The organism is Pseudomonas sp. GW821-FHT09C09 (genome assembly GCF_059418105.1).
Genome location: NZ_JBWKPF010000003.1, coordinates 618,842 through 676,512, shown reverse-complemented (window position 1 = coordinate 676,512; position 57,671 = coordinate 618,842). Strand labels below are relative to the sequence as shown.

Below are 57,671 nucleotides of genomic sequence, written 5' to 3'. Positions count from 1 at the left end.
ATGCGTTCCTTTTTTGACGAGTGACTGTTGTCGTCAGGCAAGGCGCCGCGACGAGCCATAGCTGGCTATGGGGAGGAGCGGCAACGCAGCATGACGGCAACAGGCACCGTCAAAAAGGAACAGCATTTGCGAGACGCGACGCTCGATCAGCAGTCCGGTTTATCCGCAGTAAAGCGGCGCGCCGGGTTTACCGCTGCACCGAACTCACGCAAGGCCTTGGCGCCGATCAACAACGGGTAGTTGAAATGGCTGCGGTCGGTCAGGTTGACCTCGACGGTACGCTTGACGTTGCCCAGGCACAGTTCCAGATCGACCACCGGACGCTTGGCAACTTCCGTGGTGTCGCGATCCTCGTCGTCCTCGTCGGAGCGGCTCTTGATCTTGCTGATCCGCGCGATCTTGTGTTCGAACACCTTGTTGCTGGCGTCCTTGGTGGCGAGGCGGAAGCGCACCCAGTCTTCACCGTCGCGGGTGAAGGTCTCGATGTCCTTGGCCGACAGCGAGGCGGTCAGCGCACCGGTGTCCATTTTCGCCTTGAGCACTTGGCCGCCGATTTCCGGCAGCGCGATGTATTCGTAGCGCCCGTACAGGGTCGGCTCGGCGGCCAGCACCGGCAGGGCAACGAGGGAAAGCAATGCAAGGAGGGATTTCACGTAATGGGCTTCCTTGGAAAATGGGGGCGTCTGACGCGAGATTTTAGACCGCTGTTCGCTTGATCGTTCCCGCAAGGCTAACGCGCCAAAGGTGAAACATTCGTAACCCATGATTTGGCCTGTCGCCCGAAGCCACTTATCATGGCGCGCCCATCCGCTTTCAAGAGTTGCTTATGCGCCGCCTGCTCACCGGCTGTCTCGTCACCCTGCTGCTGTTGCTCAACACCCTGGTGCTGTTCGGCCCGCTGATGGTGTTCGCCCTGCTCAAGCTGATCCTGCCGGGACGCTTTCGCGATTACGCCTCGTGGGCGGTGATGTGGATCGCCGAGACCTGGGCAGAGATCGACAAACTGATCTTCCGCCTGTGCATCCCGACGCAATGGGACATCCGTGGCGGCGATGATCTGCGTGGCGACACGTCGTATCTGGTGATCAGCAACCATCAGTCCTGGGTCGACATCCCGGCGCTGATCCAGACCCTCAACCGGCGCACGCCGTTCTTCAAGTTCTTCCTCAAGAAGGAACTGATCTGGGTACCGTTCCTCGGCCTGGCCTGGTGGGCGCTGGATTACCCGTTCATGAAGCGCTACACCAAGGCGTTCCTGGCGAAACACCCGGAACTGACCGGCAAGGATCTGGAAATCACCAAAGCCGCGTGCGAGCTGTTCAAGCGCCAGCCGGTGACGGTGGTGAATTATCTGGAAGGCACCCGCTACACCGCGGCCAAAGGCACTCAGCAGCAGTCACCATTCAGCCATCTGCTCAAGCCCAAGGCCGGCGGTGTAGCGTTTGTGCTGGCGGCAATGGGTGAACAACTGGACGCGATTCTCGATGTGACCGTGGTTTATCCACAGCCGAAGATTCCGGGGTTCTGGGATCTGATCAGCGGCAACGTGCCGCGGGTGATCATCGATATCCGTACTCGTGAACTGGACCCGGCACTGTGGCAGGGCGATTACGAAAACGATCCGGTGTTTCGCGAGAAGGTCCAGAGCTGGGTCAACCAGCTCTGGACCGAGAAAGACCAGCGCATCGCCGAACTGCGCGGCGAACGCGGCTGATCAGCGGGGGTCGGTCAACCGCCGACGCCCCAGACACCGCCGAGGGTTTTCAGCAGCGAACCGCCAACGCCCTGGTCACCGAGGTATTTAAGAATGACCGGGGCGAACTGGCCGACCATGCTGTTATCCATGCCCAGTGCGCCGAACGCGCTGTTCAGGTCACTGGTGCTCTTCACATTGCCCAGCGCGTTATCCAGCCCCGCCGACTTGCCGGAAGAACCGAGCACGCTGCTCAACGCGCCCAACTGACCGGCACCGCCCGACAGCTTGTCGAGCCCCGGCACGCTCTTGGCCAGTTCCGAATAGTCGCTGCCGCTGAGCTTGTTCTTCGCCAGGCCGAACATTGCACTGGTGCCACCAACGGCTTGTTGTGGTGTAACCCCCAGACCGGTGACCGCCTGCAGCAAACCGGCGGTTTCCGAGGTCGGCGCGGCGGCAGTGGCGGCGTTGCCGCCCTGCATGCTGGAGGCTGCCTTGGTCACGTCATCCAGGCTGAAACCTGCGAAAACCGGGCTCGCCACAACCGTCATCAGCGAAGCCAGTGCGAAACCGCGTGAAATCTTCATCCAGACATCCTCTTTCGTCATGAAAAACCGCCCGTCACGGGTGGCAAAACTGTCGGTTTGACCGGCGATTCGCCAGCCTGTTCCGAGCGTAGCGCATCCATTCTGAACCCGGCCGCGTATATGAAACGTGAAACCCCGGAAACCCCATGATGAATGGCACGAGCGCTATAGCTGAACTAGCCTGTGAACTACCCGAAACCAGCGCCCGCCCTGTCTGGAGACTCGTCATTACCCTCGCCGACACCGATCAGCTCCGGCAATTGCTGGCCCAGTGTTCACTGGGCGACCGCCGTGCCTTCGAAACCCTGTACCGCAGCGTGGGGCCGCGCCTGCACGGCGTGGCCTTGCGGTTCATGGGCCGCCCGGACCTGGCCGAAGAAGTGTTGCAGGAAAGCTTCGTTCGCATCTGGAACAACGCCTCGCGCTACGAATCGCACCTGTCGGCACCGATGACCTGGATGATCAACATCACTCGCAATCAGGCCATCGACCAGTTGCGCAAGCATCGCGACCGGCCTTTGACTGATTTCGAGCAGGAAGCCCTGGTGGATGAAAATCCTTCGGCTCATGACCTGTTGAACAGCGCCCGCGAAGCCACGGCCCTGAACCGCTGCCTGGAAACCCTTGAAGGCATGCAGCGTCGGTCGATCACCGTGGCTTACTTTCAGGGTTTGTCCTGTTCTGAACTGGCCGAGCATCTGGCGGCGCCGCTGGGCTCTGTCAAGTCGTGGATTCGCCGGGGCATGGAGCGCCTGCGCCGGTGCCTTGAATCATGAACTACCAGACCCCTGCCCTGCGCCGCGCCCTCGCCGCCGATTACGCCATCGGCTTGATGGCTGCGCCAGCCCGTCGGCGTTTCGAGCAACTGCTGCTGGAAGACGCCGCCCTGCGCGCCGAACTGGCACACTGGCAGGAGAGCCTCGCCAGCCTCACCGAAACATTGCCGGAGGTTCCGGTGCCGGAGCGCGTGTGGCATGGCGTTACCGCACGGATCGAACCGCAAGAACTGCATGTGCCCGAAAAACGTCCGTTCTGGAACTGGCTGCGGGTGACGGCGGCCCTGGCTTCCATCGTGGTGCTGGTGTTCCTCGGCTCGCTGTACACCCAAGACGACGCCCGCTACCGCGCCACCCTGCTGAGCGCCGACGCGCAACCGGCATTGAAGGTCGAGGCCCATGACAATTACCTGCAAGTCGAGCCGCTGACGCTGGCGGCTGTCGACCCTCAGCGCAGTCTGGAACTGTGGGCGATCCCCGCCGATGGCAAGCCGATCTCCCTAGGCGTGATCCCGGCAGGCGGCAAAGGCAAGGTGGAATTGAGCGACGCGCAGAAAGCGCTGATCGGCAAGCCGATTGCGCTGGCGGTGAGTCTTGAGCCGAAGGGTGGATCGCCGACCGGGCAGCCGACGGGGCCGGTTCTCTATCAAGGCGCGTTGGCGGCGCTTTGAATAAGATCGGGAGCGGACAACGACGCTCTCTCCCTCAAGAGTAATTGCCAACGCATCCTTTATTCCAAAACAGGCTTATTGACTGTCAGATCTGACAGTACCTTAAAAAACGACAGTATCTGAACATGTGTCCTCCAACCCTGTAACGGAGTACGTCCCATGCTCAAATATCTGATTGCCGGTTCAGTCATCGCCCTGACACTCAGCAGCACTGTCTATGCAAATTGCCTGGAGGCCACGTCATTCAAAAAACTGAGTGACGGTAAATTCGAAGCAACGAGTCCCTATGGCAAGGTTGAAGTTGATGTTGATCCCGGCAGCGCCAGTGAAAGCGATGTCCAGGCACTTCCCTTCACTGCCGCACGAGCAAAAGAAACGACTACCAATGCGGCCCGAGTCATTTGCCAATACGAAAGCAAAGGATCGGAAATTGGCGCCTCACTGGTCTTGAAAAAAGGATCGCCGATCAATCTGACCGGACCAGACTGGAAAAACGATGATTGCGCAACGAAGGACGGTGACGTTCAAAAGTGCGCGTTCAATTAGTCGAACGTTTCGATGACAGCACAAGACAATTTCACGAAAAAGGGCGACCTGACCGGTCGCCCTTTTTCGTGGCTACAACTTACGCCGCACTAAACAACTTATGCGGATCAATCACAAACTTCTTCGGCACGCCCGCATCGAACTCGCCGTAACCTTCCGGCGCCTGGTCGAGGCTGATGACCTGCACGCCCACCACTTCGGCGATGTTGATGCGGTCCCACATGATTGCCTGCATCAGCTGACGGTTGTACTTCATCACCGGAGTCTGGCCGGTGTGGAAGCTGTGGGATTTGGCCCAGCCGAGGCCGAAGCGGATGCTCAGGCTGCCCATTTTCGCGGCTGCGTCCACGGCACCCGGATCCTCGGTCACATACAGGCCCGGAATACCGATCTTGCCGGCCACACGCACCACGCCCATCAGCGAGTTGAGCACGGTGGCCGGGGCTTCGGATTTGACGCCGTCGTGACCATGGCCGCGAGCTTCGAAGCCCACGCAGTCCACCGCGCAATCCACTTCAGGTTCGCCCAGCAGCGCGGCGATCTGTTCGTGCAGCGGGGTGTCTTTCGACAGGTCGACGATTTCAAAACCCTGAGCCTTGGCGTGGGCCAGGCGGATGGTGTTGACGTCACCGACGATCACCACCGCTGCGCCGAGCAGACGGGCCGAAGCAGCCGCCGCCAGACCAACCGGACCGGCGCCCGCAATATAAACGGTGCTGCCCGGGCCGACGCCAGCAGTAACGGCACCGTGGTAACCGGTCGGCAGGATGTCGGAGAGGCAGGTCAGGTCACGGATTTTCTCCATGGCCTTGTCGCGGTCCGGCAGTTTCAGCAGGTTGAAGTCGGCGTACGGCACCAGCACGTATTCGGCCTGGCCGCCGGTCCAGTCGCCCATGTCGACGTAACCGTAGGCACCGCCGGCACGAGCCGGGTTGACGGTCAGGCAGACGCCGGTGTGTTGCTCCTTGCAGGAACGGCAGCGCCCGCAAGCCACGTTGAACGGAACGGACACCAGGTCGCCGATTTTCAGGCTTTCGACGTCACTGCCCTTCTCGATCACTTCACCGGTGATCTCGTGCCCCAGCACCAGACCGACCTGAGCGGTAGTACGGCCGCGCACCATGTGCTGGTCGGAGCCGCAAATGTTGGTTGAAACCACACGCAGGATGACACCGTGCTCGATCTTCCTGCCGCGCGGATCCTGCATTTTCGGATAGTCGATTTTCTGTACTTCGACCTTGCCAGCGCCGAGATACACCACACCACGATTGCCAGACATGCTTTCACCTCGCTGTTGTTTTTATGGAACCACGCCGCCCAGGCAGGCAGCGCGTTAAGTGCTCGGGTTATTGCTTGTTGGTCTTGCGTTGTTATGACTTAAAGAACGACGGTGCGGTTGGCGTTCAGGAACACCCTCCGCTCAATGTGATACCCCACGGCCCGGGCCAGGGTCAGGCCTTCGATGTCGCGGCCCTTGGCAATCAGGTCTTCGGGGTAATGACTGTGATCCACCGCCTCGACGCCTTGGGCGATGATCGGCCCTTCATCGAGGTCGTTGTTGATGTAGTGGGCCGTCGCGCCCACCAGTTTCACACCCTTGTTGTAAGCCTGGTGATACGGCTTGGCGCCCTTGAAGCCCGGCAGCAGAGAGTGATGAATGTTGATCGCTTTGCCATCGAGCTTGCGGCACAGCTCCGGCGACAACACCTGCATGTAGCGGGCGAGGATCACCAGTTCGGCGCCGGCCTCCTCGATCACCTGCCACACCTGCCGCTCCTGGGCCGGTTTGTCGTTGGGGTCGAGGGGGAAATGGTAGTAGGGAATCTGGTGCCAGTCGGCCAGCGGCTTGAGGTCCGGGTGGTTCGACACCACCGCCGCCACGTCCATCGACAACTGGCCGATGCGCTGGCGGTAGAGCAAGTCGTTGAGGCAGTGATCGGCCTTGGAGACCATGATCACCACTTTCGGTCGGTAGTTCGGCGCCGTCAGCTCGAAGATCATGCCGAACGCCTGACCGCGCTCGGCGAGGCCGGCGCGGAAGGATTGCTCGTCAAAACCGTCGGGCTGACGGAATTCCACACGAATGAAAAAACGGCCCGAGAGCCGGTCATCGAACGAGTGGTGCTCGGTGACGTAGCAACCCTGCTCGAACAGAAAACGCGTCACCGCGTCCACGGTGCCGAGAACGCTGGGGCAGTCGGCGGTCAGAATCCATGTATCCGGGGCGCGGCTCATTGTTGTTTTTCTCCTCTACTCGTCCCCACGCACAGCGTGGGAACGATCATTACGCCTGAACGCTAAGGCCGTATTCGGCGGACGCATCCTGCAACCACAACCACCAGTAATCCGAGAAGCTGCGACGGATCAGCAGTTCCCAGGTGTCTTCGGCGGTGTGGCGGATCATCAGCTGCGACTTGGCGAACACCGTGCCCACGGCCTTGCCGACCGGGAAATTGTTCGGGTGCACGTCGTAGCTGGTGGACTTCATCAGCACCTGACGCACGTTCGGCCCGCTCAGTTCGAGTACCTGTTGGCCTCCGCTGACGTTGACGATTGCAATGTGCAGATCGCCCAGCGCTTCGCGCAGTTTCTGCTCGGCAGCGAACTCTTCGCCGCTCGGCACGATCAACAGCCACTCGTCCGGCCCCATCCATTGCAGGCTGGTTTCACCTTTGACGATCACGCTCAGGGCGCCCGGCAACTCGATGCCCAGGGCCTTGTGCACGCCGGCGGCGAACGCGGCATCGTGGCCGTCGCCACGAATGGTCAGATGGCCGAGGAGTTTCTTCTCGCGCACGGTCACGCCGGCGGTCTTGCGGCCCTTGCCGACCAGGCTGGCGAGGTCGGCGTGATGCAGCGACGACTCGGCCTTGGCCCCGGTGGTCGGGCGTTGTTGGTAAACGTTGGCTGCGGTCATAAAGCACCCTTCCTGAATTCTGTGCCGCTCCCGCGCCAGGCACGGGAGCGATCAATTAGATGTTCTGGCGATCGCCTTTCGGATCGAAGAACACCGAAGAAACGATTTCCGCCTCGATCACGCTGCCGTCCGCCAGCGGTGCGAACACCCGCTCGCCCAGGCGCTTCAGACCGCCCTTCACCACGCCCATGGCAAACGAATAACCGAGGGAGTTGTGCGCGTAGCTGGAGGTCACGTGGCCGACCATGGTCATCGGGATCGTCTGCTTGGTGTTGAACACCAGTTGTGCACCTTCCGGCAGCCAGACGTTCGGATCGATCGGTTTCAGGCCCACCAGCTGCTTGCGCTGATCACGCACGCAGTCTTCACGGTTCATGCCGCGCTGGCCGATCCACGAGAACGGTTTGGTGCGACCGACGCACCAGCCCATGTTCAGGTCGTCCGGGGTCATCGAGCCGTCGGTGTCCTGGCCGACGATGATGAAACCCTTCTCGGCCCGCAGGACGTGCATGGTTTCGGTGCCATATGGCGTCAGGTTGAACGCCTTCCCTGCCTCTACAATCTTCTCCAGAACACCCATCGCGTAGTCGGCCTGGACGTTGACTTCGTACGACAGCTCGCCGGTGAACGAGATGCGGAATACCCGCGCCGGCACACCGCCGACCAGACCTTCTTTCCAGGTCATGAACGGAAACGCTTCGTTGGCCAGATCAATGTCGGTCACGGCACTGAGCAGCTTGCGGCTGTTCGGGCCGGACAGGGTCATGGTCGCCCAGTGGTCGGTGACGGAGGTGAAGTACACCTTCATTTCCGGCCATTCGGTCTGGTGGTACAGCTCCAGCCACTGCAGTACGCGAGCCGCGCCGCCAGTGGTGGTGGTCATGACGAAATGGTTGTCGGCCAGACACGCCGTCACACCGTCGTCGAAGACCATGCCGTCTTCCTTGCACATCAGGCCGTAGCGGGCCTTGCCCACGTCGAGCTTGGTCCAGGCGTTGGTGTAGACGCGGTTGAGGAACTCACGGGCGTCCGGGCCCTGGATGTCGATCTTGCCCAGGGTCGAAGCATCCAGCAGGCCAACGCTGTCGCGCACAGCCTTGCACTCGCGCTTGACCGCGGCATGCATGTCTTCGCCGTTTTTCGGGAAGTACCACGGACGTTTCCACTGGCCGACGTCTTCGAACTCGGCGCCGTTTTTCAGGTGCCATTGATGCAGTGCGGTGTAACGCACAGGTTCGAAAATGTGCCCGCAGTGACGGCCGGCTACAGCACCGAATGTCACCGGCGTGTAGTTCGGACGGAACATCGTGGTGCCCATCTGCGGGATGGTCACGTTCAGCGAACGGGCGGCGATGGCCAGACCGTTGACGTTGCCGAGCTTGCCCTGATCGGTACCGAAGCCCAGCGCGGTGTAACGTTTGACGTGCTCGACCGACTCGAAACCTTCGCGGGTCGCCAGTTCGATGGCGGCGGCGGTCACGTCGTTCTGCAGGTCGACGAATTGCTTCGGTGCTCGGGAAGTACCCTTCTCGTGCGGCACCTGGAACAGCGCCAGCGTCGGTTCTTCATGGCGGCTCAGGGCTTTCGGCAACACGCCTTCGACGGTCTGGAAACCGGCTTCGGCCGCAGCGCGCACGCCACCTTCAAAACCGTCTGCCAGGGAATCGCCGAGACCGTAGACGCCGTTGATGCCACCGACGCACACGCGCTTCTGCGGTGCTTCGCCCGGTACGAAACCGAGGATGTCTTCGCGCCAGATCGGCTTGCCGCCGAGGTGCGAAGCCAGGTGCACCACCGGGCTGTAGCCGCCGGAGCTGGCGATCACGTCGCAGTCCAGCCACTCGCCGGGACTGGTCACGGCATGGCCCTTCACATCGATGGCGGCCACGCGGGCAGCGGTCACACGCTTGCTGCCACGGGCCTCGATCACGGCGCTGCCGGTGAGGATACGAATGCCTTTGGCGCGGGCTTCTTCAACCAATGCGCCACGCGGATTGCTGCGGGCGTCGGCGATGGCTACCACTTGCAGGCTGGCGTCGAGCCAGTCCAGCGCCACGCGATAGGCGTGATCGTTGTTGGTGGTCAGCACCAGTTTCTTGCCCGGTGCCACGCCGTAACGGCGCACGTAAGTCGACACCGCACCGGCCAGCATGTTGCCCGGCACGTCGTTGTTGCCGTAGACCAGCGGACGCTCGTGAGCGCCGGTGGCCAGCACCACACGCTTGGCGCGGACACGGTGGATGCGCTGACGCACCTGACCGATCGGCGCGCGGTCGCCGAGGTGATCGGTGAGGCGTTCGTGAATGGTCAGGAAGTTGTGGTCGTGGTAACCGTTGACCGTGGCGCGCGGCAACAGCAGCACGTCCGGGGTGTTCTTCAGTTCGGCAACCACACTGGCGACCCACTCCACCGCAGGCTTGCCGTCGAGGCTTTCGCGGGAGTCGAGCAGGCTGCCGCCGAACTCTTCCTGTTCATCGGCGATGATCACCCGGGCACCGCTGCGCGCAGCGGCCAGGGCAGCGGCCAGACCGGCAGGGCCGGCGCCGACGATCAGCACGTCGCAGTGCTGGTTCATGTAGTCGTAGGTGTCCGGATCGACTTCGGTCGGCGAGCGGCCAAGACCGGCAGCCTTGCGAATGTACTTCTCGTAAGTCATCCAGAACGACTGCGGGTACATGAAGGTTTTGTAGTAGAAACCCGGCGGCATCAGCTTGCCGCCGACCTTGCCGAGAATCCCCATCATGTCGTTGTTGACGCTCGGCCAGCCGTTGGTGCTGGTGGCGACCAGACCCTGGTACAACGCCTGTTGCGTGGCGCGCACGTTAGGGATCTGGGTAGCTTCGGTCGCACCGATCTGCAGCACGGCGTTCGGCTCTTCGGCACCGGCGGCGAAGATGCCGCGAGGGCGCGAATACTTGAAGCTGCGGCCGATGATGTCGACGCCGTTGGCGATCAGCGCCGAGGCCAGCGAATCGCCCTCGAAGCCTTTGTAGCTCTGACCGTTGAAGGTGAAGCTCAGCACTTTGTTGCGGTCGATCCGTCCACCGTTGGACAGGCGATTGGTCTGGCTCATACCTTCTCTCCCAGCGCCGGCGTGGCTGTTTTAGCAGGGTCAGCCTTGTCGGTGAATTGCGGCTTGGTGCCGATCTTGTAGGTTTCGAGAATCTCGTAGGTCACGGTGTCGCGGGTGACGTTGAAGTACTGGCGGCAACCGGCGACGTGATCCCACAACTCGTGGTGCAGACCGCGCGGATTGTCGCGGAAGAACATGTAGTCGCCCCACTCCTCGTCGGTGCAGCTGTTCGGGTCCAGCGGACGCGGGATGTGCGCCTGGCCGGATGCGTGGAATTCCTCTTCGGAGCGCAGTTCGCCGCAGTGAGGACAGAAGATATGCAACATGGGATTTCTCCTGTTAGTGGGCGACAGCCGCAGCGCCGTGTTCGTCGATCAACGCACCGTTGTGGAAACGGTCGATGGAGAAAGGTGCGGCCAGCGGGTGCATTTCACCCTTGGCCAGGCTCGCGGCAAATACGTTGCCCGAGCCCGGTGTGGCCTTGAAGCCACCGGTGCCCCAACCGCAGTTGAAGAACATGTTCGGCACCGGGGTTTTCGAAATGATCGGGCAGGCGTCCGGTGTGGTGTCGACGATGCCGCCCCACTGACGGTTCATGCGCACCCGCGACAGCACCGGGAACATCTCGACGATGGCCTGGATGGTGTGCTCGATCACCGGGTACGAACCGCGCTGGCCGTAGCCGTTGTAGCCGTCGATACCGGCGCCGATCACCAGGTCGCCCTTGTCGGACTGGCTGATGTAACCGTGCACGGCGTTGGACATGATCACGCTGTCGATGATCGGCTTGATCGGCTCGGACACCAGCGCCTGCAGCGGGTGGGATTCGATCGGCAGACGGAAACCGGCGAGTTTGGCCATGTGCCCGGAGTTACCGGCGGTGACCACGCCGACGCGCTTGGCGCCGATGAAACCCTTGTTGGTTTCGACGCCGATGCACACGCCGTTTTCCTTGCGGAAACCGATCACTTCGGTCTGCTGGATCAAGTCCACGCCCAGGGCGTCGGCGGCACGGGCAAAGCCCCACGCCACGGCATCGTGACGGGCCACGCCGCCGCGACGCTGAACGGTTGCGCCCATCACCGGGTAGCGGGTGTTTTTCGAGCAGTCGAGGTACGGAATTTCGTCCGCGACTTGCTTGGCGTTGAGCAGCTCGCCGTCGACGCCGTTGAGGCGGTTGGCGCTGACCCGACGCTCGGAATCACGAATGTCCTGCAAGGTGTGGCACAGGTTGTAGACGCCGCGCTGGGAGAACATCACGTTGTAGTTCAGGTCCTGAGACAGGCCTTCCCACAGTTTCATCGCGTGTTCGTACAGGTGCGCCGACTCGTCCCACAGGTAGTTGGAGCGAACGATGGTGGTGTTGCGCGCGGTGTTACCGCCGCCCAGCCAGCCCTTCTCGACCACGGCCACGTTGGTGATGCCGTGCTCTTTCGCCAGATAGTAGGCAGTCGCCAGACCGTGCCCGCCGCCGCCGACGATGACCACGTCGTAGACCTTTTTCGGGGTCGGCGTGCGCCACATGCGCTGCCAGTTTTCGTGGTGGCTGAGGGAGTGCTTGAAGAGGCCGAAGCCCGAATAGCGTTGCATAGTCATTTACTCCAGAACGCTCAGCGATAAACCGGGAAGTCTGCGCACAGGGCCGCAACCTGCTGGGCGACGTTGGCCTCGACATCGGCATCGCCGAGGTTGTCGAGGATGTCGCAGATCCAGCCGGCCAGCGTCACGCACTGCGCCACCTTGAAGCCGCGGGTGGTCACCGCCGGGGTGCCGATGCGCAGACCGGAGGTGACGAACGGCGACTGCGGGTCGTTCGGTACGGCGTTCTTGTTGACGGTGATGTGGGCGCGACCGAGGGCGGCGTCCGCGTCTTTACCGGTGAGGCCCTGACGGATCAGGCTGACCAGGAACAAGTGGTTGTCGGTGCCGCCGGACACTACATCGTAGCCACGTTTGATAAATACGCTCGCCATCGCCTGGGCGTTGTCGATCACTTGTTGCTGATAGGCCTTGAAGCCAGGCTCCAGCGCTTCCTTGAAGCACACGGCCTTGCCGGCGATGACGTGCATCAGCGGGCCGCCCTGGGCGCCGGGGAATACCGCGGCGTTGAGCTTCTTCTCGATTTCTTCGTTGGCCTTGGCCAGGATCAGGCCGCCACGGGGACCGCGCAGGGTCTTGTGGGTGGTGGTAGTGACCACGTCGGCGTACGGCAGCGGGTTCGGGTACAGACCGGCAGCCACCAGACCGGCCACGTGGGCCATGTCGACGAACAGCAGCGCACCGACCTTGTCGGCGATCTGACGGAAGCGCGGGAAGTCGAGGGTCTTGGAGTAGGCCGAGAAACCGGCAACGATCATTTTCGGTTTGTGTTCGACGGCCAGACGCTCGACTTCGTCGTAATCGATCAGGCCGGTGTTGGTGTCGATGCCGTACTGCACGGCGTTGTACAGCTTGCCCGAGGAGGACACCTTGGCGCCGTGGGTCAGGTGACCGCCGTGGGCCAGGCTCATGCCGAGAATGGTGTCGCCGGCCTGGATCAACGCCAGATACACGGCGCTGTTGGCCGAGGAACCGGAGTGCGGCTGGACGTTGGCGTAATCGGCACCGAACAGTTGCTTGGCGCGTTCGATGGCCAGCGCTTCAACCTTGTCGACGTGCTCGCAGCCACCGTAGTAGCGCTTGCCCGGATAACCTTCGGCGTACTTGTTGGTCAGGCCGCTGCCTTGCGCTTCCATGACGCGCTTGCTGGTGTAGTTCTCCGACGCGATCAGCTCGATGTGATCTTCCTGACGTTGCTCCTCGGCATTCATCGCCGCCAGCAGTGCATCGTCGTAACCCTGGATCCGGTCTTGCTTGCTGAACATCGCGTCTCTCCCAGCGGCATCTGTGCGCCATTCGTCTCGGTAAGGCACTGGCAAAGATGGCAGTGCCCTTTGATGCCGATGGTATGGCCGGCGCAGGGAGGTCAAATGCCTACGGACGCCACGCAAAGGTGCGTTTACGACATGGCGACAGCGATGGACTCAAACAAGCAGCTGGCGCAAGGCCAGAAGAACGAGGAAATGCGCGGGATAGAGCGCATACGCCCAGCGCCGCAGGGGTGGCGCGCGGAGGAAAGCGGCATGTCGCAACAGGAACATTCCGGCCAGTGGCGCGATCAGGCAGGTCGCAATGCCGAGGAGCGCCACACGGTTGCCGAACTGCGCGGACTCGAAGAGCACCTGCCACTGATTCGCCGCCAGACACACCAGCCCCGGCAGCAGGCTGAAATACCAGGGTTTGCGAAACACCAGCAACGTCGCCAGCGGCAGCAGGACGCCGAACAGACCGAACATCAGTCGCTCCGGGAACAACGCGGCCACCAGCAAGGCGCCGACGCCCAGTAGTCGCGAAATCGCTGTTCGATCCTGCCAGCCCCGCGCCACCAGCAAACCCAGCGCCAGCGTGGGCATCACGTTCAAGGTGTCGGGATCGGGGATGTACAAACGGTAGGGAATCTCGCTGAACAGACTGAACAGCAGCAACCAGCCCAGATAGCGCCATTCGGTCTTGCGCGCGCCGTCCCGCGCGAGGTTCGCCGCCATCGCCAGACAGAACCACGGGAACGCCAGCCGCCCCGGCACATACAGCCAATCGGCGCTGATCCCGACATATCGCAGGTGATCGAGCAGCATGCTCAGCACCGCCAGCCACTTGAGCAGATCGAGTGCGCCGTCGCGCCGGCTCAGGTGCATAATCGGCTCGCATCCTTGTAAAGTTCTGACAGCGACATCCCGTGTGCTCCCCGGATGATCTTCGGTACAGTGCGCACCATCATTGACCCCACGAAGCGCCACAAGCGCCTCGATCACGGAAGCCGGCCATGACCGACAAGAGCCAACAATTCGCCAGCGATAACTACTCCGGTATCTGCCCCGAAGCCTGGGCTGCCATGGAACAGGCCAACCACGGCCACCAGCGCGCCTATGGCGACGATGAGTGGACAGCACGCGCCTCCGATTATTTCCGCAAGCTGTTCGAGACCGACTGCGAAGTGTTCTTCGCTTTCAACGGCACCGCCGCCAACTCGCTGGCGCTGTCGTCGCTGTGCCAGAGTTACCACAGCGTGATCTGCTCGGAAACCGCCCACGTCGAAACCGACGAATGCGGCGCGCCGGAGTTCTTCTCCAACGGCTCGAAACTGCTGATCGCCGGCACCGAAAACGGCAAGATCACCCCGGCCTCGATCCGCGAAGTCGCGCTCAAGCGCCAGGACATCCACTACCCGAAACCGCGCGTGGTGACCCTGACCCAAGCCACCGAAGTCGGCAGCGTCTACACCCCGGAAGAAGTCCGCGCCATCAGCGACACCTGCAAGGAACTGGGCCTGAACCTGCACATGGACGGCGCCCGCTTCTCCAACGCCTGCGCATTCCTCGGCTGCTCGCCGGCGGACCTGACCTGGAAGGCCGGCGTCGACGTGCTGTGCTTCGGCGGTACGAAAAACGGCATGGCGGTGGGTGAGGCGATTCTGTTCTTCAACCACAAACTGGCCGAAGACTTCGATTACCGCTGCAAACAGGCCGGGCAGCTGGCCTCGAAGATGCGCTTCCTGTCGGCCCCGTGGGTCGGCATCCTGGAAAACGACGCCTGGCTCAAATACGCTCGTCACGCCAACCACTGCGCGCAACTGTTGGCCGAACTGGTCAGCGACATCCCGGGCGTGGAACTGATGTTCCCGGTCCAGGCCAACGGCGTGTTCCTGCAACTCTCGGAACCGGCCATCGCCGCCCTGACCGCTCGCGGCTGGCGCTTCTACACCTTCATCGGCAAGGGCGGCGCGCGCTTCATGTGCTCGTGGGACACCGAAGAAGAACGCGTGCGTGAACTGGCCCGCGACATCCGCGAAGTCATGTCGGCCTGATCGCCTTCCCGTGGCGCGGGAGCCTGCTCCCCGCCACCGCTCACCTCCTCCCGTTTCAGCTCCATCGTCTACATTGTCTGTCGAGCCATCGCTCACATAACAATAAGCAGGAGCATCCGCATGTCGCTAAAAGGCAAAACCCTGTTCATCACCGGCGCCAGCCGTGGCATCGGGCGCGAGATTGCGCTGCGGGCTGCGCGGGACGGGGCTAATATCGTGATCGCGGCCAAGAGCGCCGAGCCTCACGCCAAGTTGCCCGGCACCATTCACAGCGTCGCGGCGGAAGTCGAAGCGGCTGGCGGCAAGGCTTTGGCCCTGCAGCTCGATGTGCGCGAGGAAGAGGCCGTGCGCCAGGCACTGGCGCAGGCCAACGAACACTTCGGCGGGATCGATGCGCTGGTGAACAATGCCGGGGCGATCAAGTTGACCGGTGTGCAGCACATCGAACTCAAGCGTTTCGACCTGATGCACCAGATCAACACCCGCGCGGTGTTGCTCTGCAGCCAGGCAGCCCTGCCCTATCTGAAGAAGTCCGCCGGGCACATTCTCAACCTGTCGCCGCCACTGAACATGGCCAGCAAATGGTTCGCGCAATACAGCCCCTACACCGTAACCAAGTACGGCATGAGCATGCTGACCGTCGGCATGAGCGAGGAATTCGCCAACTACGGGATCAGTGTGAATTCGCTGTGGCCGCAGACCATGATTGCCACGGCGGCGATCGAGTTTCAGCTGGGCAACCGGGAGTCGTTCAAGCATGCGCGCACGCCGCAGATCATGGCGGATGCGGCGCATGTGATTCTGGGCAGCAGCGGGCGGCGGATTACCGGGCGGTTGTTGATTGATGAGGAGATTTTGCGGGAGAACGGTGTGAGTGAATTCGAACACTATCGGTTTGAACCGGACAGCAACGCGAAACTGATGCCTGACCTGTTTATCGACTGAGCATTTTCAGAAACGACCTACGCCAGGTCCTACATCACTCAAACAAGCCTCGCCATAGACTGCCGACTCCATTTTCGAGGAGTGCAGACTATGGCGAACCCTGCCTACATGACCATCACCGGCAAGATCCAGGGCCTTATTTCAGCCGGATGCTCGACGCCGGAATCGGTCGGCAACAAATACCAGACGGCCCATACCGATGAAATCATGGTGTTCGCCCTGAGCCATGAAATTCGCCGCGACGCCAATCTCGGCAAACCCGTCCATCAGCCGGTCATCATCACCAAAGCGGTCGACAAATCTTCCCCATTGCTGGCTCAGGCGCATTCGAACAGCGAAGAACTGGACTGCACGATCAGCCTCTACCGCACGTCGCCCCAGGGGCAGCAGGAAAAATTCTATTCGATCACCCTCGACGGGGCGGTTCTCGCTGAACTGTCGCAGGATGTGCCCCACGTGATTTTGCAAAACGATGCCCAGCCCCAAGAACAACTGGCCATCCGTTACCGCGGCATCAGTTGGGTACACCACATTGCAGGCACCACTGGCTATAGCTCGTGGGGCGAAGCGGGTTGAGTTCACGGCAGCATGATCTGTGCGATGTACAGGACGCCGCTGGCAACCTGCTTGGGCAGGCACTGACCATCGGAAACCGTCATCTGGCGTATGGCATTGCACGTGTGCAATTCCATCAACAAGTCGCGTACTTCGCCAAGCGAATTACCGAGGAGGTAGCGGACGGACGCCTGACGCCGCAGCAAGGGATCAATGCGCTTGCGCAGGAACAACGAAACCTGTTGAACCAGTCCCGAGCCCTGCAGCAAAACAGACACGGCACGCTCACCGGCGCGGCCAGGACACCACGCTTGTCGATGCTTCCACAGGCCGCAGCGAACCCCGATCCGCAACGTTTACTGCGGGCCGTTCGCCAGCAGAATCTGAAAGTGACGCGCCTGAACTCAGCCCCGCTCTCTTCTGCGCATCCAGTCAACGACTTGCGATTTTTCCCCCGCGAACACTGGCCCCAGGAATTGCCGGCACCTGAGGAGCCAGGGTTCTACATCGTGCCCAAAAGTCTGTCCGCCGAGAAACTGCAGGCGCGACTGTTTCCGTCGCCCAACCCGACTGTCATCGCCAAATTCAGAAGCCTCAATCCGCTGGAACCCATGGTGAAAGCCGGAACGCTGATTGTCCTGAGCGACCCGGACAATCAGCAATGCACCTATGAAGAATCACTGCTGATGGAAACCGCGCACATCGTCAGCATGGCGCTGGCACCGTTGACGCTGGAAGAGGCGGACTTTTTTGCGCAGCACTATGAGGTCATCAGAAGGACGCTTTCAGATGGGTCAAAAGTTATTGGGGTTGTTACCGCTATGGCCGCTAACCATCTGGATGGCATCAAAACTGTTTTACGTGATCTGGAAACCCTGCACGTCCGAACTTTCGAGGGAAAGGGGAGCACACAGGCATTCCTCAGTGAACGTAAAACATTGCTGGCCCGCCTTGATATTCAACTCAACTTTCTGACTAAACGGGCAATTGGTTTTCCTGACCATCCAAATCTGAAAGCCGCGCTGGGCATCGATACGTCCAATCTCGTCCACCGTTGGAGAAAGGCCGACGCGATCAGCCGGATTCCCGGTTATGCCACTCACATTCAAGGCGTAGTGAAAGCCTCGCAATACGTCAAATATGGCGGATGGATTGGTACGGCCGTGAGTGGCGGAGCCTCGGCAATGAAGGTTCAGGATGTTTGTACGAACGGGAGTGCCGAGGCATGCGAAAAGATGAAATACACCGAAGCCGGAAGTTTTCTGGGTGGGGCTATCGGTTCTGCTCTGGGTGCAGCCGCAGCCCCGACAATTTGCGTGGCAATCGGGGTTACGAGTGCAGGAATCGGTGGGGTGTTGTGCGGGGTGCTGGCTGCGGGAGCTGGATCTTTTACGGGCGGATACATCGGTGAAAATCGCGGTGAGCGTGCAGGCGAGCGGATTTACGAGAGGATCAGATGAACTTTGAAACTGTAAAAGATGCATTAATCCTCGTGAGCATCATAAATTTCGCCGCACTCCTGATCGTTAATTGCATCTGGCTATACATCGCAAAAACGAAAATAAGACTAATCATGAGGAGCCTTAAAAACAGCCCGATCCGCTACAGTCTTATGATGCTATGGCATGGAGGCATGTGGGGACGCATCTACATGATGGGAGAGATTTCCCGTTTCCTGAAACGTCCGGAAATCCATATTTATCATGAGAGATTGAGTGCGGAAGACATTAAAAAATTCCCACCCGACTTTAAGCGCACGCTGCTTACACTCCACAGATGTCAGTTATTTAGCGGTATCACTTTTTTTGCTTTGGGGGCTCTCGGAGTACTCAACATAATTTAAATATCAATTGAAAATCCCCGTCTGATTTCCCCTGTAGAAGCGAGCCTGCTCGCGATAGCAGTGGGCCGTCGACACCATCATTGAATGTCCCGGCCTCATCGCGAGCAGGCTCGCTCCTACAGGGAATTGCGGCGCCTGTCAGTACTCGATCCGCACATCCCCCTTCGGCACGCTGCAGCAAGAAAGAATGTACCCCTCCGCCTCGTCGTCCTCGGTGATCCCGCCGTTGTGATCCATCTCCACTTCGCCGCCGAGCTTGAGCACCTTGCATGTCCCGCAGATACCCATGCCGCAAGCTTTCGGGATCATCAGGCCGACCTTGGCCGCTGCCGCATGCACAGTCTCGCCCGGGGCCACGCGAATGCTCTTGTCCGATGAGGTGAATTCCACCAGGTGCAGATCCGCCACCGGGATTTCCGGTGCTTCGGCGGCCTGTTCGGCCTGTTCCACCGCATCGGCGCGAGCTTCCGGTGGCGTGGCACCGAAGGATTCCTCGTGATAGCGCTTCATGTCGTAACCGGCGTTTTCCAGCAGGCGCTTGACCGCGGTCATGTACGGCGTCGGGCCGCAGCAGAAGACTTCGCGCTCGAGGAAGTCCGGCACCATCAGTTCCAGCATCTTGTGATTCAGGTAGCCGCGATAACCGGCCCACGGCTCGCCCAGCCCGTGTTTCTCGCAGATCAGGTGCAGGCTGAAGTTGTCGATCCGCGACGCCATGTGTTCCAGCTCGCGGTGGTAAATGATGTCTTTGGGTGAACGGGCGCTGTGAATGAACGTCATGTCGACGTTGCCGTTGGTGTCGTAGAACCAGCGGGCCATGGACATCACCGGGGTGATGCCGACACCGCCGCTGAGGTACAGCACTTTCGGGCTCGGGAAGTCGATGGCGTTGAACAGCCCGACCGGGCCGTGCACCGCCAGCTCCTGGCCTTCGTGCAACGTGTCGTGCAGCCAGTTGGACACCTTGCCCCCCGGCACGCGCTTGATGGTCACCGAAAAGCTGTACGGCACCGACGGCGAGCTGGAGATGGTGTACGAACGCATGATCGGCTGGCCTTCGATCTCCAGCTCCAGGGTCACGAACTGCCCGGGCTTGAAGAAGAACAGGATCGGCTGGTCGGCCATGAAACAGAAGGTGCGCACGTCCCAGGTTTCCTGGATGACTTTGACGCAACGGACGATGTGTCGGCCATTGGCCCAGGTCTGGGTGGTGACCGGATTCAGGAAGCTGTTCGACATGCTGTTCTCCACGGCCGACTGTCGGCCTTCATGTGGCGATTCTGCGTATAGCGCGAACGGCCCGTTTACCTATCCGCGACATTCACATACTTATCGCGACCAGCCCCCAACCACCGGGGGTTGCGCGTCGGGAACAGATTGCACCATGTCGCCCATGGATAAGGTTCTCGCCTGCGGCGGCCCCACACTCGCCCCTACTACAAACCGATTCTTTACACCTTGCGTTGCACCCTTTAGCCGCACACCCGATCAGCCACTTTCGCGGCCACGCAGATGGCCTTGAGGAATTCATCGATGGACACCGCAAAACTCAGCCTGGGCGACCTGCTGGAACCCGCACGCAAGGCCACCGCACAAATGCTGCAGGAGCGCGAGCGCACCTATTCGCTGCCGCAACCGTTCTACAGTGACGAGCGCCTGTTCGATATCGACATGCAGGAGATCTTCCAGAAAGAGTGGTTGATCGCCGGCATGACCTGCGAAATCCCGGCCAAGGGCAACTACATCACCCTGCAGATCGGCAAGAACCCGATCATCGTCATTCGCGGCGCCGAAGGCGTGGTGCACGCGTTCCACAACGTCTGCCGCCACCGTGGCTCGCGCCTGTGCACCAGCGACAAGGGCAAGGTCGCCAAACTGGTCTGCCACTACCACCAGTGGACCTACGAGCTGGACGGTCGCCTGCTGTTCGCCGGCACCGAAATGGGCGCCGACTTCGACATGAAGCAGTACGGCCTCAAGCCGGTGAACGTGAAGACAGCCGGCGGCTACATCTTCATCAGCCTGGCGGAGAACCCGCCGGCCATCGATGACTTCCTCTCGACCCTGAACCACTACATGGAACCCTACGACATGGAGAACACCAAGGTGGCGATTACCACCACCTTGATGGAAAAGGCCAACTGGAAACTGGTGCTGGAAAACAACCGCGAGTGCTACCACTGCAACGGTTCGCACCCGGAATTGCTGAAAACCCTGCTGGAGTGGGACGACGTCACCGACCCGCGTGCCGACCAAGCGTTCAAGGACCACGTCGCCGCCTCTGCTGCCGCGTGGGAAGCCGAAAAGATCCCTTATGCCCACGCCAGTTTCGGCCTGCGCAACCGCATCGTGCGCATGCCGCTGCTCAAAGGCACCGTGTCGATGACCATGGACGGCAAACAGGGCTGCGCCAAACTGATGGGCCGGATCAAGAACCCGGACCTGGGCTCGATGCGTATCCTGCACCTGCCGCACTCGTGGAACCACTGCATGGGCGATCACATCATCGTGTTCACCGTGTGGCCGATCAGCGCCCAGGAAACCATGGTCACCACCAAGTGGATCGTGCACAAGGATGCCGTGGAAGGCGTGGACTACGACGTCGAGCGCATGCGCAAGGTGTGGGACGCGACCAACGATCAGGATCGTCGCCTGGCCGAAGAAAACCAGCGCGGGATCAACTCCACCGCGTACCAGCCGGGGCCGTACTCCAAGACTTATGAGTTCGGCGTGGTCAACTTCGTCGACTGGTACAGCGAGCGGATGCTGAGCAACCTCGGCGCCGAGCCTGCGCCGTACCTCAAAGGCGTGCCGGTCCAAGGATAAAAGCAAAAGCATCGCCAGCAGGCTGGCTCCCACAGGAGATATCTGTTCACCAGAGATCCAGTGTGGGAGCCAGCCTGCTGGCGATGGCGTCATCGCTGTCATCGCATCACTTGGATGACCACCTCACACTGCCATCCTCGCCAATAAACTCCTCGAAAATCTCCTCCCCCACCAACCTGATCTTCGCGTACCCGTTCAAAACCCTTAGCGGATAGTCCGGATCCTTCGCATCCTGGGTCTCGGAAAACAGTATCCGTGGATGCCCGTTCAACTCGCTGGTGGTGCCATAGGGAATCGCCCCGTGCCCGGCGCAGCGCGCATGCAAACCGCTCTGGGTCGCATAGACGATGCCGTTGTGCAGATGCCCCCAGTACCAGTAATCCGGCTCGCGCCCCAGTGCATCGCACACCGGTTGATACAGTGCGGTCTTGTTGTGCCCGGTGATGTCGAAGCCCTGATGATGGCTGAGCACCATGAGCTTCTTGCGTTTGGGCAGCGCCTTCATCCAGGCGATTTGCGGTTCGTTCAGCGTACCGTCCATGTACAGGTTCATCACGTCCGAGGCATAGGCCGTGTCCAGCCCGACAATCAGCCAGTCGTCATTGATCAAGGCAAAGTAGCTGGTGCCCTGCTGCCCCGGAAAACGCGCGGCCAGTTCCTTGAAATAACCGTGGGCGCCGCTGTACATCTCGTGGTTGGAATTGAGGGTGAACGAGCCGTGGGTGCCCATCGGCCAGCCGGCCATGTCGGTGTCTTCCTGGGAATGGGTGCCCGCGTAATAGACATCTCCCAGGTGAATGGTGAAGTCGGCATTGGCCAGTTGCATCTGGTTGGCCACCGACACTGCCGGTGCATGGCTGTTGAACGGCCCGGTGCCCCAGTCGCCGGCAATCGCCAACGTCACTTCGCGATCCATGGTCACCAGCGCCGGGTCGGTGCCGAAGGTCGCGTGGTGACGCAGGTTTTCGATCCACTTGAGCAGCGCCTCGCTCCACAGCAGATCCAGTAGCTCCCATTTGCGACAACCCAGCAGCGTGCCGTCCTTGAGCACCTTGGTCTGCAGTTGATCGGGCGATTGCGGCAGCGGCGTCGCGTTGCCGATGCGCAGGATCGACAAACCGTGGGACAACTCCCAGGGCACGGCCGGCTCGTCATTCGGCAGTTCACCATTTTTCAGCACGTACTGCGCCTGATCGTGACCGCGCTGGAGCAGCTTGATGATGGCCTGGAACTCTTCGGGTTCCAGTTCGCTGATGAGCTTCATCCAGGCCATTTCGATGCGCGTGAGCAAACCGTGCAAGCGTACTTTGACCTTGTCGTATTCATGCTTCAGATGACCGACCGCTGACATGGCGTAATCCTCTATCCGTAAGGGTTCACAGGGTTTTCATGAATTCGATCAGCGCGCGTTTGTCGTCGTCCGACAGCGTCGTGCCATACAGGTGACCGCTGTTGTGATTGCCCTCCAGGCGCGTGTCGTACTTGAAGTCCGCCGAGGCTTTCGCTTGCGCGCCGCTGGTCACGAAGCCGACATTGACCGGGTCGTACACATCGGAGCCGGTGATGAACACCTGCGGACGTTTTTCCGGTGGTTGCAGCAAGTCCCACAGGGTCGGCACCGAGCCGTTGTGCAGATAAGGCGCGCGCAGCCAGATGCCGTCGGTGGGCGTGTTGCTGTAGCTCTGGGTCTTGCGGTAGGCGCCGAAATCGAACGGCGGTTTCTTGAAGGTGTGGAACGCCGCCACCAACCCGGTGGTGAACGAGTCGAGGCGATGCGGATCGGTGCCGAGCTGGTCGATGTTGGTGGTGACCTGCCCGGTGTCGGCGCGACCGAAGTCGTGGCAACCGGCGCAATTGGCTTCCCAGATCGGTTTGCCCTGGGCGACTTTGGCCTGATCCAGTGCCCACGGCCACGCGGGTGCCTTGTGTCCGAGCAGCCAATTGGTCACGCGATTGAAACTCGGCGGGAGCACCGATTCCGGCGTCGCCCCCACGGCCATGGCGGCGGCGTAGTTGCGCTCATGGATCTTGTTGTTATTGCCGTCCCAGTGCAGGTACATCGATTCCCGGGGTTTCTGGTTCCACACTTGCGGCAGGTCGACGGTGCCGATGGTCGAGTCATCCGGGAAGCCGAACACCACCATTTTCGTCGGGTTGAAGGTGTCGGTACGCCCCGGCCCCTGCGGCGGACGCAATTTCTGCCAGGCGTAGGCCTGCTTCTGTTTGAGCAGCGCGGTCTTGGCCATCGGGATGATCAGGTAACGGTTGTAGAGCCGCTCGAAAAAGCCGAGCTGGAACTTGCTGTTGATCGCCGCCATCACCGCGTCGGTGGTGAATTTCGGGTCGCTGGCGCAATCGTAGGCGAACCACTGGAAAGCCTGCAGTTGCAGGGTATTGGCCGGCGCACTCGGCACATTGACCGCAACGTCGCTGGCATTCGCCCGGTAGGAACCGGTGTGACACAAAGCGCAGTTCGGCTCGACAGTCGGGTAACCGATCTGCCGCTTGGCCATGCCGATCGGCAGGTCCTTGCCGTTCTCGAACAGGAAGCCGAAGACTTCCCAGCCACCGGGTTTCGGCATCTTCTCGGGGCACATCTGCGGCAGTACGGAGAACAGGTAATACGGGATCCGCGCTTCGATGCCCAGGCCAATGGCGGCGTATTTGTAATGATCTTCATCGGAGGCGTATTCCTGCTCCGGCACCACCCGCAGCATCTGATACCAGGTCTGGTAACCGGTGAACGCCAACAGCGCGACCACCACCAGCGTACCGACCTTGAACGCGTGGTTCTGCCAATGCCGCGCCCACGCCGCCCGCCATTCGCGCCAGCCGTCACAGAGCAGCGCCAATGGTCGGTTTTCAGGGGTGGTGCCGAGGTACAGCAGAATGCCGAGGATCAGGAAGAAACTCAGATCGCCCATCAGCATCGGTACGAACACCGAGCCCTGGCTGCTGGTGTCGATCAGGTAGATCCAGAACGCCACGGCAATCAGCCGCGTCAGCACGCACAGCCAGGAATGCACCACGTAGCGTGGCGCGTTGAAGCCCGACGGCATGTAGAACACGCTGATGCCCACCAGCAGCATCCCGGCGTTTTCCAGCCACGGGTCGGAGAGTTGCGGCGGCAGGCCGACCACCGATGTCAGCAACCCCGGCGCGAACAGCGCCGGGATCGCGAACACCATGTTCATCGCAATGCCGAGCCAGATGAAGCGTTGAAACCAGCGGATGTAGCTGTCCATGTCATCCATTTCCTTGTGCAACCCGAGAGATGTATTGCCTGACCTACCGCCTTCGCGAGCAAGCCCGCTCCCACATTGGACGGCGGTGTCTGCTGGTTTTGTGTCTGACACAAAACCCTGTGGGAGCGAGCATGCTCGCGAAGCGGACGACTCGGTCCGAGATCAACCGAGGGCCGTTTTCTCCAGGTGCTCAAGGATGATCGGATACACATCGACCACCGCGTTCTTGCCAAACATGCAATCGATGTGGCCGTAACCCGGCACCACATGCCGGCTATAGCGCTCCGGCCCGTGTTTCTCGCAGACCCGCTGGTAGGTCTTGAGCGTGCTTTCCGGCAGGTAGCACTGGTTTTCCGCGCCGCTGATGAAGCAGATCGGCATGGTCAGCCGGTCGAAGTGCGGCATGTACACATCGTTGCCCTTGAAGTCCACCAGATGCCCTTTGCGCACGATCAGCGCCAGGTGTTCGAAGGTCTCGATGTTCGACTCGCCGAACAGTTCGTGCAGGTTGTCATGCAGCGTCTCGTTGAGGGTGTCGTGGCGGTACAGCGAGGCGTACATGAAGGTGATGCGGTGGCACACCGGGTTGGTGCAATAACCCTGGGCTTCGATCCGGGCGTAGCCGTTGAGGGCCTTGTCGTAGAGGCGGTTGAACCAGTTTTCCTTGCTGTCGGCGTAGGCGGTCATGGATTTGATGCCGATGGCGTCGAGCATCCCCGGCAAGTGCAGACCGGCCTTCAGCCCCGTCGCCGTCGCGACCACCGTGTCGGCGGCGATCTGCGAGCAGACCACCGAACGCACGCCTTGCAGCCCGGCCAGCAACGACATGAAGAAGGTCGTTGCGCCGTAGCAATGCACCACGCACTGCACGTCCTTCGCGCCGGTCTGCTGCTGGATCTGCCCGATGGCAGCCTTGAAGTCGTACTGGGCGATCTGGTCGCCGTTCCATTCCTTTTTGCTCGCCGGCAGCAGGATGCTCACCCGGAAATCCAGCAGCCACACGTCGTAGTCATGTTTGCAGAGAAACTCCAGCAGGTTGGTCTGGATGGTATCGGTGGAGAAAATATTCGAGCCCACACCCAACCCGTGCACCAGCATCACCGGGCCTTTGCTGCCGGCCTGATAGCGGCTCAGGCGCAGTTCCACACCGTCCTCGGTGGGGAAGAAATGCACATCCGGCGTCGGCGCATCCAGCGGCCGTTTCAAGCGTGGCGGTGCGTCGGGGTTGAAGTATTTGTCGCCGGCAAACACCCCGCCGTAACTCTCCCAGAGAATCCCGGCGAAGAACTTGCCGAACCGCGCCAGCCCTTCAATGCGCTCGCGCTCGTTGCGCGCATTGAGGACTTTCATGGTGGTCATCTGCTTGGCGAAATCCGCCGGTTTGATGTGCATCACACCCGAGCCGATGACTTCGCCGGACTTGTCCGGGCCGCGATACAACGTGACGTAGAGGGTGCTGGTGTCATGCCAGATGTTCAGCACGCCGTTGTCTTCCGGCACGGTTTTGAAGGCGCTGAAGAAATAGTCGTTGCCGTCCTCGGCGGTCAGTTTCATGTCGTATTTCATGTGGCGCGTATCGACCTGCTGCTCGAATTGCTCGAACAGGTTGAACACGCCGTTGCTGGCGGTCAGCGGCTGCGGCGACAGCGCCGGGGCGATCACCGTGCCGACGATGGTTGCGGCGTGCTCCGGCTCCTTGATCATCCGGTTGAGGTCGTTGGCGGTGATGGTCAGGGTGAAGTCGATCGGCGAATTGTCTGCCTCGCCACGTTTGGCCGCCGCTTCGTAGACCTTGAGATCGGTGCTCTGCGCAGCGGTGAAGGCCCGGGAGAAGTAGCCCTTCATGGTTTCGGTGAACTGCACGCCGAGGGTTGGCGGCGCAGTCTGTTTACGCGGCGCCGACGGCAGCGTGTAGTCGATCTTCCAGCCCCGGTCGGCGGCCAGCAGACCCATGTTGCGCTCGCTCACGGCGGAGATGGTCAGCAGCGGGTTGACTGCCAATGAGGTCGGAATCACCGCGCCGTCGGTCACGTACAGGTTGGTGTAAACATCGGTGCCACTGGCGCCGCTGAACACCTGGCCCTTGTGATTGACCACGCCTTGCCCGGCGTCTTCACCCATCACGCAACCGCCCAGCGGATGCACCGAAACGATGCTGTGCTTGAGCAGTTTGGTCCAGATCGGGTTCTCGACCCAGATCCCGCCCAAGGCCTTGGTGCTCTGGTACAGCCGTTCGTTGCCGATCTTGAAGTTTTCCTGTTCGCCAACGCCCGGCCAATCGATGCGCAGCTGGTCCTTGTTATCGAGGACCATGCGCCCCTGGCCGCTGTCGTGGCTCATGATCAGGTACGTCTGCATGTTGTGCAGCGCGCCGTAGTACGGGCCGCGCAGGAAGCTTTCGGCTTCGCGCTCCTTGTACTTCACTTTGCCGCTGAAGCTGTCGTCGGTGGGTACGCCGATCATCTCAGCGAACCCGGCCATCGCCGGGACCATCGGCCGCCCGAGGGCGCCGGGGATCGAGCCCTCCTCGATGACCATGCGGCTGCTGCGATCACCCTCGTTGCGCATGTCGATGACCGACGTGATGCACGGGCCGACCGGTTTCATCTCCTTGGCCGAGTGCGTACCGAAACCGATGCCGTTGATGGTCTGCTCGCAGTTGTGGCCGAAGCCGAGGATGTCGCCGTTGCCGCTCATGTTCTCGCCGAGCTGGCCGGACATCGCCAGGCCCTTGTCCCGCGAGCGCAGCAGAATCTCGGTGGAACCAAGAGTGCCGGCGGATACCACGACAATGTCGGCCTTCACGAACAGGGTCGGTGCGTCGAATTTCTCGCGGCCACTGTCGAGGTACTGGAAGTGCACGATCCAGCCATCACCGTCGCGCTCCAGATGCCGTACCTGTGCCTGGCAGAAAATCTCCGCGCCGTGATTGGTGGCGTCCGGCAGATAGTTCATCAGCGTGGTGTTCTTGGCCTTGTTGTTACAGCCTGAAACGCAGTCGCCGCAGTGGTTGCACGGCAGTTGCTCGACGCCGACATGGTTGAGGTTGTTCGGCAGTTTGTCGAAGGTCACGTTGATCGGCGGCTTGTAAAAGTTCGCGCCTTGCTTGAGGAAGTCCGCGGACTTTTTGTTGGCATCGAGCTTGGGCAGGTTCGGTGCGCTGTCCGGATAAGCGTTGGGTTTGAGCATCTCCCGGGCCTTTCTGTAGCCCTCCTTGAGCAAGCCATCCTGGTCCTCACGCACCGCCAATGGCCAGCGTGGATCCTTGAACACATCGGCTGTCGGCTCCAGCGAAACGTTGGCATTGATCAACGACGTGCCACCGAGGCCACAACCGACCACTACGTTCTGCTGCGCGTTGACGTGCAGATCGAACAACCCGGTGCGTGAGCCGATGTGGCCGTCCGGGTCGTGCACCTGCAACTCTTCGGTCGCAGCGATCATGGTGTTGGGATATTCGCCGGGCTGGATTTCCCGACCGCGCTCCAGCAGGCACACCTTTTTACCGGCCCGAGACAGGCGCGAAGCGGCAATGCCGCCGCCGTACCCGGAGCCGATGACGATCACGTCGTAGTGTTCCTTGATGTCGCTGATGGGCGTTGCGATCCGTGTCATGAGGTGGTTCCTCTCTCAGGCAGATGGGGCAACTCTGCGGTTGCCTGCAATCAATGGGCGAACGGGCACCTGGCCCCCGGGTAGGCCCGGCGGCAGTACAGCGGTGTGGCAGGGTTCAGGCGCTATAGACGGGCATGCTGATTGGCGGCACGACGCAAGGTGCGCGTGCGCGGCTTCGGGGCTGACAGCAAGCGGGGATTGAGGGGTGAGCGATGTGGCTGGGTATCCATCACGCGTTCTCCCTGAACCAGATGTGGATAAGTGACGGCGGTCCTTGTGCCATTGGAGTGAAGACAGCGGCCGGATTGAAGTCAAGGCAGGCTCTTAGAACTGTATGAAATCTGATCAATTGCCATTTGGACTATAGCCTGCGGGGCTTGCAGGGTTTGGCGAACAAGTTATCCACATAGCCACCCACAGCAAATGGGGACAACTGTGGATGACCTTGGAAAATAATCGGGGTTTTGTGAAGAAAAACCGTGACTTATTCAGAAGCAGCGATTCCATTAGCGATTGACTGTTTTTTGATCAAATCGCTACAGACAACGGATTACGTGGCTTTCAGAGGATGGCGAACACCTTATCCACAGAAGCGCCAACAGAGTTCGGGGGTAACTTGGCGGGTGCTGTGGAAAAGCGTTGGAGGCGTTGATACATCGGGGTTTTCGCGAGGTTTGGCGAGTTAAAAGACTGAATTGAACGTTTTTTGATCAACCCTTTGAAAGCCACGGTTTATATGGCTTTCAGTGGATAGCGAACATCTTATCCACAGAAGCGCCAACAGAGATTGGGGGCAACTTGGGGAGTTATCCTGGGAAAAAAGCTCGAAAAAACCGCGAGTTAGGCTGGTTGTTTTTTGATCTTCGGGCTGGAGGGCTTGGTTGGCGTGGGGTTCAGGGATGGGCGAACACGTTATCCACAGATCCGCCAACAGGGATTGTGGGTAAAAACCCTCTTCCAAAGGAAGAGGGTCAAATTCAGGACTCTAGCGGACAACACCTTCTTCTATCAGCAGTTTGAGAATAGCTTCGGCACCTGCCTCGGCAGTCACGCCCTTAAGCACTTGCCCACCGCCACCACTGGCCTTGGCCGTCGCCGCTTTCATCCGGTCAGCCCCGCTCTTGGCCTTGATCACCTTCAAGCGTTTCGGCCGGGGCTTGGCCGGTTGCAGGGTCGCGAGCGCAAGCAATTCGTCATCCACCACTTCCACATCTTTTGCCTGGAGAACGCCGCGCCGCGCAGGGCCGTAAGCACTTTGCCGTGGCTTGGGCGCCGCGTTATCCACAGTCGCGAGAAACGGCAGCCGCACCTTCAACCGGCGGCGCTGGCCACGGGGCAACGCTTGCAGCACCAGCGCCGAACCGTCGTTGATCGACTCGACCTGCGCCAGCCCCACCACCAGCGGCCAACCCAGCCCTTCGGCCAGCAGGAACGGCAGCATCCCCGAACCTTCACCGGTTTCCGCCTGACTGCCGGTCAACACCACCTGAGCGCCGGCATCACGCAAATAGTCGGTCAACGCCGGCAACGCATCCGCGCCGGCCGGTTGTTCCAGCACATGCATCTGCTCCAGGCCCATGCCCAGATAAGCGCGCAGTGCAGGTTCGCCAATGTCCCCGGCATGCAGCACTTGCAGGTTATCCCCAGCCAGTTGCAAGCCGAGTTCCACCGCCCGTGCATCCTGTTCGGCACGACGCGGGCGGCCCGAGGTCGGGTGAGCGCCGATTGAAACCAGACTGATGATCTTTGTGCTCATAACCGTTCCTTAAGCCGCATCGCGCTTGGCTTCGTTGCGGTAAGCCTCTACCGCCGCGATCAAGGCCTGGAGAATTTCCGCGCTTTCGCCGATCACCGACAGGTCGGCACGCTTGATCATGTCGCAGCCCGGGTCGAGGTTGATCGCCACCACCTTGTCGCAGGCGCCGATGCCCTGCAGGTGCTGGATCGCCCCGGAAATCCCCACGGCCACGTAAACCCGTGCCGTGACCCAGGTGCCGGACGCGCCGACCTGGCGGTCGCGGGTCATGAAGCCGTCGTCCACGGCCACCCGCGAGGCGCCTTCGGTGGCGCCGAGGGCGGCGGCGGTCTTGTGGAAAAGGTCCCAGTCCTTGACGCCGTTGCCGCCGGAGAAGATGAACTCGGCTTCGGCCATCGGAATCGCCGCCGGATCCACCGCCACCGCCCCCAGATCCTCGATCCGCGACAGGCTGCGCGCCACGGGTGTGGATAACTCCACCGGCAGCGCTTCGTGACGGGATTCGCTGACCGGTTCGGCGCATTCGGCGGACGCCAGTATCAGCCGTGCGACCGGACGGGCAAGATCCTGCAACCCGGCACCGGCACGGCCGATACACTCCTGATCCTTGACCTGCCACACCCGTGTGGCCGGACGCTCGCCCAGTGCAGCGGCAAAGCGCCGACCGAGTTCGCCACCACCGCTGCGACTGTCCGGCATAAGCCAGTGGCGCGGGTTGAACTGGTTATCCACAGCCCGCAGGCCCTGGATGCGTTGCTCCGGTGCATAACCGCTGAATTCTTCCCCCTCCAACACCAGCAAGCGGTCAACGCCCGCCGTGGCAAAAGCATTTTCCTTGTGCTCGCCGAACACCACGGCAAGCACCGCGCCGTCGCTGCCGGCCAGTTGATGTGCCAGGCCGAGCAGGTCGCGGTCGTGGCTGCTCAAACGGCCACCGACCATGTCCGGCACCACGCTGATGTAGAACGCCGGGGCCGGCACCTGATGCAGCGGCAATTGCACTTCCACCGCTGCCGAACGCTTGACCGCCCCGCCCTGCTGGGCGCCGCTGCGGTCGATACGTTTGATGCCGTTCGGCCCGATGAAACCGATGCCGTGCAGGTTCTTGCGGATGATCCCGTTGGGGCCCATCCAGCTGTGTTGCGCCGGTTGCATGGCCGCGTGCAGCGGATGTAGGCGGTTACGTGCGATCCATTCGGCGCGAGGGTCGCGGCGGATAATGTCGCTCATCAGTGGGCCTCCGCAGGTTCACGTTTGGCGGGGGTGGCAGGCTTGTTCGGCGCAGCGTCTTCGAGCAGCGCGTCGGCCACCAGTTCAGCGATGTCCTTGATCAATGGACGCGGTTCGACCACACCTTCGAGCATCGCCGTGCACTGTGGACAACCCACCGCCACCAGTTCGGCGCCGGTCTCGCGAATGTCTTCCATGCGCATGTCGGGGATCCGCTGCTTGCCCGGAATGTCGGTGATCGGCGCCCCGCCACCGCCGCCGCAGCAGCGCGAACGGAAGCCGGAACGTTGCATCTCTTTCACCTCGATCCCGAGGGCTCGCAGCACTTCGCGCGGCGCCTCGTACTCGCCGTTGTAGCGGCCGAGGTAGCACGGATCGTGATAGGTCACGCTGTTGCCTTTGTGCTGACCGAGGTTCAGCGCGCCGGCCTGGATGATTTCCGCCAGATAAGTGCTGTGATGCTGCACGAAGTAGTTGCCGTCGAACGCGCCGTACTCGTTTTTCAGCACATGGAAACTGTGCGGATCGCAGGTGACGATGCGGTTGAAGCTGTATTTGGCCAGGGTCTGGATATTGCGTTTGGCGAGCAACTGGAAAGTCGCTTCATCACCCAGACGTCGGGCCACGTCGCCGCTGTCGCGCTCTTCCAGCCCCAGCACCGCGAAGTCGACCTTGGCCGCTTTCAGCACTTTGACGAAAGCGCGCAAGGTGCGCTGGTTGCGCATGTCGAAGGCGCCGTCGCCGACCCAGAACAGCACGTCGGTGGACTTCTTCTCGCTGAGCAGGTTGAGGTTCAGGTCCGCCGCCCAGTTCATCCGCCCGCCCGGAGCGAAACCGCCAGGGTTGTCGGTGGCGATCAGGTTTTCCAGGACTTCGGCGCCCTTGTTCGGGGTCGCGCCTTTTTCCAGGGTCAGGTGACGACGCATGTCGACGATGGCATCGACGTGCTCGATCATCATCGGGCATTCCTCGACGCAGGCACGGCAGGTGGTGCACGACCACAGGGTCTCGGCGTCCACTAGACCGTTGACGATCGGTTGATGCGGATTGCCTGAGTGTTCTCCTACGGGCTTGCCGGGATAGGGGCTGCCGGCGAATTGGGCATCAGTGCCGCCGGCGAGGCCGACGACCATGTCCTGAATCAGTTTTTTCGGGTTCAGTGGCTGGCCGGCGGCGAACGCCGGGCACGCTGCTTCGCACTTGCCGCACTGCACGCAGGCGTCGAAACCGAGCAACTGGTTCCAGGTGAAATCCTTGGGCTTTTCCACGCCCAGCGGCGCGGTCGGATCATTCAGATCCAGCGGTTTCAAACCGGTGGAACGGCCACCACCAAAACGTTCGGCGCGGCGGTGCCAGGCCAGGTGCAACGCACCGGCGAAGGCGTGCTTCATCGGGCCGCCCCAGGTCATGCCGAAGAACAGCTCCGACACGCCCCACAACACACCAAGTCCGAGAATCGCTGCCAGCACCCAGCCGCCGAAGTTCTCCGGCAGGATCCCCGCCACCGGCAAGGTCACCAGGAAGAACGACGCCGAGAACGCCAGCAGGCTTTTCGGCAGGCGCATCCACGGGCCTTTCGACAGCCGCGACGGCGGGTTGAGCCGACGCCGGTAAACGAAGATCGCCCCGACGAACATCACCGCTGTCATCAGCAGCAACGCGTAGCCGAGGATGCGGTTATGCAGGCCGAAACCGTGGACCAGAATCGCCAGCACGATGGAGGCAACTGCACCACCCGCCGTGGCGACGTGGGTGTTGGCGATGTATTTGTCCCGCGCCACCACGTGGTGCAGATCGACCATGTAACGCTTGGGCATGGCGAACAGGCCGCCGATCAGATCGACCTTCGAGGCCCGGCCCCGACGCCACATGGCCACCCGCCGCAACGCCCCCAGCACCGCGAGGGCCAGGGCTGCGAACAACAGGATTGGAAGAAGGGTGTTCAACATGGTGAAGCTCCCACCAGTACAGCCTGGAGAAACACGTTCGGCGTGTTCCTGTGGGAGCGAGCTTGCTCGCGAAAGCGCCGGGTCAGTCGATGCAGCGGTGACTGACAGAATGCATTCGCGGGCAAGCCCGCTCCCACAGGGTCATGTGCAAACCTTTAGAAGTCTTTGCACAACCGCAGGGCGTCATAGATCGCAGCATGAGTATTACGCTGCGCCACGCAGTCACCGATGCGGAACAGCAGGTAACCGTCGCCATTGCTGCTCAACGAAGGTTGCGGCTGGATCGCGAACAGCGCCTCGACATCGATCTGGCCCTTGTTGCGCGAGCCGTCCTTGAGGGCGTAGTAGATTTCTTCATCCGGACGCACGCCGTTCTCGACGACCACCTGATCCACCACCCGCTCTTCTTTGGCGCCGGTGTATTCGTTCTCCAGCACGGCGACGAGTTTGTCGCCTTCGCGGTAGACCTTCTCCAGCATCATGTCGCCGGTCATGATCACTTCTTTCGGGTACATGCTGCGGTAGTAGGTCGGGAACGACGTACCGCCGATGGCCACGCCCGGCTTGATGTCGTCGGTGACGATCTCGACCTGGCTGCCCTTGTCGGCGAGGAAGTCCGCCACCGACATCCCGGTGAACTCGCAAATGGTGTCGTAGACCAGCACGTTCTTGCCCGGCGCGACCTTGCCGTCGAGCACGTCCCAGCTGCTGACCACCAGCCCTTCGGCGGCGCCCCAGTGTTCGTTCTGCTCCAGATACGGATGCCCGCCAACGGCCAGCACCACGATGTCCGGACGCAGGTCCATGATGGTGTCGGCATCTGCGGCAGTGCCCAGACGCAGGTCGACTTTCAGCCGCGCCAGCTCCAGCTGGAACCAGCGGGTGATACCGGCAATCTGGTCACGCTGCGGCGCTTTCGAGGCGGTAGTGATCTGGCCGCCGATGAATTCTTTCTTCTCGAACAGGGTCACGTCGTGGCCACGTTCGGCCGCCACACGGGCAGCTTCCATCCCCGCCGGGCCGGCACCGACGATTACCACTTTGCGTTTCGGTCCGGTGGATTTCTCGATGATGTGCGGCACGCCCATGTATTCACGGGAGGTCGCGGCGTTCTGGATGCACAGCACATCCAGCCCCTGATACTGGCGGTCGATGCAGTAGTTGGCGCCGACGCACTGCTTGATCTGGTCGATCTGGCCCATCTTGATCTTGGCGATCAGGTGCGGGTCGGCGATGTGGGCGCGGGTCATGCCGACCATGTCGACGTAACCGCCCTCCAGAATCCGCGTGGCCTGGTTCGGGTCCTTGATGTTCTGCGCGTGCAGCACCGGAACCTTGACCACTTCCTTGATCCCGGCCGCCAGGTGCAGGAACGGCTCCGGCGGGTAACTCATGTTCGGAATCACGTTGGCCAAGGTGTTGTGGGTGTCGCAACCCGAGCCGACGACGCCGATGAAATCGAGCATGCCGGTGTCGTCGTAATACTTGGCGATCTGCTTCATGTCTTCGTGGGACAGACCGTCGGGGTGGAACTCGTCACCGCAGATGCGCATGCCGACGCAGAAGTCGTCACCGACCTCGGCACGCACCGCTTTCAACACTTCCAGGCCGAACTTCATCCGGCCTTCAAAGGTGCCACCCCATTCGTCGGTCCGCTTGTTGACGCGCGGGCTCCAGAACTGGTCGATCATGTGCTGGTGCACGGCCGACAATTCAACGCCGTCCAGGCCGCCGGCCTTGGCGCGGCGCGCCGCTTGCGCGTAGTTGCCGATCACCCGCCAGATTTCTTCCGGCTCGATGGTTTTGCAGGTGGCGCGGTGCACCGGTTCGCGGATGCCCGACGGCGACATCAGGGTCGGCCAGTGGAAACCGTCCCAACGGGAACGACGGCCCATGTGGGTAATCTGGATCATGATCTTCGCGCCATGCTTGTGCATGGCGTCGGCGAGATTCTGGAAGTGCGGGATGATCCGGTCGGTGGACAGGTTCACCGAACTCCACCATTGCTGCGGGCTGTCGATCGCCACCACGGACGAACCGCCACAGATCGCCAGGCCGATGCCGCCCTTGGCTTTCTCTTCGTAGTATTTGACGTACCGCTCGGTGGTCATGCCGCCGTCGGTCGCGTAGACCTCAGCGTGCGCGGTGCTGAGCACGCGGTTGCGGATGGTCAGTTTGCCAATTTGAATTGGCTGAAACATTGCTTCGAAAGCCATGGCGGGATCCTCGACTTACAATGGCTTGACGGTGAACAGGCCGTCGTCGTGGCCTTCTTCGGAGCCACCGTAGACCTGCTCGGCCACGGTGCGGATCTTGCTGCCGCGAGCGGCGAGGATCTGGTCCATGGCACCGGCAAACCAGCCGGTGAACATGTAGTCGACCTTGCGCCCGACCTTGCCGTAGACGTAGACGAACGCCGAGTGTTCGAGCTTGACGCTGGCGGTGCCTTTGTCGAGGTCGATGTCCTGGATCTTGAACAGGCCCCAGCCGCGCTGCGACAGGCGCTTCATGTAGTGCTCGAACACCGCGACGCCTTCCAGGCCGTGGCACTCGGCTTCTTTTTCACACCAGTGCCAGGCGGATTTGTAGCCGGCCTTGTAGAGGATCTCGGCGTAGGCGTCGGCGCCCAGCACTTCCTCGATGCCCATGTGGTTGTTGACGAAGAAATGCCGTGGCACATACAGCATCGGCAGGGCGTCGGAGGTCCAGACACCGGTCTCGCTGTCGACTTCGATTGGCAATTGCGGGGCGATCTTGGCCATGGAAACTTAACTCCAGAAAAATTTGGGTGTTGCCCCCGGCGCGGACGGCCGGGGGAAAGTATTCGGGAAGCGGCGGCTTATTCGCCCCAGACGTCTTTCAAGACGTTGACCCAGTTTTCGCCCATGATCTTGCGCACGACTCGCTCGGAGTGGCCGCGTTTGAGCAGGGTTTCGGTCAGGTTCGGGAACTCGCCGACGGTGCGAATGCCCAGCGGGTTGATGATCTTGCCGAAGTTGGTCAGACGGCGGGCGTAGCCCTTGTCGTGGGTCAGGTATTCGAAGAAGTCCTGACCGTGACCCTGGGTGAAATCGGTGCCGATGCCGATGGCGTCTTCGCCGACGATGTTCATGGTGTATTCGATCGCTTCGGCGTAATCGTCGATGGTCGAATCGATGCCTTTGGCGAGGAACGGCGCGAACATGGTCACGCCGACGAAACCGCCGTGGTCGGCAATGAACTTAAGCTCTTCATCGGATTTGTTGCGCGGGTGCTCTTTCAGCCCCGACGGCAGGCAGTGGGAATAGCAGACCGGTTTCTTCGATTCGAGGATGACTTCCTCGGAAGTCTTGGAGCCGACGTGGGACAGGTCGCACATGACGCCGACGCGGTTCATCTCGGCGACGATCTCGCGACCGAAGCCCGACAGGCCGCCGTCACGTTCGTAGCAACCGGTGCCCACCAGGTTCTGGGTGTTGTAGCACATCTGCACGATGCCGACGCCGAGCTGCTTGAACACCTCGACATAGCCGATCTGGTCTTCGAACGCATGGGCGTTCTGGAAGCCGAAGAGGATGCCGGTCTTGCCCTGCTCCTTGGCCTTGCGGATGTCGGCGGTGGTGCGGACGGGGATCACCAGGTCGCTGTTTTCGCGGATCAGTTTCTGGCTGGCAGCGATGTTGTTGACCGTGGCCTGAAAGCCCTCCCACACCGACACGGTGCAGTTGGCCGCCGTCAGACCGCCCTTGCGCATGTCTTCGAACAGCTCGCGGTTCCATTTGGCAATGATCAGACCGTCGATAACGATGCTGTCGGCGTGTAATTCGGCTGGGCTCATCAGGCGTCCCCTTATTGGCGATTCATGCGCCGAATCGTCTGCCGGCGCTTTGGGGCCAGCATATGCCTCGGTGCGCGACCAGCCGGGTGCAAAAACGACAGGGGAATTGCCGAAAGCGTCAATCCGCGACAAAGCGTCGCCAACCGGTCCGACCAGCCACCTGTTCAAGCCCGCGAGCTTGAGCCAGAATCTGCCGCATCTCGGAAACACCACTGGATTAGAGCGGCGACATCAATGAAATCGATCTTCCTGGCTTTGGCCCTGATTGCGACCGGCGTACACGCCGCCGAAGAGTCCGACAACAACCCGTGCGACGCGGTGGAAAACGACGTCCAGACCCTGGAATGCTCGACCTACAGTCGCACCACCGCCGAAGACCTGCTCAAGGACAACTACAAAAGCCTGAACGAGCGCATGCAGGCGACCTACGGCAAGAACCCGGCGCAACTGGCCGACATCACCGCCAAACTCAAGACCGCCCAGCAACAATGGCTGAAAACCCGCGACGCCGACTGCGCCGTCGAAGCCTTCCCGGCGACGGACGGCAGCAAGGCGTTCAAGATTGCGCAGAATGACTGCGTGGCGCGGATGAGTGACGAGCGGTCGGAGTTTTTGGAGTCGATAGGTCAGGAGTGAGGGCTTGAGCTGTAAGCTGCACCTCTTCAGCCAATCAAGGGATTCACATGAATATCTGCGGTATCGAAATCAAAGGCAGTGAAGCGATCATCGCCGTGGCCTCCCTCGACGGTTCGGCGCGGAGCCATGTTGTCTTGAGCACCAAGAAAATCGCGCTGGACGATGACGACGAGGCGGCCAACGTCAAAGTATTTGCCGCGCAGGTAGCATCGTTCGTGCGGGAAAACGCCATTGATCGCATCGCGATCAAGAAGCGCAGCAAGAAGGGTGAGTTTGCCGGCGGGCCGACCACGTTCAAGATCGAGGGCGTGTTTCAGTTGCTGGACGGTTGCGAGGTGACATTGCTGTCGCCGCAGACGATCAATGCCCAGGCCAAGAAGCACAACTTTGAGCTGCCGGGCACGCTGAACAAGTATCAGCATGAGGCTTACAAAGCGGCCTGCTCGGCTTTGATGAAGAAGTAACTCAGGCCTGAGCAGTACGCCGATCTTCCCGTGGACACCGGGCAAACTTCGCCCGGTAGCTGCGGGTGAAATACGACGGTGATTCAAACCCGCAGGCAATGCTGACTTCCAGCACGCTCATGTCGGTCTGGCGCAACAGCTGCCGGGCCTTCTCCAGTCTCAAGCGCAGATAGAAATTGCTCGGCGTGTCGTTCAGGTGCAGGCGGAACAGGCGCTCCAGTTGCCGCCGCGTCACCTTGATCGACTCCGCCAGCTCCAGGGTGGTCAGCGGCGGTTCGCTGTGCTGCTCCATCTCGCCGATCACATGCACCAGCTTCTTGTTGCTGATGCCGTAACGCGTGGCGACTTCCATGCGCTGGTGGTCCTTGCGCGGACGAATCCTGCCCAATACAAACTGCTCGCTGACCTGGATCGCCAGTTGCGGGCCGTGGGCCTGGGCGATCAGGTCGAGCATCAGGTCGATGGAAGCGGTACCGCCGGCGGAGGTGATGCGCCGACGATCGATCTCGAACAGCTCCTGGGTGACGCTGAGCTGTGGATAGGATTCCTTGAAGGCGTCGATGGCTTCCCAGTGCAGGGTCAGGCGATGACCATCGAGCAGGCCCGCTTCGGCAAGGACGAAGCTGCCGGTGTCGATGGCGCCGAGGGTCACGCCTTCGTTGTCCAGCCGTCGCAGCCAGTGCTCCAGCGCCGGGGTGGCGAATTTCAGCGGCTCGAACCCGGCGACCACCAGCAGCGTCGCCCCTTTCTTCAGCGGCTCCAGCGCCGCATCGGCGTTGACCGACATCCCGTTGCTCGCCAGCACCGCCCCGCCATCGGCACTCAAGACGTGCCAGCGATACAGCTCGCCGCGAAAGCGGTTGGCCACCCGCAGCGGTTCGATCGCAGAGATGAAACCGATGGCGGAAAAACCCGGCATCAACAGAAAGTAAAAATCCTGGGACATGGTGCGCACTCGGTCAGCGGGTAGCGTGCAACGTTGATACGCCGTTTGCCGTCGGCGTTCAAGAGCACAGGTCGCTACAGTGCAAGAGCCAGTCGCCGCAGTGCGTTTTCACAGGGGCATTGCTGCGTAACTTGGCATCACCGGCGCGACAGACGCCGGGACCCACAATAACGACCTGCCGAGGAACCCGACATGAAACGACTGATCAGCAGCTGTGTTCTCGCACTCAGCGGTACCGCGTTTTTAAGCGCCAGTGTCATGGCGGCCGAACCTGCGTCGTGCCAGAACGTGCGAATGGGCGTGGTGAACTGGACCGACGTGATCGCCACCAGCGCCATGACCCAGGTTCTGCTCGACGGCCTCGGCTACAGCACCAAACAGACCAGCGCCTCCCAGCAAATTATTTTCGCCGGCATCCGCGACCAGCGTCTGGACCTGTTCCTCGGCTACTGGAACCCGCTGATGACCCAGACCATCACCCCGTTCGTCGACGCCAATCAGGTCAAGGTTCTTCCGGCGCCGAGCCTGAAAGATGCCCGCGCCACCCTCGCCGTGCCGACCTATCTGGCGGACAAGGGCCTGAAAACCTTCGCCGACATCGCCAGGTTCGAGAAAGAACTGGGCGGCAAGATCTACGGCATCGAGCCAGGCTCGGGTGCCAACACCCAGATCAAGGCGATGATTGCCAAGAATCAATTTGGCCTCGGCAAGTTCCAGCTCGTGGAATCGAGTGAGGCCGGCATGCTCGCCGCCGTCGACCGCGCCGTGCGCCGCAAGGAAGCCGTGGTGTTCTTCGGCTGGGCGCCGCACCCGATGAACGTCAATGTGCAGATGACTTATCTGACCGGCAGCGACGACGCCCTCGGCCCGAACGAAGGCATGGCCACCGTGTGGACCGTCACCGCGCCGAAATACGCCGAACAATGCCCGAACGTCGGCCGCCTGCTGAGCAACCTGACGTTCACCGCCGAAGACGAGAGCCGGATGATGCAGCCGCTGCTCGATCACAAGGACGCTTTCGAATCGGCCAAGCAATGGCTCAAGGATCACCCGCAGGACAAACAGCGCTGGCTCGAAGGCGTCACCACTTTCGATGGCAAACCGGCGGCTGAAAACCTCCAGCTCACCAGCAAATAAACCGCAACGAACGAACCACTTCGCAGCCCGCCCCGGGCTGCGGACAGACCCATCACGCCTGAAGGAAAACGCACCATGAACCACGACGTCATCATCACCTGCGCACTCACCGGTGCTGGCGACACGACCGCCAAGAGCCCTCATGTGCCGGTCACCCCGAAACAGATCGCCGCAGCCGCGGTGGAAGCGGCCAAGGCCGGCGCCACGGTCGTGCACTGCCACGTCCGCGACCCGCAGACCGGCAAGTTCAGTCGTGACGTGGCGCTGTACCGCGAAGTCATGGAGCGCATCCGCGAAGCCGACGTCGACATCATCGTCAACCTCACCGCCGGCATGGGTGGCGACCTGGAAATCGGCCCGGGCGAGAACCCGATGGAGTTCGGCCCGAACACCGATCTGGTCGGCCCGCTGACCCGTCTGGCCCACGTCGAAGAGCTGCTGCCGGAAATCTGCACGCTGGATTGCGGCACCCTGAACTTCGGCGACGGCGACACCATTTACGTCTCCACCCCGGCGCAACTGCGCGCCGGCGCCAAGCGCATCACCGAATTGGGCGTGAAGGCGGAGCTGGAGATTTTCGACACCGGTCACCTGTGGTTCGCCAAACAGATGATCAAGGAAGGCCTGCTCGACAACCCGCTGTTCCAGCTGTGCCTGGGCATCCCGTGGGGCGCGCCGGCCGACACCACCACCATGAAAGCCATGGTCGACAACCTCCCCGCCGACGCCGTGTGGGCCGGCTTCGGCATCGGCCGGATGCAGATGCCGATGGCCGCACAAGCGGTGCTGCTTGGCGGCAACGTGCGGGTCGGTCTGGAAGATAACCTGTGGCTGGACAAAGGCGTGCTGGCGACCAACGGCCAACTGGTCGAACGCGCCAGCGAGATCCTCAGCCGCCTCGGCGCCCGGGTGCTGACCCCGGCGGAAGGTCGCAAGAAGATGGGCCTGACCCAGCGCGGCTGACGGCCACACATCAAACCCTGTGGGAGCGAGCTTGCTCGCGAAGAGGCCGGTACATCCGAAGCATCTTCATCAGCAGTGCCGCCGCTTTCGCGAGCAAGCTCGCTCCCACAGGGAATCACCGAATTCTCCTAGGAAATCACCATGAGCTTTATCACCGAAATCAAAACCTTCGCAGCACTGGGCAGCGGCGTCATCGGCAGCGGCTGGGTCGCCCGCGCCCTCGCCCATGGCCTCGACGTGGTGGCCTGGGACCCGGCGCCGGGTGCCGAAGCGGCCCTGCGCAAACGCGTGGCCAATGCCTGGGACGCGCTGGAGAAAAACGGCCTGGCGCCGGGTGCTTCGCAGGATCGCCTGCGTTTTGTGACGACCATTGAAGAGTGCGTGCGCGATGCGGATTTCATCCAGGAAAGCGCCCCGGAACGCCTTGAACTGAAACTGGAGCTGCACAGCAAGATCAGCGCGGCGGCCAAGCCGAATGCGCTGATCGGTTCCAGCACTTCCGGCCTGTTGCCAAGCGAGTTTTACGAGAGCTCGACCCACCCGGAACGTTGCGTGGTCGGTCACCCGTTCAACCCGGTTTACCTGTTGCCGCTGGTGGAAGTGGTCGGCGGCAAGAACACCGCGCCGGAAGCGGTTCAAGCGGCGATGAAAGTCTACGAATCCCTCGGCATGCGCCCGCTGCATGTGCGCAAGGAAGTGCCGGGCTTCATCGCCGACCGCCTACTCGAAGCGCTGTGGCGCGAGGCGCTGCACCTGGTCAACGACGGTGTGGCGACCACCGGTGAAATCGACGATGCGATCCGCTTTGGCGCCGGCCTGCGCTGGTCGTTCATGGGTACGTTTTTGACTTACACCCTGGCCGGTGGCGATGCCGGCATGCGCCACTTCATGTCGCAGTTCGGACCGGCGTTGCAGTTGCCGTGGACGTATCTGCCGGCACCGGAACTGACCGACAAATTGATCGACGATGTGGTGGATGGCACCAGCGATCAACTGGGGCGGCACAGTATTTCAGCGCTGGAGCGCTATCGTGATGATTGTTTGCTGGCGGTGCTTGAGGCGGTGAAGACCACCAAAGAAAAGCATGGAATGAGTTTCAGCGAGTGATGTGTCTGGCTTGAGACCGCTGCCCTCACCCTAGCCCTCTCCCAGTGGGAGAGGGGACTGACCGAGGTGAATGTACGAGCTACACCGACCTGAACGACCGAGCCGAACACAAGCTTTGAAAAGCCCCCGATCTGCTCCCTTTCCCCTCTCCCCCTTGGGGAGAGGGCTGGGGTGAGGGGTGGCTTTTGATCTTGATGACCATTCAACTGCCGGAACCAACATCATGCCCACCCTCACCACCTACCAGACCCGCATCATCCCCGACTGGGTCGACTACAACGGCCACCTGCGCGACGCCTTCTATCTGTTGATCTTCAGCTACGCCACCGACGCCCTGATGGACCGCCTCGGCATGGACAGCAATAACCGCGAAGCCAGCGGTAACTCACTGTTCACCCTCGAACTGCACCTCAACTATCTGCACGAAGTGAAGCTCGACGCCGAAGTCGAAGTGCGCACGCAGATCATCGGTCACGACCAGAAACGCCTGCACCTCTATCACAGCCTGCACCTGGCCGGCGGTGACAAGGAACTGGCCGGCAACGAACAGATGCTGCTCCACGTCGACCTCGCCGGGCCGCGTTCCGCACCGTTTACCCCGGACACCTTGGGCCGCCTGCAAGCCATCGTCGCCGAGCAGGCCGACCTTCCCGCCCCGGCTTACATCGGCCGGGTCATCGCCCTGCCCCCAGCCCGGTAAATCCATCCATCGCAAGGAGCCGTCATGCAAACCGCCGCCGCAGTTGCCGATTTCCGTACTTATCCGTTGATCAGCGCGCTGAACGGCGTGCAGAACCTGGCGGATCGTGTCCTGATCGAATGGGCCGACGGGCGCGTCAGCCCGTTTCACCACGTGTGGTTGCGGGACAACTGCCCGTGTCCGCAGTGCGTCTACAGCGTTACCCGTGAGCAAGTGTTCGAGATTGTCGATGCGGCGCCGGATCTTTCGCCTGCCGCCGCGCATATCGACACCGATGGCTGCCTGCGCATCGACTGGCAGGACGGCCACCTGAGTCGCTTCGATGCAGGCTGGTTGCGGGCCCACGCCTATGACGAAGAATCCCGTGCCGAGCGCCTCGCCACCAAGCCGAAACCTTTCCTGTGGCACAGCGATTTGCAGTTGCCGGTGTTCGACTATTCAGCGCTGATGAACGACAACGCCGCACTGCTGCAATGGTTGCTGGCGGTACGCGACATCGGCCTGACCCAGGTCCGCGGCGTGCCCACCGAACCCGGCTCGCTGAAGCTGATCGCCCAGCGCATTTCGTTCATTCGCGAGAGCAATTTCGGCGTCCTGTTCAACGTGCAATCCAAGGCCGACGCCGACAGCAATGCCTACACCGCATTCAACCTGCCATTGCACACCGACCTGCCGACCCGCGAGCTGCAACCGGGGCTGCAATTTCTGCATTGCCTGGTGAACGACGCCGAGGGTGGCGAGAGTATTTTCGTCGACGGTTTTGCGATTGCCGAAGCGTTGCGCCAGGAAGATCCCGCGTCGTTCAAGGCGCTGTGCGAGATCCCGGTGGAGTTTCGCAACAAGGACCGCCACAGCGACTATCGCTGCCTCGCGCCGATCATTGCCCTGGATGCGCTAGGCCGGGTTGCGGAAATCCGCATGGCCAACTTTCTGCGCGGTGCATTCGACACGTCCGTGGAGCAAATGCCGCTGCTGTATCGAGCCTATCGGCGCTTCATCGCCATGACCCGCGAGCCGCGTTTCCGGGTGATGCAGCGGCTCAATCCCGGCGAGTTGTGGTGCTTCGACAACCGCCGCACCCTGCATGCGCGCAACGCCTTCGACCCGACCACCGGGGCCCGGCATTTTCAGGGCTGCTACATCGACCGGGACGAGTTGCTGTCACGGATTCTGGTGTTGCAGCGCTAGACCGCGCCAGCGTTATTGCAGGCAAAAAAAGCCCCGATACAAGCCGTGACAGGATCGGGGCGAGGGTACTGTTGAGGAGCTGCCATGCCGAGGGTGACCAAACCTTCGTGAAGCGAGCTGGGTCCAGTGTGCCCACTCCCCTGGCCGGCGAGTTAGCCGAAAACGACATGCTCATAGCCAATGTGGACACTGCGACAAATCGCCCTTGCCGTGCCTGTACAGGCCTACCAGAATCGAGTCACGACCTCCGTTGCCAAAGAAGGATTCGCGTCATGATGTATGCCGATTTGATCGATCAGGAAGACCTGTTGGGCCAACTCAAGTCGTTGGGATTCGAAGTACCGTCAGGCTCCACGGCCCAGCAGGCCTGCGAGTGCGCCGTGCGCGGTCTGGACGATGTGCGGGCCAACACGCTGCGCACCATGGTCAAGCAGATGTACACCAGCAGCGCGAGCATCCAGCCGATCGTGCGTGAAGCCATCGACAAGCAGTTGCTGCCGGCCCTGGCGCAGTATCAACAGACCCGCGCCTGATACCTGACCGAAGAAAAAGATCGCAGTCTGCGACAGTGCCTTTCCTGAAGGCGCTGTCGCAGGCTGCGATCTTTCGTTTTAGAGACGCACGCTGGCGAAGGTCGACTCGTTGCGCGCCTGGCTCAGCGCCGACATCGGCCCGGACAGCGGCGACATCACGATGGCCTGCGGCAGCGGCAGCATCGCCACCTGCTGGGTGGTGTTGGAACCGACGCGCTCGTCACGCGGCGGAATGCCGAAGTATTCGCGGTAGCACTTGGAGAAGTGCGGCGTTGACACGAAGCCGCAGACCGACGCCACTTCGATGATCGACATCGGCGTCTGCTTGAGCAGTTGCCGGGCACGGATCAAACGCAGCTTGAGGTAGTAACGCGACGGCGAGCAGTGCAGGTATTTCTGGAACAGACGCTCGAGCTGGCGACGGGACACGGCGACGTACACCGCCAGTTCGTCGAGGTCGATCGGCTCTTCCAGGTTGGCTTCCATCAGCGCGACGATTTCCTGCAGTTTCGGCTGGTTGGTGCCGAGCATGTGCTTGAGCGGCACGCGCTGGTGATCCTGCTCGTTGCGGATACGCTCGTAGACGAACATTTCCGAGATCGCGGCGGACAGTTCACGGCCGTGATCGCGGCTGATCAGGTGCAGCATCATGTCCAGCGGCGCAGTGCCGCCGGAGCTGGTGAAACGGTTGCGGTCGAGGGTGAACAGACGGGTGCTCATCGCCACGCGCGGGAAAGCTTCCTGCATCGCTGCCAGACATTCCCAGTGCACGCTGCAATCGAAGCCGTCGAGCAGACCGGCGCAGGCCAGGGCCCAACTGCCGGTGCACACGGCGCCGAGGCGACGGGACTGGCGCGCCTGACTTTGCAGCCACGAGACGTGTTCACGGGTAACGGTGCGTTGAATGCCGATCCCGCCGCACACGATGATGGTGTCGAGGGCCGGGGCTTTGTGCATGGAGGCGTCGGGGGTGATCTGCAGACCGTCACTGGCCCAGACCTGGCCACCGTCGACGGTGAGGGTGGTCCAGCGATACAGCTCGCGACCGGACAACTGGTTGGCCATGCGCAGCGGTTCGACTGCGGAAGCCAGGGAAATCAGCGTGAAATTGTCCAGCAGCAGAAAGCCGATGGATTGAGGCGCACGGTTCTGGGGTTGAGCCCCGGAGTTGAACGACGTCATCGCGGTATCTCCTCACACAAAGCAGGTGATGGCCTCAGGCGGAGGCTCTTGTTATTGCCATCGTTCTCTTGCGTGAGACGGGGCTTTGTTATGACAGAGCAATTGCCATGCCTAAAATTGAATGGCTGTTCAATAACTCCTGAAAACGACGTCGCGACGCGTCTATACAAGCCGTCCGACGAAAGGTTGTTCGAAGTGCCATCAGCGGCGGTGAAAGCCCTGCCCCGGCGTGCGTGAGCAGATCGGTAGCACTTGTGGGAACAGGGCTGCGGGGGATTGTCCTACAGTGTCACCGCTGGCACGGATGACGGACGGTAGCCGGTGCGAATCCGGGCATGTTGGTGGGAAACACTCTTATCTGATTGCGACGCGCCAAAAGGTGGCGCGTTTTATTGTCGATGCTCACTTGGTGCGCAGTTTTGACTGGTCCGGCGCTGTCGGCGTATCAGCACTCGACCGCGCTGACCGCCAATCCACCGCGTGAAGTCTCTTTATATTTGTCATGCATGTCGGCGCCGGTATCGCGCATGGTGCGGATCACCCGGTCCAGCGAAATAAAGTGCTGGCCATCGCCGCGCAAGGCCATCTGCGCTGCGTTGATCGCCTTCACCGCCGCAATCGCGTTGCGCTCGATGCATGGCACTTGGACCAGACCGCCCACCGGATCGCAGGTCAAACCGAGGTTGTGCTCCAGGCCGATCTCCGCCGCGTTGCACAATTGCTCCGGGCTTGCTCCAAGGATTTCCGCCAACCCCGCCGCCGCCATTGCACAGGCCGAACCGACCTCACCCTGACAACCGACTTCGGCGCCGGAGATCGAAGCGTTCTTCTTGCACAGAATCCCCACCGCCGCCGCGCCGAGGAAATAATCGACCACGTTGGCGTCGGTCACCGCCTCGCTGAATTTCATGAAGTAGTGCAGCACCGCCGGAATGATCCCGGCCGCGCCGTTGGTCGGTGCCGTGACCATGCGCCCGCCGGCCGCGTTCTCTTCGTTCACCGCCAGGGCGAACAGGTTGACCCACTCCATGGCGCTGAGGGTCGAGCCGATCACGTTGGGCTTGTTCAATTCCTGAAGACTGCGGTGCAACTTGGCCGCACGCCGGCGCACATTGAGGCCGCCGGGCAAGATGCCTTCGTGCTTGAGGCCCTGCTCGACACAATCCTGCATCGCCCGCCAGAGTTTCATCAGCCCGGCGCGGATTTCCTCTTCGCTGCGCCAGACTTTCTCGTTGGCCATCATCAGTTCGGCCACGCGCAGGTTGTTCTGCTTGCACAGCTCCAGCAGCTCGACCGCACTGGAGAAGTCATAGGGCAATTCGGTGCGATCCAGATCCACCACACCGCTGGACGCCTGCGCTTCATCGACGACAAAACCGCCGCCGACCGAATAGTAGGTGTCGCGATGAATCTCGCCGTGATCGCCTTCGGCAACCAGGGTCATGGCGTTGGGGTGGAACGGCAGGTTCTCGTCGATCAGGCGCATGTCGCGGGCCCATATAAAAGGCACCGACAAACGACCATCCAGTAAAAGGGTGTGAGTTTCGCGCAGAGCCTGGATCCGCGGGCCGATCTGCGACGGGTCGATTGCGTCCGGCCACTCGCCCATCAGGCCCATGATCACCGCATTGTCGCTGCCGTGACCGACACCGGTGGCCGACAGCGAACCGAACAGCTGCACCTCGATCCGCCGCACTTGTTCCAGCAGAAATCTGTCGCGCAGCGACTCGACGAACAGCGCCGCGGCGCGCATCGGCCCGACGGTGTGAGAACTGGAGGGACCAATGCCGATTTTGAACAGGTCGAAAACGCTGATAGCCATTGATGCAGAGCTCCTGAGAGTGCCGGTCCGGGGCGTGAAGCGCCCGCTGGCGGAGCTGCTACGCTCAAGCTGCGATCCGCCGGAATGCCCGCATCATCAGGCTTTTCCCGGGTCGCACGGCGTCTGACACCGACGCACTCATGCCCACGAACGCCGTGCCGGTTTTCGCCCGTGTTTTCGCCGTTTTTATGCGGTTCAGATGGCCAAACAGGGCTGAAAAAAGCTGTAAACGACGTCACTGACACTGGATGCGACCATCCCTGTACTGGATACGACGCACCCTGTAGGCGTCAGATTTTCACTGGTACATGATCGTATCGACTCGATTGCAAGGCGCCGTGACAGAGCTGTCTCCAGAACGCCATCCAACCGCAACCTATAAGTGCGGTGGTCCAGTCGGAACACTGCCAAAAAAAACACCAAGGAGTCCATCCATGAAAGGTTCCCCGTCGTTGTTGTTGGCCGCCATGCTGAGTCTGCCGTTACTGGCTCAAGCCGCAGAACCGGCGCAGTGCAGTACCGTTAACTTCTCCGATGTCGGCTGGACCGACATCACCGCAACAACCGCGACCACCAGCGTGGTGCTCGACGCCCTCGGCTACAAGACCAAGACCACCATGATTTCCGTGCCCGTGACCTACAAGTCGCTGGCCGACGGCAAGAACATGGACGTGTTCCTCGGCAACTGGATGCCGACCATGGAAAACGACATCAAGGCCTACCGTGATGCCGGCACCGTGGAAGTGGTGCGCACCAACCTCAAGGGCGCCAAATACACCCTCGCCGTACCGCAGGCGCTGTACGACAAAGGCCTGCATGACTTCGCCGACATCGCCAAATTCAAGAAAGAACTCGACGGCAAGATCTACGGCATCGAGCCTGGCAACGACGGCAACCGCCTGATCCAGAGCATGATCGACAAGAACGCCTTCGGCCTGAAAGACGCCGGCTTCAAGGTCGTCGAATCGTCCGAGGCGGGCATGCTCTCGCAGGTCGACCGTGCGCAGAAACGCGACACCGCGGTGGTGTTCCTCGGCTGGGCGCCGCACCCGATGAACAAGCGCTTCAAGATTCAATACCTGACCGGCGGCGACGACTTCTTCGGCCCGGATTTCGGCGCGGCCACCGTCGCGACCAACACCCGCAAGGGCTACGTCGAGGAATGCAGCAACGTCGGTCAGTTGCTGAAAAATCTGGAGTTCACCGTCGACATGGAAAGCACCCTGATGGGCAACATCCTCGACGACAAGATGAAGCCTGAAGCGGCCGCCAAGGCCTGGCTGAAAAAGAATCCACAGGTGCTCGATACCTGGCTCGCTGGCGTGACCACCATTGACGGTAAACCTGGCCTGGAGGCCGTGAAAGCCAAGCTGAATCAGTAATCGCTTATGCCGGGCGGGCCAGTCCCGCCCGGGCTGTTATTTCCTTGCATGCGGACGTTCACTACCATGCTGATTGATCAGAAAATCCCTTTAGGCCAGTACATCGCGGGCTTCGTTGAATGGTTGACGCAACACGGCGCCAGCACCTTCGACGCAATCGCCGTGACCCTGGAAACGATGATCCACGGCGTGACGTTTGCGCTGACCTGGTTCAACCCGCTGGTGTTGATCGGCCTCATCGCTCTGCTCGCGCACTTCATTCAACGCAAATGGGGCCTGACCGCCTTCGTGATCGCCTCCTTTCTGCTGATCCTCAATCTGGGGTACTGGCAGGAAACCATGGAAACCCTCGCCCAGGTCATGTTCGCGACCCTGGTCTGCGTGGTCATCGGCGTGCCGCTGGGCATCGTCGCCGCGCACAAACCGATGTTCTACACTTTGATGAGGCCGGTGCTCGATCTGATGCAGACCGTACCGACCTTCGTTTACCTCATTCCTACCCTGACCCTCTTCGGGCTGGGCGTGGTTCCGGGCCTGATCTCCACGGTGGTGTTCGCCATCGCTGCGCCGATCCGCCTGACCTACCTGGGCATCCGCGATGTCCCGGAAGAACTGATGGACGCCGGCAAGGCCTTCGGCTGCTCGCGTCGCCAACTGCTTTCACGGATCGAACTGCCCCACGCCATGCCGAGCATCGCAGCCGGCATCACCCAGTGCATCATGCTGTCGCTGTCGATGGTGGTGATCGCGGCACTGGTGGGCGCCGACGGACTCGGCAAACCGGTGGTCAACGCACTGAACACTGCTGATATCGCCCTCGGCTTCGAAGCGGGCCTGGCGATCGTACTGCTGGCGATCATGCTCGACCGTATCTGCAAACAACCCGACGCCAAAGTAGGGGGTGACGCATGAGCATAATCCGCTTCGACAACGTAGACGTTATCTTCGCCAAGGATCCACGCGAGGCACTCAAGCTGCTGGATCAGGGCATGACCCGTAACGAGATCCTGAAAAAGACCGGGCAGATTGTCGGCGTTGAAAAGGCCAGCCTGGATATCGAGAAAGGTGAAATCTGCGTACTGATGGGCCTGTCCGGCTCCGGCAAATCCAGCCTGTTGCGCTGCATCAACGGCCTCAACACCGTGAGCCGCGGCAAGCTGTTCGTCGAGCACGAAGGCAAACAGATCGACATCGCGTCCTGCAGCCCGGCCGAACTGAAGATGATGCGCACCAAGCGCATTGCCATGGTGTTCCAGAAATTCGCTCTGATGCCCTGGTTGACCGTGCGCGAGAACATCAGCTTCGGTCTGGAAATGCAGGGCCGTCCCGAGAAAGAACGCCGCAAACTGGTGGATGACAAACTTGAGCTGGTGGGCCTGACCCAGTGGCGCAACAAGAAACCCAACGAACTGTCCGGCGGCATGCAACAGCGTGTGGGCCTGGCCCGCGCCCTGGCGATGGACGCCGACATTCTGCTGATGGACGAACCGTTCTCGGCCCTCGACCCGCTGATCCGCCAGGGCCTGCAGGACGAATTGCTGGAACTGCAACGCAAGTTGAGCAAGACCATCGTGTTCGTGAGCCACGACCTTGACGAGGCGCTCAAACTCGGCAGCCGCATCGCGATCATGAAAGACGGCCGGATCATCCAGTACAGCGTGCCGGAAGAGATCGTGCTCAACCCTGCGGACGACTACGTGCGCACCTTCGTCGCCCACACCAATCCGCTGAACGTGCTCTGCGGTCGCAGCCTGATGCGCACCCTGGACAACTGCAAACGCATCAACGGTTCGGTGTGCCTCGATCCGGGCGGCGACTCATGGCTGGACCTGGCCGAAGGCAACACCATCAAGGGTGCACGCAAGAACGGCTCGGTACTCGACCTGCAGAACTGGGTACCGGGGCAAGCGGTGGAAGGTCTCGATCGTCGTCCGACGCTGGTGGACTCGAACATCGGCATGCGTGACGCGTTGCAGATCCGTTACCAGACCGGCAACAAGCTGGTGCTGCACGACAACAACCATGTGGTGGGGATTCTCGGGGACAGCGAGCTGTATCACGCGCTGCTCGGGAAGAACCTGGGGTAAAGAGAGCAGACACAAAAACGCCGCGAGAGGATCGCGGCGTTTTTGTTTTCATCATTCCCACGCAGAACGTGGGAATGAACAATCGCTTTTAGCTGTACACCCGGCCAAGGAGCTGCCGATGGCTTTCAAACTGATCGAGCACATCGCGTGTGATCTGATCCTGCGTGAAGCCCATCAGGTCGTAATCCTGGCTGCCGTTGTGCAGGTACACCTCGGCGCGGTAGTAACGCTGGCGCGCTTCATCGGACTGGGCCGATTCGGTCGGGGTCGCCAGGTAGCCGTCCAGGCTCACTTCGTAGACAAAAGGGTTGCCCTCTTCCATCTCGACGCGCACGCCCATGCAACGCTTGGATTTACCCAGCAGCGTCTGCACTTCCAGGCCTTGGGCACGCAGCTGTGCAGCCGCATCGTCCAGCGCCGGAGTGACGTGTTTGTCCATGAAGCGCTGCACCACCGACTGGCTCGGTTGCAGGTCCAGTTGAGTCAGGCGCTCGCTGAAACCACGACGACCGCGCTCAGCCAGTTGCGCTTGCTCCTGTTCGATCTGCATGTCCTGGCGCATCGCCTTGTGCAGGCCGAACATGAAGCACACCAGCACCACCGAGAACGGCAGACCGGCCAGCACCACCATGGTTTGCATGGCTTCGAAGTTACCGGCGAACAGCAGGCCGATGGTCACCAGGGTGATCACGACCGACCAGAAGATCCGCAACCAGTGCGGCGCGTCTTCATCAACGGTGCCGCCCTTGCAGGAAAGGTTGGCCATCATCACCGCGCCGGAGTCGGCCGGGGTCAGGAACAGCACGAAACCTACGAAGATCGACACACCGATGACGACTTTCGACGCCGGGTAGTGTTCCAGCAACTGATAGATCGCCATCGACGGCTGTTCCAGCGCCGTCTTGCCGAGTTCCACCGCACCGTGGTTCATCACCAGGTCCAGTGCCGAGTTACCGAAAATCGACAGCCACGCCAGGGTGAAACCCAGCGGAATCAGCAGCACGCCGGCCACCAGTTCACGCACGGTACGACCACGGGAAATACGTGCGATGAACATGCCTACGAATGGGGCCCAGGAAATCCACCATGCCCAGTAGAACAGAGTCCACAGGCCCAGCCAGCGGTCGGACTTGGCACTGTCGCCTTCATAGACGTACAGGTCGAAGGTCTTCATGACCACGCCGTTGAGGTAGTCGCCGATGTTCTGCACGAAGCCGTTGAGCAGGTGCAGGGTCGGGCCGAACAGCAGGACGAAAATCAACAGGCCGCTGAACAGAATGATGTTGAGGTTGGACAGACGACGGATGCCGTTTTCCACACCGGACACGGCAGCGATGGTCGCCACGGTGCTCATCACGATGATCACGATCAGCAGGTTGGTGTTGCTGTGCTCCATGCCGAACAGGTTTTCCAGGCCCGAGGACACTTGCAGCGAGCCGATCCCCAGGTTGGTCACCAGACCCAGCAGGGTCACGAACATGCCGAAGCCGTCTACCGCATGACCGGCTGCGCCCTTCACCCAACGCTCGCCCACCAGCGGGTACAGCGCCGAACGCAGTGCCAGCGGCTGGTTGTGACGGTAAGCGAAATAAGCCACGGCCAGACCGACCAGCGCGTAGATCGCCCAGCCGTGCAGGCCCCAGTGCAGGAAGGTCAGCTGGACAGCCTGACGTGCCGCCAGGTTGGTGGCCGATGCGCCTTCCGGCGGGTTGAAGTAGTGATCCAGCGGCTCGGACGCGCCGAAGTACAGCAGCGAAATACCGATACCCGACGAGAACAGCATCCCCGCCCAGGCGCCGTAGCTGAAATCAGGGGTGTCGTCCTTGCTACCCAGTTTGAGTTTGCCGTAGGAGGAAAACGCCAGGCCCACCACGAAAACGAGGTAAGCGGCGATCACCACCATGTAGTACCAGCCGAAGCTGCGGGACAACCAGGCCTGAGCCACTCCCAACATTCTGCCGGCCTCTTGCGGGGCGATGATCAGAATGGCGGTCAACAACAGAATCAGCACGGTAGAGGTGTAGAACACCCAACCGTTGACCGTCACCTTCTCGGGCGGGGTCTTTATAAGCGAGGCAGAACTCATGGCACAAATGCTCCAGGCAGTGCGAGAGAAGAACACAAGGCAACACGGAACCCGACCAATCGGTTAGTTGGCAGCCGACCGGCGGGTGATATAAAGACACCCCGAAAAAAGCCCGAACCTGCAGAGATGGCACCGCGAATCGCCGTCGTGGCCGAGGTCCGGACGTTCATCCGAAACCTGGCCTCGAGCGTCTTGCCCATTCAACACGTCCATCGAACGTCGAACCGCGCCTTGCCCCGCGCAGGTTTCGAGCATTTTCGGATGTCGGTTTATCGCCACTTACTCGTAGGAAAAATCTGTAGGCAGCGACGATTTGTCGCAGATCTTATTCTTTGTTGATTGAACGTTCAATCAAAACAAAATAGACTGGCCCTCAATCCGATCGACGTTTATCGCCCGTCGGAAGGCCTAAGGAGATGTGCAAGATGCCCAAGGTCGGTATGCAACCCATCCGCCGCCAACAACTGATCGAAGCCACTTTGCAGGCGGTCGATCAGGTCGGAATGGGGGACGCCAGCATTGCGCTGATCGCCCGTCTGGCCGGTGTCTCGAATGGCATCATCAGTCACTATTTTCAGGACAAGAACGGCCTGATTGCCGCCACGATGCGGTATCTGATGAGCGTCCTCAGCGAGAACGTCACCGCGCGCCGTCAGGCGCTGGCAGACAGCAGCCCCCGGGCGCATCTGCAGGTGATCATCGAAGGCAACTTCGACGCCAGCCAGGTCAATGGCCCGGCAATGAAAACCTGGCTGGCCTTCTGGGCCACCAGCATGCACCAGCCGTCTTTGCACAGGTTGCAGCGGATCAACGATCACCGTCTGTATTCCAACCTGTGCTGCGAGTTCCGCCGTGTGTTGCCGCTCGAAGATGCGCGCACCGCCGCCCGTGGACTGGCAGCTCTCATCGACGGCTTGTGGTTGCGCGGCGCGCTGTCGGGAGACGCTTTCGACACTGCGCAGGCGCAACAGATCGCTTACGAATACATGGATTTCCAATTGGCCAAGAAGGTGAGCTAGAGCACACAGAAAACGCTCGGCCCCTGAACGCCACCGCAGCCTGATCGCGGTGGTCAACGCCAACCACTAATGCACTTGCGAGGACACTATGGCCCGTTTCGAACTGCAAAAACTCTACATCGATGGCGCGTACTCCGACGCCGGCAGCGATGCCACCTTCGAAGCCATCAACCCGGCTAACGGTGAAGTCCTCGCACAAGTGCAACGTGCGACCAAGGAAGACGTCGAGCGCGCTGTCGTCAGCGCCGAAAAAGGCCAGAAAATCTGGGCTGCGATGACCGCCATGGAGCGTTCGCGCATCCTGCGTCGCGCCGTCGACATCCTGCGCGAGCGCAACGATGAACTGGCTGCCCTGGAAACCCTGGACACCGGTAAAGCCTTCTCCGAAACCAAGTACGTCGACATCGTCACCGGCGCCGACGTGCTGGAATACTACGCAGGCCTGGTACCCGCCATTGAAGGCGAGCAGATCCCGCTGCGTGACACCGCATTCGTCTACACCCGTCGCGAGCCGCTGGGCGTTGTCGCCGGTATCGGCGCGTGGAACTACCCGATCCAGATCGCCCTGTGGAAATCCGCTCCAGCCCTGGCGGCCGGTAACGCGATGATCTTCAAGCCAAGCGAAGTCACCTCGCTGACCACCCTGAAACTGGCCGAGATCTACACCGAAGCCGGCGTTCCGAACGGCGTGTTCAACGTCCTGACCGGCAGCGGCCGTGAAGTCGGCACCTGGCTGACCGAGCACCCACGCATCGAGAAAATCTCCTTCACCGGCGGCACCGACACCGGCAAGAAGGTCATGGCCAGCGCTTCGGCTTCGTCGCTGAAAGACGTGACCATGGAACTGGGCGGCAAGTCTCCGCTGATCATCTGCGACGACGCCGACCTGGATCGCGCCGCCGACACCGCCATGATGGCCAACTTCTACAGCTCCGGTCAGGTCTGCACCAACGGCACTCGCGTGTTCGTGCCGGCGCACCTGAAAGCCGCTTTCGAAGCCAAGATCGTCGAGCGCGTTGCGCGCATCCGCGTTGGCAACCCGGAAGACGAAAACACCAACTTCGGCCCGCTGGTCAGCTTCGCGCACATGGAAAACGTGCTGGGCTACATCGCCAAGGGTAAAGAAGAAGGCGCCCGCGTTCTGTGCGGCGGCGAGCGCATGACCGACGGCGAATTCGCCAAGGGCGCGTTCGTCGCACCGACCGTGTTCACCGACTGCACCGACGACATGACCATCGTCCGTGAAGAAATCTTCGGCCCGGTCATGGCGATCCTGACCTACGAAACCGAAGAAGAAGTGATCCGCCGCGCCAACGACACCGACTTCGGCCTGGCCGCCGGTATCGTCACCCGCGACCTGAACCGCGCCCACCGCGTAATTCATCAACTGGAAGCCGGTATCTGCTGGATCAACGCCTGGGGCGAGTCCGACGCAAAAATGCCGGTTGGCGGTTACAAGCAGTCGGGCGTCGGCCGTGAGAACGGCATCAGCTCGCTGAACAACTTCACTCGCATCAAATCGGTACAGGTCGAGCTGGGCGATTACGTCTCGGTGTTCTAAGACCCGCCATCGTGCGCTGCCCGCGAAGCCGCCTTCGCGGGCATGTCTGATCGCCGCTCCCGCAAGGGAAGCGCCGGCTGTCTGACCTGACCAACTTTCAAAGAGGGTGCATTCAATGTCCCAGGAATTCGATTACATCATTGTGGGTGCCGGTTCTGCCGGTAACACCCTGGCGACCCGTCTGACTGAAGACGAAGGCGTCACCGTCCTGCTGCTCGAAGCGGGCGGCCCGGACTACCGCATGGACTTCCGCACGCAAATGCCAGCCGCACTGGCATTCCCGCTGCAGGGCCGTCGCTACAACTGGGCGTACGAAACCGATCCGGAACCGTACATGGACGGTCGTCGCATGGAATGCGGCCGCGGCAAGGGCCTCGGCGGCTCCTCGCTGATCAACGGCATGTGCTACATCCGCGGCAACGCGATGGACTACGACGGCTGGGCAAAACTGCCAGGCCTGGAAGACTGGACTTACCTCGACTGCCTGCCGTACTTCCGTAAAGCGGAAACCCGCGACATCGGTCCGAACGACTACCACGGTGGCGAAGGCCCGGTCAGCGTGACCACGCCGAAAGCTGGCAACAACCCGCTGTTCCACGCCATGGTTGAAGCCGGCGTGCAGGCCGGTTACCCGCGTACCGAAGACTTGAACGGCTACCAGCAGGAAGGCTTCGGCCCGATGGACCGCACCGTGACGCCGAAAGGCCGTCGTGCTTCCACCGCCCGTGGTTACCTGGACGTGGCCAAGAAGCGTTCGACCCTGACCATCGTCACTCACGCCCTGACTGACAAGGTTCTGTTCGAAGGCAAGCGCGCCATTGGCGTACGTTATCTGGTTGGCGCTGCCGAAGAGCGCGTTGAAGCCCGTGCCCGTAAAGAAGTCATCGTCTGCTCCGGCGCGATCGCTTCGCCGCAACTGCTGCAACGCTCCGGCGTCGGCCCGGCGAAACTGCTGGAAAGCCTCGACATCCCGGTCGTTCACGATCTGCCGGGCGTCGGCGAAAACCTGCAGGATCACCTTGAGCTGTACCTGCAATTCGCTTGCACCCAACCGGTCTCGCTGTACCCGTCGCTGCTCTGGTACAACCAGCCGGCCATCGGTGCCGAGTGGCTGTTCAACGGCACCGGCATCGGCGCCAGCAACCAGTTCGAAGCCGGCGGTTTCATCCGTACTCGCGAAGAGTTCGAATGGCCTAACATCCAGTACCACTTCCTGCCGGTAGCGATTAACTACAACGGCAGCAACGGTGTGCAAGAGCACGGTTTCCAGGCGCACATGGGTTCCATGCGTTCGCCGAGCCGTGGTCGCATCCAGGTCAAGTCGAAAGACCCGCGCCAGCACCCGAGCATCCTGTTCAACTACATGGCCACCGAGCAGGACTGGCAGGAATTCCGCGACGGCATCCGCCTGACCCGTGAAATCATGCAACAGCCTGCACTGGACGCTTTCCGTGGCCGCGAAATCAGCCCGGGCATCGAAGTGCAAACCGATGAGCAACTGGACAAGTTCATCCGCGAGCACGCCGAAACCGCGTTCCACCCGTCCTGCTCGTGCAAGATGGGCACCGACGAGATGGCGGTCGTGGACGGCCAGGGCCGCGTGCATGGCATGCAGGGTCTGCGCGTGGTCGATGCTTCGATCATGCCGATCATCACCACCGGCAACCTGAACGCCCCGACGATCATGATGGCCGAGAAAATCGCCGACAAGATCCGTGGCCGTCAGCCACTGCCACGCAGCAAGGCACCGTACTACGTCGCCGGCGATGCGCCGGTGAAAGGCAAGGCACTGCGTGATGTGAGTGCGGTTGCTCAGTAAGTCGTAATACCGGGCGGTGATCGTTCCCACGCAATGTGGGAACGATCAGCCGACTCAAAGCAGTAAATCCTCCTACACCCCCTCTTCACTTG

General features: G+C 61.3%; 47 protein-coding genes. 23 read left to right on the top strand and 24 right to left on the bottom strand.

From position 1 onward, the window contains the following. Positions 1-146: 146 nt before the first annotated feature. Positions 147-653 (bottom strand): retropepsin-like aspartic peptidase RloA2, encoded by a 507-nt coding sequence (gene rloA2 / locus AC07NR_RS12845; protein WP_085709168.1) that lies wholly within the window; start codon positions 651-653, stop codon positions 147-149. A 173-nt stretch (positions 654-826) separates the two neighbouring features. On the opposite strand from rloA2, the gene yihG reads away from it, so the two are divergent. After that, complete coding sequence (gene yihG / locus AC07NR_RS12840; RefSeq protein WP_495078686.1) at positions 827-1,714, top strand: 1-acylglycerol-3-phosphate O-acyltransferase, YihG family; 888 nt, start codon at positions 827-829, stop codon at positions 1,712-1,714. Between the two features lie 14 nt (positions 1,715-1,728). Here yihG and AC07NR_RS12835 read toward each other — a convergent pair whose 3' ends face one another. Beyond that, entirely contained in the window at positions 1,729-2,280 is a 552-nt protein-coding gene (locus tag AC07NR_RS12835; RefSeq protein WP_495078685.1) for a DUF2780 domain-containing protein, read from the bottom strand. Positions 2,281-2,429: 149 nt separating this feature from the next. Between AC07NR_RS12835 and AC07NR_RS12830 the strand changes: the two genes are divergently transcribed. The 3 genes from AC07NR_RS12830 (at position 2,430) to AC07NR_RS12820 (ending at position 4,273) form a co-directional block, all read left to right on the top strand. Continuing rightward, positions 2,430-3,056 carry a sigma-70 family RNA polymerase sigma factor gene (locus AC07NR_RS12830; protein ID WP_495078759.1) on the top strand — a complete coding sequence of 209 codons (627 nt, stop codon included), beginning with the start codon at positions 2,430-2,432 and terminating at the stop codon, positions 3,054-3,056. Further along, positions 3,053-3,727, top strand: coding sequence for an anti-sigma factor (locus AC07NR_RS12825; RefSeq protein ID WP_495078684.1), 675 nt, complete (start codon positions 3,053-3,055; stop codon positions 3,725-3,727). Before AC07NR_RS12830 ends, AC07NR_RS12825 begins: the two co-directional genes overlap by 4 nt. A gap of 159 nt (positions 3,728-3,886) precedes the next feature. Then, entirely contained in the window at positions 3,887-4,273 is a 387-nt protein-coding gene (locus AC07NR_RS12820) for a hypothetical protein (protein ID WP_102619754.1), read from the top strand. 79 nt (positions 4,274-4,352) lie between these two features. Here AC07NR_RS12820 and fdhA read toward each other — a convergent pair whose 3' ends face one another. From fdhA to AC07NR_RS12780, 8 genes are all read right to left on the bottom strand, one after another. Beyond that, positions 4,353-5,552, bottom strand: a complete 1,200-nt coding sequence (gene fdhA, locus AC07NR_RS12815; RefSeq protein ID WP_011336270.1) for a formaldehyde dehydrogenase, glutathione-independent — start codon at positions 5,550-5,552, stop codon at positions 4,353-4,355. 98 nt (positions 5,553-5,650) lie between these two features. Then, a complete protein-coding gene (purU, locus tag AC07NR_RS12810) occupies positions 5,651-6,508 on the bottom strand; it encodes a formyltetrahydrofolate deformylase (RefSeq protein ID WP_007959808.1) in 858 nt (285 codons plus the stop codon). A gap of 49 nt (positions 6,509-6,557) precedes the next feature. After that, positions 6,558-7,190, bottom strand: a complete 633-nt coding sequence (locus tag AC07NR_RS12805; RefSeq protein ID WP_064599941.1) for a sarcosine oxidase subunit gamma — start codon at positions 7,188-7,190, stop codon at positions 6,558-6,560. 55 nt (positions 7,191-7,245) lie between these two features. After that, on the bottom strand, positions 7,246-10,263 hold the full coding sequence (locus AC07NR_RS12800) for a sarcosine oxidase subunit alpha (protein ID WP_423204447.1): 3,018 nt from the start codon (positions 10,261-10,263) through the stop codon (positions 7,246-7,248). Next, the gene (locus AC07NR_RS12795) at positions 10,260-10,589 is read right to left on the bottom strand and encodes a sarcosine oxidase subunit delta (protein WP_085709160.1); all 330 of its coding nucleotides are present in this window, start codon (positions 10,587-10,589) and stop codon (positions 10,260-10,262) included. Before AC07NR_RS12795 ends, AC07NR_RS12800 begins: the two co-directional genes overlap by 4 nt. Positions 10,590-10,602: 13 nt before the next feature. Further along, complete coding sequence (locus tag AC07NR_RS12790; RefSeq protein WP_003206307.1) at positions 10,603-11,853, bottom strand: sarcosine oxidase subunit beta; 1,251 nt, start codon at positions 11,851-11,853, stop codon at positions 10,603-10,605. Positions 11,854-11,873: 20 nt separating this feature from the next. Beyond that, complete coding sequence (gene glyA, locus AC07NR_RS12785; protein ID WP_085709159.1) at positions 11,874-13,127, bottom strand: serine hydroxymethyltransferase; 1,254 nt, start codon at positions 13,125-13,127, stop codon at positions 11,874-11,876. Positions 13,128-13,286: 159 nt separating this feature from the next. Further along, positions 13,287-13,997 carry a TraX family protein gene (locus tag AC07NR_RS12780; RefSeq protein WP_495078683.1) on the bottom strand — a complete coding sequence of 237 codons (711 nt, stop codon included), beginning with the start codon at positions 13,995-13,997 and terminating at the stop codon, positions 13,287-13,289. A 128-nt stretch (positions 13,998-14,125) separates the two neighbouring features. Between AC07NR_RS12780 and AC07NR_RS12775 the strand changes: the two genes are divergently transcribed. From AC07NR_RS12775 to AC07NR_RS12760, 4 genes are all read left to right on the top strand, one after another. Continuing rightward, the gene (locus tag AC07NR_RS12775) at positions 14,126-15,166 is read left to right on the top strand and encodes a threonine aldolase family protein (protein WP_007959802.1); all 1,041 of its coding nucleotides are present in this window, start codon (positions 14,126-14,128) and stop codon (positions 15,164-15,166) included. Between the two features lie 120 nt (positions 15,167-15,286). Continuing rightward, on the top strand, positions 15,287-16,111 hold the full coding sequence (locus tag AC07NR_RS12770) for an SDR family oxidoreductase (RefSeq protein WP_119427600.1): 825 nt from the start codon (positions 15,287-15,289) through the stop codon (positions 16,109-16,111). Between the two features lie 90 nt (positions 16,112-16,201). Beyond that, on the top strand, positions 16,202-16,687 hold the full coding sequence (locus AC07NR_RS12765) for an Hcp family type VI secretion system effector (RefSeq protein WP_495078682.1): 486 nt from the start codon (positions 16,202-16,204) through the stop codon (positions 16,685-16,687). Beyond that, a complete protein-coding gene (locus tag AC07NR_RS12760; RefSeq protein WP_495078681.1) occupies positions 16,684-18,126 on the top strand; it encodes a hypothetical protein in 1,443 nt (480 codons plus the stop codon). Before AC07NR_RS12765 ends, AC07NR_RS12760 begins: the two co-directional genes overlap by 4 nt. 521 nt (positions 18,127-18,647) lie before the next feature. On the opposite strand, the gene gbcB is transcribed toward AC07NR_RS12760, so the two are convergent. Beyond that, positions 18,648-19,748, bottom strand: coding sequence for a glycine betaine monooxygenase reductase subunit (gene gbcB / locus AC07NR_RS12755; protein ID WP_085709156.1), 1,101 nt, complete (start codon positions 19,746-19,748; stop codon positions 18,648-18,650). Positions 19,749-20,042: 294 nt separating this feature from the next. Between gbcB and gbca the strand changes: the two genes are divergently transcribed. Then, positions 20,043-21,335 (top strand): glycine betaine monooxygenase oxygenase subunit, encoded by a 1,293-nt coding sequence (gene gbca / locus AC07NR_RS12750; RefSeq protein ID WP_114885985.1) that lies wholly within the window; start codon positions 20,043-20,045, stop codon positions 21,333-21,335. Between the two features lie 106 nt (positions 21,336-21,441). On the opposite strand, the gene AC07NR_RS12745 is transcribed toward gbca, so the two are convergent. The 9 genes from AC07NR_RS12745 to AC07NR_RS12705 all read right to left on the bottom strand — a co-directional run bounded on the left by AC07NR_RS12745 (position 21,442) and on the right by AC07NR_RS12705 (position 36,947). Then, positions 21,442-22,686 carry a metallophosphoesterase family protein gene (locus tag AC07NR_RS12745; protein WP_495078680.1) on the bottom strand — a complete coding sequence of 415 codons (1,245 nt, stop codon included), beginning with the start codon at positions 22,684-22,686 and terminating at the stop codon, positions 21,442-21,444. 25 nt (positions 22,687-22,711) lie between these two features. Next, a complete protein-coding gene (locus AC07NR_RS12740; protein WP_495078679.1) occupies positions 22,712-24,580 on the bottom strand; it encodes a c-type cytochrome in 1,869 nt (622 codons plus the stop codon). 162 nt (positions 24,581-24,742) lie between these two features. Beyond that, on the bottom strand, positions 24,743-28,195 hold the full coding sequence (locus AC07NR_RS12735) for an alpha/beta fold hydrolase (RefSeq protein WP_495078678.1): 3,453 nt from the start codon (positions 28,193-28,195) through the stop codon (positions 24,743-24,745). Positions 28,196-29,180: 985 nt separating this feature from the next. Next, on the bottom strand, positions 29,181-29,951 hold the full coding sequence (etfB, locus tag AC07NR_RS12730) for an electron transfer flavoprotein subunit beta (protein ID WP_495078677.1): 771 nt from the start codon (positions 29,949-29,951) through the stop codon (positions 29,181-29,183). Between the two features lie 9 nt (positions 29,952-29,960). Next, positions 29,961-31,181 (bottom strand): electron transfer flavoprotein subunit alpha, encoded by a 1,221-nt coding sequence (gene etfA / locus AC07NR_RS12725; RefSeq protein ID WP_495078676.1) that lies wholly within the window; start codon positions 31,179-31,181, stop codon positions 29,961-29,963. After that, on the bottom strand, positions 31,181-33,130 hold the full coding sequence (dgcB, locus tag AC07NR_RS12720; protein WP_495078675.1) for a dimethylglycine demethylation protein DgcB: 1,950 nt from the start codon (positions 33,128-33,130) through the stop codon (positions 31,181-31,183). Before dgcB ends, etfA begins: the two co-directional genes overlap by 1 nt. Positions 33,131-33,285: 155 nt before the next feature. Beyond that, the gene (gene dgcA / locus AC07NR_RS12715; protein ID WP_007959780.1) at positions 33,286-35,346 is read right to left on the bottom strand and encodes a dimethylglycine demethylation protein DgcA; all 2,061 of its coding nucleotides are present in this window, start codon (positions 35,344-35,346) and stop codon (positions 33,286-33,288) included. A gap of 15 nt (positions 35,347-35,361) precedes the next feature. Further along, positions 35,362-35,892 (bottom strand): DUF5943 domain-containing protein, encoded by a 531-nt coding sequence (locus AC07NR_RS12710; RefSeq protein ID WP_007926354.1) that lies wholly within the window; start codon positions 35,890-35,892, stop codon positions 35,362-35,364. A 77-nt stretch (positions 35,893-35,969) separates the two neighbouring features. Continuing rightward, the gene (locus AC07NR_RS12705) at positions 35,970-36,947 is read right to left on the bottom strand and encodes a dipeptidase (RefSeq protein WP_007959776.1); all 978 of its coding nucleotides are present in this window, start codon (positions 36,945-36,947) and stop codon (positions 35,970-35,972) included. Between the two features lie 234 nt (positions 36,948-37,181). Here AC07NR_RS12705 and AC07NR_RS12700 point away from each other — a divergent pair, with 234 nt between their 5' ends. Both AC07NR_RS12700 and AC07NR_RS12695 read left to right on the top strand, forming a co-directional pair. Further along, the gene (locus tag AC07NR_RS12700) at positions 37,182-37,583 is read left to right on the top strand and encodes a lysozyme inhibitor LprI family protein (protein ID WP_085709255.1); all 402 of its coding nucleotides are present in this window, start codon (positions 37,182-37,184) and stop codon (positions 37,581-37,583) included. A 47-nt stretch (positions 37,584-37,630) separates the two neighbouring features. Beyond that, complete coding sequence (locus AC07NR_RS12695) at positions 37,631-38,047, top strand: DUF3010 family protein (protein ID WP_495078674.1); 417 nt, start codon at positions 37,631-37,633, stop codon at positions 38,045-38,047. 1 nt (position 38,048) lies between these two features. Here the strand turns inward: AC07NR_RS12695 and AC07NR_RS12690 are convergent, their stop codons facing one another. Next, positions 38,049-38,993, bottom strand: a complete 945-nt coding sequence (locus tag AC07NR_RS12690; RefSeq protein WP_085688589.1) for a GlxA family transcriptional regulator — start codon at positions 38,991-38,993, stop codon at positions 38,049-38,051. 192 nt (positions 38,994-39,185) lie between these two features. On the opposite strand from AC07NR_RS12690, the gene AC07NR_RS12685 reads away from it, so the two are divergent. The 6 genes from AC07NR_RS12685 (at position 39,186) to AC07NR_RS12660 (ending at position 44,621) form a co-directional block, all read left to right on the top strand. Further along, positions 39,186-40,130, top strand: coding sequence for a choline ABC transporter substrate-binding protein (locus AC07NR_RS12685; RefSeq protein ID WP_495078673.1), 945 nt, complete (start codon positions 39,186-39,188; stop codon positions 40,128-40,130). Between the two features lie 75 nt (positions 40,131-40,205). After that, entirely contained in the window at positions 40,206-41,093 is an 888-nt protein-coding gene (gene cdhC / locus AC07NR_RS12680) for a 3-dehydrocarnitine:acetyl-CoA trimethylamine transferase CdhC (protein ID WP_011336296.1), read from the top strand. A gap of 141 nt (positions 41,094-41,234) precedes the next feature. Next, positions 41,235-42,200, top strand: a complete 966-nt coding sequence (locus tag AC07NR_RS12675; protein ID WP_495078672.1) for an L-carnitine dehydrogenase — start codon at positions 41,235-41,237, stop codon at positions 42,198-42,200. A gap of 223 nt (positions 42,201-42,423) precedes the next feature. Beyond that, on the top strand, positions 42,424-42,900 hold the full coding sequence (locus tag AC07NR_RS12670) for a thioesterase family protein (protein WP_439820214.1): 477 nt from the start codon (positions 42,424-42,426) through the stop codon (positions 42,898-42,900). Positions 42,901-42,924: 24 nt separating this feature from the next. After that, complete coding sequence (locus tag AC07NR_RS12665) at positions 42,925-44,088, top strand: gamma-butyrobetaine dioxygenase (RefSeq protein ID WP_495078671.1); 1,164 nt, start codon at positions 42,925-42,927, stop codon at positions 44,086-44,088. Positions 44,089-44,360: 272 nt separating this feature from the next. Then, positions 44,361-44,621, top strand: coding sequence for a hypothetical protein (locus AC07NR_RS12660; RefSeq protein ID WP_085688602.1), 261 nt, complete (start codon positions 44,361-44,363; stop codon positions 44,619-44,621). Positions 44,622-44,699: 78 nt separating this feature from the next. On the opposite strand, the gene gbdR is transcribed toward AC07NR_RS12660, so the two are convergent. Next, the gene (gbdR, locus tag AC07NR_RS12655) at positions 44,700-45,803 is read right to left on the bottom strand and encodes a choline metabolism transcriptional regulator GbdR (protein WP_065260190.1); all 1,104 of its coding nucleotides are present in this window, start codon (positions 45,801-45,803) and stop codon (positions 44,700-44,702) included. 445 nt (positions 45,804-46,248) lie between these two features. Then, positions 46,249-47,625: an L-serine ammonia-lyase gene (locus AC07NR_RS12650; RefSeq protein ID WP_248739978.1), complete on the bottom strand. Its 1,377-nt coding sequence runs from the start codon at positions 47,623-47,625 to the stop codon at positions 46,249-46,251. 434 nt (positions 47,626-48,059) lie between these two features. Between AC07NR_RS12650 and AC07NR_RS12645 the strand changes: the two genes are divergently transcribed. From AC07NR_RS12645 to choV, 3 genes are all read left to right on the top strand, one after another. After that, positions 48,060-49,007, top strand: coding sequence for a choline ABC transporter substrate-binding protein (locus AC07NR_RS12645; RefSeq protein WP_085709140.1), 948 nt, complete (start codon positions 48,060-48,062; stop codon positions 49,005-49,007). 66 nt (positions 49,008-49,073) lie between these two features. Next, positions 49,074-49,919: a choline ABC transporter permease subunit gene (gene choW, locus AC07NR_RS12640; protein WP_085709139.1), complete on the top strand. Its 846-nt coding sequence runs from the start codon at positions 49,074-49,076 to the stop codon at positions 49,917-49,919. After that, positions 49,916-51,094: a choline ABC transporter ATP-binding protein gene (gene choV, locus AC07NR_RS12635; protein WP_085709138.1), complete on the top strand. Its 1,179-nt coding sequence runs from the start codon at positions 49,916-49,918 to the stop codon at positions 51,092-51,094. Before choW ends, choV begins: the two co-directional genes overlap by 4 nt. 88 nt (positions 51,095-51,182) lie before the next feature. Here the strand turns inward: choV and betT are convergent, their stop codons facing one another. Then, on the bottom strand, positions 51,183-53,180 hold the full coding sequence (betT, locus tag AC07NR_RS12630; protein ID WP_085709137.1) for a choline BCCT transporter BetT: 1,998 nt from the start codon (positions 53,178-53,180) through the stop codon (positions 51,183-51,185). 425 nt (positions 53,181-53,605) lie between these two features. Here betT and betI point away from each other — a divergent pair, with 425 nt between their 5' ends. From betI to betA, 3 genes are all read left to right on the top strand, one after another. Beyond that, positions 53,606-54,199, top strand: coding sequence for a transcriptional regulator BetI (betI, locus tag AC07NR_RS12625; RefSeq protein ID WP_085688616.1), 594 nt, complete (start codon positions 53,606-53,608; stop codon positions 54,197-54,199). A gap of 88 nt (positions 54,200-54,287) precedes the next feature. After that, the gene (gene betB, locus AC07NR_RS12620; RefSeq protein WP_495078670.1) at positions 54,288-55,760 is read left to right on the top strand and encodes a betaine-aldehyde dehydrogenase; all 1,473 of its coding nucleotides are present in this window, start codon (positions 54,288-54,290) and stop codon (positions 55,758-55,760) included. Between the two features lie 115 nt (positions 55,761-55,875). Further along, the gene (gene betA, locus AC07NR_RS12615; RefSeq protein WP_248739976.1) at positions 55,876-57,579 is read left to right on the top strand and encodes a choline dehydrogenase; all 1,704 of its coding nucleotides are present in this window, start codon (positions 55,876-55,878) and stop codon (positions 57,577-57,579) included. Positions 57,580-57,671: the final 92 nt, after the last annotated feature.

What these genes read in the sequence shown, in the direction of transcription:
- yihG (WP_495078686.1), top strand. Translation starts at nt 827, where the DNA reads ATGCGCCGCCTGCTCACCGGCTGTCTCGTCACCCTGCTGCTGTTGCTC.
- AC07NR_RS12835 (WP_495078685.1), bottom strand. Translation starts at nt 2,280, where the DNA reads ATGAAGATTTCACGCGGTTTCGCACTGGCTTCGCTGATGACGGTTGTG.
- AC07NR_RS12830 (WP_495078759.1), top strand. Translation starts at nt 2,430, where the DNA reads ATGAATGGCACGAGCGCTATAGCTGAACTAGCCTGTGAACTACCCGAA.
- AC07NR_RS12825 (WP_495078684.1), top strand. Translation starts at nt 3,053, where the DNA reads ATGAACTACCAGACCCCTGCCCTGCGCCGCGCCCTCGCCGCCGATTAC.
- AC07NR_RS12820 (WP_102619754.1), top strand. Translation starts at nt 3,887, where the DNA reads ATGCTCAAATATCTGATTGCCGGTTCAGTCATCGCCCTGACACTCAGC.
- fdhA (WP_011336270.1), bottom strand. Translation starts at nt 5,552, where the DNA reads ATGTCTGGCAATCGTGGTGTGGTGTATCTCGGCGCTGGCAAGGTCGAA.
- purU (WP_007959808.1), bottom strand. Translation starts at nt 6,508, where the DNA reads ATGAGCCGCGCCCCGGATACATGGATTCTGACCGCCGACTGCCCCAGC.
- AC07NR_RS12805 (WP_064599941.1), bottom strand. Translation starts at nt 7,190, where the DNA reads ATGACCGCAGCCAACGTTTACCAACAACGCCCGACCACCGGGGCCAAG.
- AC07NR_RS12800 (WP_423204447.1), bottom strand. Translation starts at nt 10,263, where the DNA reads ATGAGCCAGACCAATCGCCTGTCCAACGGTGGACGGATCGACCGCAAC.
- AC07NR_RS12795 (WP_085709160.1), bottom strand. Translation starts at nt 10,589, where the DNA reads ATGTTGCATATCTTCTGTCCTCACTGCGGCGAACTGCGCTCCGAAGAG.
- AC07NR_RS12790 (WP_003206307.1), bottom strand. Translation starts at nt 11,853, where the DNA reads ATGCAACGCTATTCGGGCTTCGGCCTCTTCAAGCACTCCCTCAGCCAC.
- glyA (WP_085709159.1), bottom strand. Translation starts at nt 13,127, where the DNA reads ATGTTCAGCAAGCAAGACCGGATCCAGGGTTACGACGATGCACTGCTG.
- AC07NR_RS12780 (WP_495078683.1), bottom strand. Translation starts at nt 13,997, where the DNA reads ATGCACCTGAGCCGGCGCGACGGCGCACTCGATCTGCTCAAGTGGCTG.
- AC07NR_RS12775 (WP_007959802.1), top strand. Translation starts at nt 14,126, where the DNA reads ATGACCGACAAGAGCCAACAATTCGCCAGCGATAACTACTCCGGTATC.
- AC07NR_RS12770 (WP_119427600.1), top strand. Translation starts at nt 15,287, where the DNA reads ATGTCGCTAAAAGGCAAAACCCTGTTCATCACCGGCGCCAGCCGTGGC.
- AC07NR_RS12765 (WP_495078682.1), top strand. Translation starts at nt 16,202, where the DNA reads ATGGCGAACCCTGCCTACATGACCATCACCGGCAAGATCCAGGGCCTT.
- gbcB (WP_085709156.1), bottom strand. Translation starts at nt 19,748, where the DNA reads ATGTCGAACAGCTTCCTGAATCCGGTCACCACCCAGACCTGGGCCAAT.
- gbca (WP_114885985.1), top strand. Translation starts at nt 20,043, where the DNA reads ATGGACACCGCAAAACTCAGCCTGGGCGACCTGCTGGAACCCGCACGC.
- AC07NR_RS12745 (WP_495078680.1), bottom strand. Translation starts at nt 22,686, where the DNA reads ATGTCAGCGGTCGGTCATCTGAAGCATGAATACGACAAGGTCAAAGTA.
- AC07NR_RS12740 (WP_495078679.1), bottom strand. Translation starts at nt 24,580, where the DNA reads ATGGACAGCTACATCCGCTGGTTTCAACGCTTCATCTGGCTCGGCATT.
- AC07NR_RS12735 (WP_495078678.1), bottom strand. Translation starts at nt 28,195, where the DNA reads ATGACACGGATCGCAACGCCCATCAGCGACATCAAGGAACACTACGAC.
- etfB (WP_495078677.1), bottom strand. Translation starts at nt 29,951, where the DNA reads ATGAGCACAAAGATCATCAGTCTGGTTTCAATCGGCGCTCACCCGACC.
- etfA (WP_495078676.1), bottom strand. Translation starts at nt 31,181, where the DNA reads ATGAGCGACATTATCCGCCGCGACCCTCGCGCCGAATGGATCGCACGT.
- dgcB (WP_495078675.1), bottom strand. Translation starts at nt 33,130, where the DNA reads ATGTTGAACACCCTTCTTCCAATCCTGTTGTTCGCAGCCCTGGCCCTC.
- dgcA (WP_007959780.1), bottom strand. Translation starts at nt 35,346, where the DNA reads ATGGCTTTCGAAGCAATGTTTCAGCCAATTCAAATTGGCAAACTGACC.
- AC07NR_RS12710 (WP_007926354.1), bottom strand. Translation starts at nt 35,892, where the DNA reads ATGGCCAAGATCGCCCCGCAATTGCCAATCGAAGTCGACAGCGAGACC.
- AC07NR_RS12705 (WP_007959776.1), bottom strand. Translation starts at nt 36,947, where the DNA reads ATGAGCCCAGCCGAATTACACGCCGACAGCATCGTTATCGACGGTCTG.
- AC07NR_RS12700 (WP_085709255.1), top strand. Translation starts at nt 37,182, where the DNA reads ATGAAATCGATCTTCCTGGCTTTGGCCCTGATTGCGACCGGCGTACAC.
- AC07NR_RS12695 (WP_495078674.1), top strand. Translation starts at nt 37,631, where the DNA reads ATGAATATCTGCGGTATCGAAATCAAAGGCAGTGAAGCGATCATCGCC.
- AC07NR_RS12690 (WP_085688589.1), bottom strand. Translation starts at nt 38,993, where the DNA reads ATGTCCCAGGATTTTTACTTTCTGTTGATGCCGGGTTTTTCCGCCATC.
- AC07NR_RS12685 (WP_495078673.1), top strand. Translation starts at nt 39,186, where the DNA reads ATGAAACGACTGATCAGCAGCTGTGTTCTCGCACTCAGCGGTACCGCG.
- cdhC (WP_011336296.1), top strand. Translation starts at nt 40,206, where the DNA reads ATGAACCACGACGTCATCATCACCTGCGCACTCACCGGTGCTGGCGAC.
- AC07NR_RS12675 (WP_495078672.1), top strand. Translation starts at nt 41,235, where the DNA reads ATGAGCTTTATCACCGAAATCAAAACCTTCGCAGCACTGGGCAGCGGC.
- AC07NR_RS12670 (WP_439820214.1), top strand. Translation starts at nt 42,424, where the DNA reads ATGCCCACCCTCACCACCTACCAGACCCGCATCATCCCCGACTGGGTC.
- AC07NR_RS12665 (WP_495078671.1), top strand. Translation starts at nt 42,925, where the DNA reads ATGCAAACCGCCGCCGCAGTTGCCGATTTCCGTACTTATCCGTTGATC.
- AC07NR_RS12660 (WP_085688602.1), top strand. Translation starts at nt 44,361, where the DNA reads ATGATGTATGCCGATTTGATCGATCAGGAAGACCTGTTGGGCCAACTC.
- gbdR (WP_065260190.1), bottom strand. Translation starts at nt 45,803, where the DNA reads ATGACGTCGTTCAACTCCGGGGCTCAACCCCAGAACCGTGCGCCTCAA.
- AC07NR_RS12650 (WP_248739978.1), bottom strand. Translation starts at nt 47,625, where the DNA reads ATGGCTATCAGCGTTTTCGACCTGTTCAAAATCGGCATTGGTCCCTCC.
- AC07NR_RS12645 (WP_085709140.1), top strand. Translation starts at nt 48,060, where the DNA reads ATGAAAGGTTCCCCGTCGTTGTTGTTGGCCGCCATGCTGAGTCTGCCG.
- choW (WP_085709139.1), top strand. Translation starts at nt 49,074, where the DNA reads ATGCTGATTGATCAGAAAATCCCTTTAGGCCAGTACATCGCGGGCTTC.
- choV (WP_085709138.1), top strand. Translation starts at nt 49,916, where the DNA reads ATGAGCATAATCCGCTTCGACAACGTAGACGTTATCTTCGCCAAGGAT.
- betT (WP_085709137.1), bottom strand. Translation starts at nt 53,180, where the DNA reads ATGAGTTCTGCCTCGCTTATAAAGACCCCGCCCGAGAAGGTGACGGTC.
- betI (WP_085688616.1), top strand. Translation starts at nt 53,606, where the DNA reads ATGCCCAAGGTCGGTATGCAACCCATCCGCCGCCAACAACTGATCGAA.
- betB (WP_495078670.1), top strand. Translation starts at nt 54,288, where the DNA reads ATGGCCCGTTTCGAACTGCAAAAACTCTACATCGATGGCGCGTACTCC.
- betA (WP_248739976.1), top strand. Translation starts at nt 55,876, where the DNA reads ATGTCCCAGGAATTCGATTACATCATTGTGGGTGCCGGTTCTGCCGGT.